A 56541-nucleotide genomic window follows, 5' to 3' on the forward strand; every position below is an offset into this window, starting at 1 on the left:
TGAACCCACGAGACGGTTCGACACCGCCTACACGATTTCCAATCGTGCTCCTTCGGCCGCTCGGACATCCATCCATAACGCCTGCAAGCGTTCGCTTCGGCAAGAATTAATCTATCATATTCACATCATGATTTCAAGTGATATTTTGAAAGTTTTCCCTTGCTGTAAAAACGGGAGATTGCCTAAAGCAACTTCTCCGAATGTTCAATATGATACTAGTAGTAATCATTTACGATACGGAGTGATGGCAGTTGTCTAAAAGAAATCGCCGATCAGGAGGCCTCCCCTGTTTGTATGGGAACTGGTGTGGACCTGGGTGCTCCGGTCCGGGTGCACCGATTGATGACGTCGACAGATGCTGCAAGAGGCATGATGACTGCTATCGAAAGCACGGCTATTTTTCTTGTAACTGCGATCAAGAGCTCGTGCGATGCCTTCGAAATAAAGTGAACAAGTCGACGGAAAAAGGAAGAATGGCGGGACTCATCTCGAATTTTTTCTCACGTACAGGGTGCTTTCCTGACAATCCGAGATAGTTTTTTCTGAATCATTCATCTTGTCAGTTTTCATACAAAATTTGGTAACAACTTGGACATGAATCAGACAAAATTTCCTTGTTTTTCCTTGTGTTTTTTTGGTACTCTATTGAATGTCCAAGGAGGGTACGCAGCGTGGAATTGCACATACGAACAGACGCCAGTGTAGCACTGACGTTAAAGAGAGAAATCATATGTCATGGTATTTCCCGTTTTTATGTCCGTCCATATGAAGATGATCAAGTAGAGTTTATATTCTTGGCACTATCCGAACACCAGAAGAAGCTGCTGTCTTATTCATTGCGAAATTACAGCTACTGCCTAACATATCTAGCCTAATCGTCCCACGGTCATTTTCTTCCCCTTTTTCAAGGGGATTTTTTATTGGCTTTTTTCGATCATACCAATACGTCGCACATCATCTGCAGTCAAGTTGTGCAGCGCATTCAAAAATTCGATCTGAAAGCTGCCTGGCCCCACGCCTGCTGCTTTCTCTGCAGCCTGCTGCGCAGCAACACCGTAGCATACCAATGCCGCTGCTCCCGCTATGAGCCTGTCTTTCTCAACCGCTGCAAACGCTCCCATGACCGAAGTTAACAAACAGCCTGTTCCGGTTACCTTCGTTAAAATCGGATGACCATTATGGATCGAGTAAGTCGTTTCTCCATCGGAAACCACATCGACTTTTCCTGTAATCGCTACGATCGTCCTTAACTTTTGCGCCGCTGCATGTGCCAAGTCCGCAACATTACCGCCTGTTTCCTTGGCATCCACACCTTTAATCTCCCAGCGTTCCCCGATGACATTGGCAATCTCGGCAGCATTTCCTCTGATAAGGGTAAGGTCGAGTTCCCGCGCGATATGTTGACTCGTCTCAGTGCGGTACGCTGTTGCTCCCGCTCCCACTGGATCAAATAGGACAGGCACCCCATGCTGATTAGCTGATTTACCTGCGATCACCATCGCTTCTACCTCTTGCTCATTCAATGTACCCATATTCAAGACGAGAGCACCTGCGATCTTTGCCATGTCCGCCACCTCTTGTTTGGCATATGCCATGACAGGTGACGCACCAAGAGCAAGCAAACCATTGGCTGTAAAGTTCGTAACGACTACATTCGTTATATTATGGACAAGTGGATTTTCTTCGCGCACTTTATTTAATAAATGTCCGATCGTCTCCAAAATCATGATCGTTGCCCCTTTCTTCTTGACCTACGATCCGCGGAATCATTTTGTACACTTCTATGACTTCACCTAGTATAGGATGCTCTTGCATGACTCCAATGATGATATACGAGTGATGGATGACAGGTACTTTGTGCATGTCGGCGATAATTTTCCACGTCTTACCGTTATCATCCGTCAAGCTACCACTGAAGGAGACTCTTCCCGCTCCTTCTTTCATAACATCCACGTTATCTAGAACTCCACTTATTTTCATCCGTTCATCTGGATGCAAGATGCGGTTTTCCTCGACCCATTTCAGCTTCATTTCTTCTACTTTTAGTGTTTTCCACCGATCAAGGAACTCCCAATCTTTTGAATGCGGAAATATATGCTTGGTCTGCTCCAGAAAAGTATTGTACTCTCCGTGAAGCTGATCCACATAATCATCCACATCCTCCGAAATCACGCGAATCGAATCTTCTCCGCACGTGCGAATATGGTGAGCCAGGTACTTGAAGGACTCGATCATGTCAAAGTTTCCCCAGCCCCAGGCCTGTTCGCCGAAAACTCCCCCCCGGGTCCGGCATTTTAGGCAGGTGAAGTAATAGTATGTAGGCATATCTGTTCCCCTATCTCCCCTATATTGTCTCTCTTTTGGTATCGGTTGAGGAAGCAAAGCAATTTATGTTACATTCGAACCTATTTTTTGAAACTTCTAACGGAATTTGTTCACAATTAAGTCTATGTATTTTAGTGTAAGTTAAATCACAAAAGGTGGCCCCCCTTATTTTTTCAGGAAGCCACTCTTCATTATACTCCTTTTATGGCAATAAGAGGGTTACATTTTGCTACAACAGATGCAAGATTTGCCCCTACTACTGAATCGATGATCTGATCTACATCCTTATAGGCTTGCGGACATTCATCGAGGATGGAAGCAAGCGAACGATGATTGACCATGATCTCATCCTCCTGTCCAACGCGCATCGCCTGTTCGAATTGATCGACTGTCACCAGCTCCTTGGTCGCTTTGCGCGAACGAACACGCCCTGCACCGTGACAAATGGAGTAGAAGTTTTTGGCTCCGGTGTCCGATCCGACCATAATATAGGACGATGTCCCCATAGATCCTGGGATCAGAGCTGGATGTCCCGTTTTTCGGTACGCCTTCGGATTTTGGAAATGACCTGCTGGCAACGCCTTCGTCGCTCCTTTACGGTGGACGAGCATCGGTGTATTTCGATGAAATTCCTTCAATGCGTAGTTATGCATAAGATCGTACAACACCGGCGTGCGCATTTCTCTCCCGAAGACATCCTGAAACGCCTGCTCCACGGAATATCCAATCATGTGTCGATTCGTTACCGCAAAGTTCAGAGCGGAGTACATCAAATTCAAGTATTGCTGTCCTTCCTCGCTTTGGATCGGGGCATATACCAGGCTGGGCTCGGGATTATGGATGCCCCATTTGTACATGGCCTCCTTGAAGCTTTTCGTGTAATCACGTCCTAGCATTGCTCCCCAGGCCCGAGAGCCGGAATGAATCATGATGACGACCTGACCATCGAACAGTCCCCACGCTTTGGCAATCTCCCGGTTCTCCTCCGCGATCTCGATATGCTGGATTTCAATAAAGTGGTTGCCGCCTCCCAATGTTCCCAGTTGCCCCCACGCACGACTCCAAGACTTTTGCGGTATATGCTCCAGGAAGGAATGATCGTACTCAAACGTGTACTTTTCCACATGGGAAAAGGAACGGCTTAGTGTACCTGCTTCCTCTTCTGCGTCTGGAATATACCGGTCAGGCAAGCCTTGCAAGCCATGCTTCACCACTTCTTCCAAGCGAATATCTGTAAAATGGGTATTTCCTCGTTCATTTGTCGGGACGTATGCTTCGATTGCTTCGATCAGCTTGCGCTTTAGGCTCTTGTCTTTCAGATCGTCTCGATGCAGGGGAGTCAGATGCACGCGCATTCCGCATCCAATGTCTGATCCGACGATGGAAGGTGATACAAAGCCGTCGGCGAGATTCCAAACCGCTGTCGTCCCGATGCAGGTCCCGACGCCCACATGCGCATCCGGTGTATACGAAAAATAAACATTACGCGGAATACGCAGATTATTGTCTGCCATTTGATAGACACGCTCACCGAAGCTGGCAAATACTTCGTCATTCGCAAAAACGTGCACATTTCCAAACTCAAGCTTCACTTCACGATGGTTGTTACCATGTACAATTGTTTTCATCATGGATGATCTCCTGTCTTTCACAGCATGTGCTGTTGTTCTTACCCTTATTTTCCATCGTCACCTGTTGTTTGAACATGGTAAAAGTATTACGAACCTCTATTTATCATTGACTTCTTTTCTGCCGCTTCGTAATATGAGGACTAATTTGGAAATAAATGACGAATCAATAAGGATGAATGGAATGGCACGCGAAAGCTTTGATAAAGAGCTGCAATTGCTCCGTTTGATGTTTTTGACCGCTGGCGCATACAATCGTCAGCAATTGGCCGAGCGACTCGGTATTTCTGTCCATACGCTAGATAAAACGATCAAAAAGCTGAAGGACATTCAATCGACCTTTTACCAGCATGTAGAGGATGAGGAGAAAAAAGAGTATTACACACAGCTGCGTTACAACTATTTAGAGGTAACAGACAATTTCTTGATGTTCTTGTACCACGCGAAATCATTGAAGGAATCAGAAGTAGAACGGCTGTCGCACATCTTGGCAAAGCTCAGACAAAAGCCCCTCTCCATAAAAGACTTGCTTGAAACTTTTGTGGATACGGAGCGTCTGGATTCTCCCGATGAAAAAACGATTCGCCAGGACGTGAAATACCTCGAAGAAATTGGCGTCATTAAAAATGTAAGCGAGGTTAGACCATATCTATATCAATTCGATGGTGAGCTGTTGGATGCTCTGACTGACGACGAGCTGCTGGATCTATATGATTTCATCGACTTTATGGCCAATACACAACTTCCGGCTGTCCCCGGCTACCTCCTGCTGGAAAAAGTGAAGCGTTATATCAAATGCCGCTTGAAGCGAAGCGATGCATCAGCGTTTTTATACAAGTACCATTTCGTCTCGCGTATTCTCGATGAGTATCAGGCCTTAATGCTCACGGATGCCATTCGTCAGCGCAAAATCGTCGAATTTCACTACTACACGCCCAAACGTCGAAAGTTTTACGATTCCCAAAATACGAATCCGACCTTCCAACGGGATACTTCCGGAAGACACCAGAAAGTGATTCCTTTACGAGTTATTTATGATCATCAATACGGCAGATGGTACTTGCTGGCGCAAGGGTGCGGCAACGGTCCATTACGCAAATACCGTGTGGAAGGAATGACCCAGCTTATAACAGGAATATCCGTTACGCCGGAAATCTTCTCTTCCATGCAAGCAAGTGCAGATGATCGAATTGCACACAGCTGGCTCATTGATACAGGGGAACTCGTGACTGTACGTCTTCGCTTTTTCCAGCCGCAAGACACGTCACATTCCTTTATCCAGGAACGTGTGGAAGCACAGGGGCAATGGGGAATTATAACAGAGGAATCACGGGAGAGCTTTCTGTATGAGATTAAGGTGAACAGTACAATGGAAATTACGCCGTGGATTCGCAGCTTCGGCTCCAGTGTCGAGGTACTCGAACCGCTGTCTCTTCGCAAGCAATTCCAAAAAGAATGGGAGGAGCTGCTCGCTTACTATGAATCTGTTTGATAAGATACATAATTACCAGCTAGTGACGCGACTGGATGAAGCGGGTGTATATCCAGTGACGTCGAGTGAAAAAGCATGGCTCGCCTTAATGCTGGCGAATCCGTCAGCGGCAGACATTTTCGAGCCAGCTACTCTTGAGAAGCTGCGCCGTTTCACACATCCACCTGAAAATGAAGCAACCGAGCAAGAACGATTCGTGGAAAAAGCGTCGACACATCCCAAACAGCTCTGGAACCCACTCGTGCGTACGTTGCGCCGCATCATTCTCGCCAAAAATCAAATCAAGATCACAGCAGCCACGAATAAAGGACGAGTCTTTCGCAATGAGCGAGGGGTTCCTTACAAGCTGGAGTACTCGCTCGCCAAGCAGGCTTGGTACCTTATTTGGCTGAGTATGTATACAAACCGGGTGATCACGACTCCCCTGCATCTCATTCGATCTATCGATGAGCTGTACATAGAAGATGTCTGGTACGACAGTTTTTTACCGACCATTGTGGAACAAATCCAGGCTCGCAAGCAGATGGCAAAAGTTGTGATCATCCGCCGATACAACGCAGAGCTGCAGCGTATATTGTACGCGTTCTCCTGCTTTGACAAAGAGGTCGCTTTTGATCCCGAAACACAGGTGTATACGATCACCCTTCATTTTCTATCTGACGAGCAGGAGTTTATTTTGTCTCGCCTCCGTTTTCTCGGCTTGCGGGTTAAAGTAGTGGAAAACGATCAACTCAAACAGCGAATGATAGAATCGGCAACCAAAGCCTTGGCTAGGTACACGGAACCTCTACTTTGATTGTCCTAAAAAATCAGGAAATCATGCCCTATTCGATTTCCTGCATTTCCCTTATCATAGTTCAGGTAAGATAGTTGCTAATCTAAGTCAGAGGTAGAATCGATGAAAACAACATGTAAAAAGGCGTCGCTCGTTTGTGGACTATGGCTCAGTCTGTCCTGGCCGTTCTTTGCAGAGCCGACGCAAGCAGCAAGTGTCATCCAGGCAAAAGTGGTCGCAACCTCTCTGAACGTCAGAAGTGAACCAGCCCCCAATGCTTCCGTGGTCGCTACCGTGCCTTATGGAGCCGTGGTGACGATAAACGATGAAGCATACGGATGGGCAAAAATTAGATACAATCAAAAGGTAGGCTGGGTCGCGGGCTATTACTTGCAAAAGGGCGCGGTAACCAAAACAGGTTCGACTCCTGCCCCTGCCACGACAGCCCCGATCAAAAGCAAACAAGGTACGGTTACGGCCGATTCTCTTCGAATGCGCAAGGGCCCGAGCACAAGCAATGAGATTGTCCTTTCGTTGCCCAGAGGAACCCGTGTAGACATTTTAAAAAGACAAGGCGACTGGCTTCAAGTGAGGACTTCCGTCGGAAAAACCGGCTGGGTGTCTGCCACGTATATCGGAGATGCCAAGATCAGTACTCCGGTGTCAAAAAGCTCCAAAAAGCCGGGCTTAAAAGGAAAAGTCATCGTCATCGACCCGGGGCATGGTGGGTCAGATGTCGGGACACAAGGGACAAAGTGGAATAGTATGGAAAAAACGTTGAATTACAAAACGTCCATGCTGCTCGCCAGCAAACTGCGACAACGGGGTGCCCAAGTCTTCATGACAAGGACCAGTGACACACAAAAGCCCTCGCTATCGCAGCGTGTCGCTTTTAGCGAATCCAAGGCGGCAGATGCCTTCATCAGCATCCATTACAATTCTTCTCCGAAGCCAAATAGCGGTACCCTGACGTTTTATTATTCGCAAGACAAAGATGAGCCGTTAGCTCGAGCGATTGAGTCTCGCTTGGCAGGTGGCATCGGACTCGGAAGCAACGGCATTTCATTCGGCAATTATCATGTCCTGCGAGAAAACGACGATCCTTCCGTATTAATTGAACTGGGCTTCCTATCGAATCCAAAAGATGAAGGCATCGTCCGAACAACGTCTTATCAGGACAAAGCTGCCCAGGCAATTACGGAAGCGCTAGCGGACTACTTCGGACGATAATCGTACGGCTGGATACTATAGGAGAATAGCTTTCGCTCGAATTTTCCTTTGGCACCAATGATCTGGTACCATGTCTCGCCGATCAACAAATCGGTCGCGAAATCTTTCTCCAGCAGATTCGTGATCGTCTCCATGACCGCTTTCTCATTTTCTTTTAAGGTTTTCAACGACAAGGCCAGGACGAAATAAGCCTGGTCTTCTTCCATTTCCAGCAAATGCAGACGGGCTGTACCACGGCGTTTGGCGTTGAAACCATCTATCACATTTGCCAAGCTCTTTTTTGCCTGTACTTTATACTTTCCCGCTTCCCTCCAGCAGGAAATAACAGCATCGTACAAGGAAAACGTCAAAATGAAATGGCTGGCGTAATCCTTCGGCTCAAAAGGCTCCGGTCCCATTTCCTTCTCATCCGCCGGTATGACGACGAACGCTTTGTAGTTGCTAAAAAACGGATCGCTCATGGCAGGTCCTTTCCTTCAATAAGTATCTGTGTTGGTTAGTATCCACTAGTAAAGCCGTATATTATGTACGAAAACGGTCATCCACGTTCAAAAGGCCAAGTCGACATGAAAACCGACTTGGCCTTTTGCTTGCTTTTGTATAGGCATGTTTTTCAACTGAATATCTACTTATTACCGGTGGGTCATCGAGACGTTTCCATGCCCGTGCTCCTCTTCCACTGCCACCATTCCTTCACCGCGATGTACGGTCCAGGTAATGACTTGGCTGGAAATGACAACGGCCATAATCGTGTAAATCATCTCTTTCATTGGTACGAACCAGAACGACATGCAAAGCACAATGACGTCCAGTAAAAGGAAAACTGTACCAATGGATAATCCCGTGTACTTACTGATCAACAGGGAGAAAATGTCATCCCCACCTGTCGCAGCTCCATAGCGCAGAACCAATCCTGTGCCTAGCCCGGTCAAAACACCGGACAAGACGGACGCCAGCGGCATCATTCTGCTCATATCCATAACAATTGGTGAAAAACGTTCAAACAAATCGTAAAATCCGGTAAAAGCAAGTGATGCAAAGATGGTGTCCCAAATGAATTGGCGACCTCTTACTAACCAGGCAACCAAGAACAGTGGAATATCCAGCAAAAGCATCACCATCGCTGGTGACAAGTCAAAGGCGTATTTCGCCAATAACCCCAATCCAACGAAGCCACCTTCAGACAAATGGTTCTGAAAGTTAATGTGATAATACGCAAAAGCAAGTAAACAAGCTCCAAACAAAATCATACTGTAACGCTTAGATAACTGCAGCGCTCTCCTCATCATGGGTTCCTCGCATCTTTGTCGGTTTAGGCACAGACGACCAACCGACTACCGAGGAACATCGAAAGTATAAGTCGCTACTCATACAAACTGCCTCGCTTTCGTAGTAGGTAGGTCGTCCAAGTGACGATCGACTACTACGAAGCTAAGTGTAGGAGAGGTCAAAACGTTTCCAGATCGTCCTATGGGGACGCATGGTATCCTGATCCCTTCCATGGCTTTTCTTGTATTATATCACAAAAAAGGTGAAAAGACGACTCGAAACCGTCTCTTCACCAAGTTAAAATCGGAAGGCTTGTCCTTTTTGCTCCACCGGAATCCCTGCTGTAAGGAGAAAAACTTGATCAGCAACAACTGCTACACGCTGATTCATCAAGCCCGCCAAGTCACGGAACATGCGGCCTAGCGGGTTTTGCGGGACGAGTCCGTAGCCTACTTCGTTCGTCACCAGCAAAACCGTCCCTGGGTAACATGCGAGCTTGTTTACCAGCTCATCAACCTGCCGAAGCACTTTCTCAAACGGCTGGTCCCCTCCATAATGCAAGAGCCAATTAGACAGCCACAGGATTAAGCAATCAACCAAAATCAATGTCTGTTCTCCTTGTATTTCCTCTTGGGTTCCCAGTTCAGTGAGCAATTCTGTCAATGCGTACGGCTCCTCAATCGTCTGCCAAGAAAAGCTGGATTGCATGCGACGATCTCTGTGATGGAAAATCCGCTCTTCCATCTCTTCATCGGTGATTTGTGCAGTCGCAATGTAAACACCCGAGGAGCCCAAATGAGCCGCGTATTTTTCCGCAAATGTGCTTTTTCCACTGCGGGCTCCTCCTGTAATCAGTACGATCATGCTCCGCCCTCCTAATCGTGCTCTTATACCTGCGATTGCAAAATAATTTGCGGCAAATGATGAACAGGATGCTCCATGACGATTGGTCTCGTTCCGTATACAGCCTCGATCCTGTCACTTTGCAAAATGTCTTTTGGTGCGCCGACACTCATCTGCTTTCCTTTGTGCAGCATCAAAATGCGATCGCAATAAATGGAGGCCAGGTTCAGATCATGCAGCACTGCAACGACCGTTACCTGTGTTGACTTTTGCCATTTTCGTACGATGTCCATGAGTTGAATCTGGTAACCGATATCAAGGTAAGTCGTGGGCTCATCGAGCAGCAGCACCTGAGGTCTTTGAACCAATGCCTTTCCCAATGCGACGCGCTGCTTTTCCCCACCACTCAGCTGATCCAGTGTACGATCTTCCAAATGCTCGAGACCGAGCATTGAAACAATCTCGTCGATGAGCGGTGTGACATCCTGCTTCTCTTCCCCCAACCAGTTTTGGTGTGGAAACCGCCCCATCTCCAATACCTCTCGAACGCAAAATCCGACAGGCGGCAATCCTTCCTGCTCAAGTACAGCCAAAATTTTGGCGAGCTCCTTGCGTGAATACGAATGCAGCTTTTTTTCCTGAAGCGAGAGATCTCCTGCATCCGGCTTGATGACACCGGAAATGATTTTTAATAAGGTTGATTTCCCGCTTCCGTTGGGCCCGATTATGCCGAAAAATTCTCCCTTGCTCACGCAAAAATCGATGTCGTGCAAGACAGGTTCATCCTGGTACGATTTTTGCAAGCTGCGCACGTTGATCATAGACTCACTCACCTCTTTCCCAACCGTTTATTTTTCTTCAATAAATAGGCGAAAAAAGGTGCTCCCAGAAATGCTGTCACGACACCGAGCGGGATTTCCGTCGGGCTAAGTAGCATTCTTGCAAGAGTATCGGCCCACAGCACATAAATTCCACCGCAGATCGCAGCCAATGGCAATAAGATGCGGTAATCCGGGCCTACTAGCAAACGAACGAGATGCGGTACGACTAGGCCAACGAAACCGATAATTCCCGCGATAGACACCGCCGCTGCTGTCAGGAGAGTCGAGACAATCAGAACAACCAGCTTTGTCCGATCCACATGTACGCCTAAGTGTGCGGCCTGCCGCTCTCCCAACGCAAACAAGTTCAGGGAACGCGAATAGCTGATGAGCACCATTCCTCCTATAACCAAGTACGGAACCAAGACGTACGTGAAGTCCCAGCCTCGAAACGACAGGCTGCCCATGAGCCAAAACACAATCTCATTCACCGTCTGATCGGATAACGACACCATGAAGGATACAAGCGAGCCGAGAAAAGCCTGCACGACTACCCCAGACAAAATGAGCGTCTCCGTTTGCAGCTTTCCTTGCGTGCTCGCGAGCCCGAGAACAATCCACAAGCTGATCAGCCCTGTAAGAAACGCGACGACTGGCGTGCTCCATGCTCCCAAAAAGGTTATTTGCAAGCCGAAAAGGATCAGAAAGGCCGCTCCGACTGCCGAACCCGATGCCACTCCCATCGTAAACGGATCAGCGAGGGGATTGCGCAATACTCCCTGAAAGCCCGCTCCGGCAAGAGACAAGCAGGCGCCGATCAAGACAGCTAATACGACGCGCGGAAAACGAACCTTCATGACGATCTGCTCAGAAGACTCTGGCCACGTTACTGTTACCCACTCAGACAGGCCCGGGATTTGATGAAGCAGGATGAGCCATACTTGCGAAATGGGGAGGTGTGCCGCTCCCATTGAGATGCTAATGACTACAGATGCCAGCAGGACGAGACTGCTTACTCCTCCCCATACGATCAATCGTTTCTTCATTTTATTTCACCAAGTCTGGGTAAATCGCCTTGGCTACTTCGATCAAGCCTTGCGTAATACGCGGACCAGGACGGGAAAGAATATTTTGGTCCATGCCAAAGATTTGCTTCTCTCGGATGGCCTTCATTTTATCCCAGCCACTGCGTTTTGCGATCATATCCTCTAGCTTGACGCCAGTCTTTTCATCGGTAATTCCATTCGCGTACAAAATGACGTCTGGATCACTTTGCAAAATCTTTTCCTCACTGATCGGATTCCAGCCCTCGGTATCTGCAGCGATGTTCGTGGCTCCTGCCAGCGTGATGAGCTCGTCCATGAATTCACCTTTTCCGACTGTCCAGCCTGGGGAGAATTCCAAGTACACCTTTTTCTTCTCTTCCGGTTTTACATTTTTGACAGCAGCTTGAACGTACGCGATGTCTTTCTTCATTTGCTCAACGACTTTTTCTGCTTGTTCCTGCGTATTCGTGATAACGCCCATCGCCAAAATGTTGTTCAGGATGTCGTCCATCTTGGTCGGATGGGTAATATAGACCGGCATGCCGAGTGATTTGAGCTTGTCAGCCACTGGCTTTTCCATCGAAATGCCACCGATGACCATATCCGGTGTCTGAGCGAGAATGGCTTCCTCATTCGGTTTAACGACTCCGCCAATTTTTGGCTTTGCCTTCGCCGCTTCTGGATAATCATCATAGTCTGAGACAGCTACGATCCGATCCTCCAAGCCTAATGCGAACAAAATCTCCGTCTCAGCAGGTGACGTCGAGACGATTCGTTCAGGAGCTTTTGCGAAGGTTACTTCTTTTCCTGTCGCATCCGTGACTGTCAATGGATACGTTGTTTGTTTTGCTGGCTGCGCTGTATTCTCTTGCGGTGCTGGCTGTGGTGCGCTCGTTTGTCCACCTGGTGCCGGTTGACTGTTTTCGTTGCCGGCACAACCTACGAGACTCGCTGCAACGAGTAAGGGGATCATGAATCGCAATGAACGTTTCATATGGTAAACTTCCTTTCTGCATGTCTGATTGACTGTCATTTCCAATAAAAAACAAAAAAATCGACCCTTGCTTCCAATTCGGAAATCAAAGGGTCGGCACTTCAGGACAAAACAAACCTCTTGCATTGCTCCCTGAAATAGGCCGATCCTTTCCGCGAAGGCGCAGGCACTAAAACAAACAGGCAGGTCTCCTGGCTTACGGCTTTTGATCATGCCGTTTTACAGTGGCGGGACCGCGTCGGGTTTGCACCGACTTCCCTTTTCACCCGGTCTTTTGATAATAAGACGAGGCACCTGTTTGCTGATACGTTTTGAAATTGTCGCAGTCCATGACTCATCCTACATCATAGCATTCCTTGGGAGAAAAAAGAATGAAAAACGCCTGAACAAAAACGATCAGGCGTTTGTAAAACTTTCTATTTTTGTCCGCGTTTATGCAAATAATCAAGGATTCCCATGGCGCATACTTGTAAATCGAGCTTGAGCACTTCATAAACCTCATGCTCACGGCCGATTCCCTGTGACTGCAAGTGATCGGTGACGCGACTGAAAAGATTGCTGGCCAATTCATCGTATGTTTGTTCAGCAGCAAGAGCAGACTCTCCTTCCGCCACAAACACTGGGAGCCACTCCCTTATTTGGCGGTATGCATCCTCTACCTGCTCCGTCATACCATAATGCCCAAAGTAAATTCGGCGCAAATGCCGGTCTTCAAAACGACAAATGGATTGTTGCATCGCGTCCGGATCAAACTGATTCGGAGAGGTAGAAGGCAGTACGAGGTGGATACCCTCCTTTTTAAGCTGTGGATAGAGTACACCTGCTGTATCACCCGTGAACATACCTTGGCTTACTGGGTCGTAAATACTGAAATGATGATTGGCATGACCAGGGGAATCCAAAAACTCCAGCACACAGTTCTCTCCAATTTTCAGCGTATCCCCGTCCCCTCGAATCAATATCCGTTCCTCGGGAACAGCCTCAATCGGCTCAAACAAACGGTCAAAATCGTCATGATAAACAGCTCTCGCCCCTGCGATCAGTCGGCTAGGGTCTATGAGATGGCGTGCACCTTTTGGATGGACGACGACCTTTGCATTCGGACAATCCTTCAGAAAAAGTCCGGCTCCTCCTGCATGATCCAAGTGAATGTGTGTGACGATGATGTATTTCACTTGTTCGGTCGTATAACCCAGCTGGGCGAGACCTGCCTTGATATAAGGTACAGAGGGGCTTGGCCCAGTTTCTACCAAAGTCAGTTCTTCTTCAGCGATGACATACGTCCCCGTCCGTTCCGCCCAGCCCATATCGAAACCGTCTATTAAATGAATACGTTCCCCTAAGTAGATTGGCTGTGTTGATTGCATGTAAATGCTCCTCCTTTTCAAAAGCCATTCTGTTTTGTTGATCGAATATTTACACTTTACCATCTATTTCGAACGCCTTGGGGATAAACAACACAAATTCTTCATAATTTTATCGTAATATAAGGGCAGCAAAAACAATTCCATTATCTGGAGGGGTGCAAAAATGGGTCAGCTTTTTTCTGAATTACGACCTGAGCATGAAGCGTTTATCAAAAAGCAACGGATGTTCTTTGTTGCCTCAGCTCCTATGAACGCAGATGGTCACGTGAATCTTTCACCGAAAGGTTACGATTCTTTTCGCATCATATCGCCTACGGAGGTCGCTTACTTGGACCTGACTGGAAGTGGAAATGAAACCAGTGCACACCTGCAGGAAAATGGCAGGATTACGATCATGTTCTGTGCATTTGAAGGCCCCCCTCTCATCATGCGCCTATTCGGCAAAGGAACGGTTATTCTCCCAGATACGCCTCGGTGGGATGAGCTCGCAAGCGACTTTCCACTTCTGCCCGGTGCTCGTCAAATCATTACCGTAAACATACAGGAAGTAAAGACTTCTTGCGGCTGGGCTATCCCCTTCTATTCCTATACAAAAGAACGCGACACCCTTCAAAAATGGACCTTGGCTAAAGGCGACGAGGGAATCCTTTCTTATCAACAAGAACACAACGTCGTAAGCATGGATGGATTGCCAACACCATTGGGACAAAAGCTTTTTCCTGTAGCAGATGGAGATCATTAATGGTAAAACGCAAAGAAGCTGCCTTGCTCGCAGCTTCTTTGTTTGAATCCTCTTTACTTGCTCGTATAAATGACCACTGCATCTCGGAGAAACTCGGCAACACCAGGCTGCTCCTTATCGTAGTAAGCCGTGAAGCGCGGGTCATCGACATACATCTGGGCAACACCTGCGTGAGCTTCCTTACTGTAGCTGTCCCAATAAAAACTGAGCCATTGGCGGTGAAGATCAGCCGCTTTTTGTGCAAGCTCATGAGCAGGATCTCCTGTCGCAAAAGCCTGCGCCAGCGTCTCATGCAGCTCTGCATTCAGCTTCTCAAGAGTGGCATACTCCTGCTCGGTCATCCCTTTTAGCTTTTGATTGGACTTTTCGATCTGGTCATTTCCATATTTTGCGCGAATTTCTTCTCCGTACTGTGCCTCGTTGTCGTCAATCAACTTTTGTTTGAAGCCTTCGAATTTCTGTTTGTCACTCATGGTAATGGTCCCCTCTCTTTGTGCTAACGTCATGTCGACATTGGCAATTAACGCGTCCAATTGCGCTCGTCTTTCCAGGAGCTTCTCGCGGTGCTCCCGCAGTGCCCGTTTGGCATCAAAGGTTGGTGAATCCAGGATCTCCTTGATTTCCTCCAAGCTCACACCCAGCTCTCGGTAAAAAAGGATTTGCTGCAATCGATCAACCTCTGGCTGTCTGTAAATGCGATACCCTGATGAATTGATTCTCGCCGGCTTGAGAAGGTCAATTTCATCGTAGTATCGGAGCGTCCGGGTGCTGACACCCGCCAGGAGTCCTAGCTTTTGCACCGTATATTCCATGTTCATTCCTCCTGACAAATTGATCGTACACATTTACGGACCGTCAATGTCAAACACATTTTAATAAAAAATTGGCGTTACTCTATTTTCATTATTTGCTAAAATATAGGTAAATCAATGCGAGGGGAGGATTTCTGATGCTCTCTATCCTTTATATCGTCGGCTTTATTGGGGTCGTACTTGGAGCCGGATGGGGATTGACAGGTCTGATCAGTCTCAAAGCACGAGACAAACATGCCATCAACCATTACAGTGACGATGTTTATGCACAACAAACCTTGTACCAATTGCACAACAACAATTCTAACCAAGGAATTTAAATAGAAAATGGCTGCCCGCATCTTGTGCATAGGCAGCCATCCTTATTTCTTACAGTGCTTGGAATGTATCGGTCAATACCGGTACGATTTGTTTTTTACGGGAGACAACGCCCTTCAGAACCGCTTTGTTGTCCACCAATGTTACTTGGTACGCTTTTTCTACTGCTTGTGTTGCGCTGCCGAGTGCGATCGCAACAGAGTCATTGTTCAAGATATCCGTTACCACGAACACGAACAGGTCCAGACCTTTTTCAGCGATGTTCGCGTTCATAGCCGCTTCCAGTTCGCCTTGGCGTGCGAGGACATCATTTACGTCAACCGCATTAACTTGCGCGATTTCTACTTTCGCATTGCCCATTTGGAATTCTTTTGCATCCAGTGTGAGCAGTTGTGCGATTGTTTTGTCGCTTAAGTCTGCCCCTGCTTTTAGCATCTCCAGACCGTACGCTTCCAGATTGACACCCGCGATTTCAGCCAGCTCGTGAGCTGCCGCTACATCTTGCTCCGTGCATGTTGGAGATTTCAACAGCAATGTATCAGAAATGATCGCAGAAAGCATCAAGCCAGCCATCTCTTTTGGAATATCTACGCCGTTTTCTTTGTACATCTTTTTCAAAATGGTTGTGGTGCAGCCAACTGGCTCAGCACGGAAGTAGAGAGGATTGCTCGTTTCAAAATTCGCGATACGGTGATGATCGATCACTTCAACCACTTGCACCTGCTCAATATCATTTGCGCTTTGTTGACGCTCATTATGGTCTACGAGGATGACTTCATTCACTTCATTCGCAACTGTTTCTACTTGGCGAGGTTCTTTTACTTGGAAGTAATTCAACACAAATGCTGTTTCGCTGCTGATTACACCCAGGCGTACAGGCTCTACATTCGCGCCCAGTTTTGTTTTCAAGTCAGCGTACACCAGTGCTGAACAAATAGAATCCGTGTCTGGATTTTTATGACCGAAGATTAGTTTTTTTTCCATCATCCATACTCCTTAGTCGTGTTTTGGCGTCAAAATTATACCATAGGATAGAGGATATTCCCAAGTTACATTATAGGTTCAAAATAGGTTCAAAGTCGATCATTGAAAATAATGTTTTGAATATCGATTGGATTGAAAAAGGAGGCGATGTGAGATGAAGGTGGCAGCGTTGTATGACATACACGGGAATGTGCCTGCCCTACATGCTACATTGACGGAGCTCGAAGCGGTGAAGCCAGATCTTATTGTCATCGGGGGTGATATCATCTCGGGGCCGATGCCCGTCCAGACACTTGAATTGCTCTTCCAAGTGGAGACTCCCGTGCAATTCATCCGTGGAAATGGGGATCGTGAAGTCGTCCTTGCTTTTGACAGTGAGGATCAGCATCTGGAAATGTCTGATTCTGTGCGAAAAATTACATCATGGGTGGCGGAGCAATTGAGCGACTCTCATCGTGACTTCATTGCCCGGCTTCCGCTTACATACACGTTAAAACGAGATGATTGCGAAGACGTGTTATTTTGCCACGCCATTCCTTATAATGACGAGGACATTTTCACCCCTCTTACTCCAGATGAAGTTGTTCACTCTTACTTTCACGGGGTTCAACAACCGACTGTTATTTGTGGACATACGCATATTCAATTCGAACGTCGCCTTGGCGATCTGCGTATTCTCAATGCTGGAAGTGTAGGCATGCCGTATGCCGACAAACCTGGTGCATACTGGTTACTGCTTGATGGTGACAGCTATGAGCATCGCTTTACACCTTATGACATAGAGACTGCGGCAAAACAGATAGATTCTGCACACTATCCGCAAGCCCAGCAATTTACGGATGAGAATGTACGAAAGATCCCTACGGCTCAAGAAGCTATGGAATTTTTAGAGACAATGGCACAGAAAAACCGACCCTCTACATCGTAAAGGGTCGGCTGACACACATAGCTAATTCAATTAATCGTCCCAGTCTACGTCCAGTACAGCACCTGTCGCAGCAGAAATCTCCAGATCTACTTCCTGTCCTTTGGCCGTTTTCACTTCCACTTCATATACATATTGATTATCGTCTTCATCCAGCTTAATGGACTTGATGCTGCCATTCACTTTAGCCAAGGCGATTTTTTTCGCTTGCTCTACACTAATTTTCACTTGTTGATTTTTCCACTGATCGTCGTTGTCGTCGTCATTGTCATCGTCGTCATCATGATCAAGGTCCTGCCACACCTCGCCAGTCATGGCATCTACGTATACGTCAATCTCTTGATGCTTGTTTCTGATCTCTGCTTTGTAGTAGAGGAAACCATCTTCTTCATCCAGCTTCCACTCGGTAATCGTGCCAGACTGGACATCCCGAACTTTTTTCAGTGCTTTTTCAGGCGTGATACGCACTACCTTCGCCCAGTTGTATGGAACATCATCGTCGACCTGAAGATAAACGGTAGAAGTGCTCTTTTGCTGTACGCTGTTATATTGATTGCTATGTGCGAAGGCTGTTACGCTGAGGCTCCCTACGATAAGTGCTCCTACCATGGTCATGACTACTTTTTTCATATGATCTCGCTCCTTTTTTCGACCGGTTTTGTTTGATCTCCTTTATCATAAAAAGGTCAGATGAAGGAAAAAAAAGAGAGAGATTAGAAATTGATGAGAAAATAGAGGAGCCCTCTCACAGAATTCATGATTGCCTACAAGCAACAGCGATTAACAAAAAGAGCGCATGTTTTCTACTGGCAAAAATGATCGATTCCGGCTGTAAATCGACTCAGATGAAGCATCCGCGCTTTTGCGTGCTTCTGGTGTCATTTCGTATAATGAAAGCAGTCGAGAGGACAACAGCCGACTCGATGACATACGAAAGAGAGCGTGAAAAGCAGTGTAATACATATCGTTTCTAACTACTTTCTACTTTTACTTATGAGAAGGAGAAACGATTTTCGGTGGAATCACCACTCACGAAAAACATCTTTTTTTGAATCTATTTTCTCGTTACCGTACAAACGGTTGTGATGTCCGTCATGACCTTGGAAGTGAAAAATCCCGCACGTATCCAGTTGACGGCACAAGCAACGCAAGCGATATCGTATGCCTATACAGAATCAGACAACCGAAAATAAATAAAGGCACTCTACTAATCTTGTAGAGTGCTTATTAATGTCTTTACAAGAAACCATTCATGTGAAGAAGGAGTGACAGCAGGATGCGGAAAATGGAAGTACGTCCTTATGAAGCGCGATGGGCGTCAGTGTTTAGAGATGAGGTGCTGTTGTTGCAAAGGATTTTCGGTGACGAGCTAGTTGAGATTCATCACATTGGCAGCACTGCCGTACCTGGACTCTCGGCAAAACCCATCATCGATATCTTGCCAGTGGTCCGCGACATCTCGCGAGTGGATGATTACAACAGCGAGATGCGGGCACATGGTTACGAACCTCGGGGAGAGCTCGGCCTTGCAGGCAGGCGGTATTTTCCAAAGGGCGGTGACAAACGCACCCATCATGTCCACGTGTATCAGGTAGGTCATTGTGCTATTCATCGCCATCTGGCTTTTCGCGACTACCTGCGTGCTCATCCTGATGAGGCCAAGCAGTACGGTGATGTGAAGCAAGAGATGGCCAAACGATTTCCCTGCGATTCTGGCGGTTATGTAAAAGGGAAAGAGGCATTTGCAAAAGCACTGGAGGAAAAGGCGCTTATTTGGAAAGCCTTAGGGCAAATTGAATAAATACAATCTCAGAGGTTGTATTCAAAACCATGTGCTGGAAGTATTTCTCGATAATAGCAAAGGGGCGTTTATTCAGACTGGTATAGACTGAATGTAAACGCCCCTTTGATAAACCCACTTAGTGCCCCACCATCCAAGGTCGCTTGCCACTACGGCTGTGGGTATGGCCACCATGTGAGTGACTACTGTGGCTGCACCCTGCTCCCTCGTGTGAATGCGATTGCTTCCTGACGATTTTCGGTTCTACCCCGCGCTCGATACGTTGTCGCAGCGCTTGCGGTGTCATGATCAGTCCGGGTGCAGCGTACAACCGCTTTGACTGTGTCTGGCACTCAGGGCAGGCCACGCTATCCGTGAGCTCGCTCATCTTCAGCCACTGTACAAATGGACCACATTCCTCGCACAAATAATCGTATCTCGGCATCGTATTAGCTCCTTCTTTTACGCTCTTCTTTCGCGGACTACTTAGGCAAAATATCTCGATCAAAAATGCTCGTCGGTATGGACAAGGTGCAGCAGGCGTTTGGAATATCGACGATCCCCGCGATTCTCCCCTCCACCGGTGCCGTTCCCAGCAGCATGTATGCCTGCTCTCCGGTGAAGCCCATCGCTGTTTTCAAATACTCGATGGCATTCAGGCATGCATTGCGGTACGCGACATGCGCATCCATGTACAGCTGCTGCCCTGTCGTCTCATGTACGGAAATACCCTCGAACACGAGATATTCCGTATAGCGAGGCTCAACAGGACCCGGCTTGAATACAGGGTTGTTCACGATGTTATACTTCGCCATCCCGCCCTTGATGACATCGACATGAAGATCCAGCCATCCTGCCATTTCAATCCCGCCGCAGAAGGTCACTTCACCGTCTCCTTGAGAAAAATGCAAATCGCCCATGGACAGCTTCGCTCCGTTCACATATACCGGGAAGTAGATGCGCGTGCCTTTGGACAAGTTTTTGATGTCGCAATTACCGCCATGCTCACGAGGTGGAACGGTTCGAGCCGCTTCTCTCGCAATCCGCTCAAACTCGGCTCCTTTTAAACTGCCTAACACCGCACTGTGCGCGGTCGGCAAATTCGCCAGTGGCGGCACTCGTTCAGGGTCTGTCGCTACCAAATCCCGCTCTCTACGGTTCCAACGATCGAGTAACTGGTGGGACGGTGCCGTACCGATTAAGCCCGGATGAAGAATGCCGGCAAATTTAACTCCTGGCAAATGACGAGAGGTCGTATAAATACCGTGGAAGTCCCAGATCGATTTCGCCGCTTGCGAATAATGATCGACGAGGAAGCTCCCACCGTTTTCTTTGGCAAAAATACCGTTAAAGCCCCATTCCGAATTGGGGAGTGCACCGATGTCGAGGATATCGACAACCAAGAGGTCTCCTGGCTCCGCGCCATTCACCCAGACAGGTCCACTCAGTACATGGACGCGATTGAGATTCACATCGCGAATGTCGGAAGGGTCGTCGTTGTTGGCGATCTGCCCGTCTGTCCAGTCCTTACATTCCATGCGGAAAACAGCTCCTGGATTCACCGAGACAGTAGCCGGAATGTCTGGATGCCATCTGTTGTGACCGGGTGTATCCTGTTCCTCCATCGGCTTGTTCAAGTCAACTCGAAATAATACTTCTGGCATGCTGCTTCCCCCTCACTTGTTCAAAAATGTAGCGAGTGCCGTACGTGAATAGAGAAGAAGCAATTGATGTGCCAAGTTTGTTTGTACCGATAAAAATTTGATGATACCGATTCTTTTGGCTATTTTCTCCTGTATACTTAATACAAAGAGCTTGTCGCAAAACAGGTCATGCACTAGTTCTGCCCTCGACCGGAAATGTTCCCTCATCTCTTGTATCGCTTTCGTAATTGTGAGTCGTTTGTTTCGCTGCTTCCCTGTCGGACACCTGTCCCATGATCGGACAAACAAACTATTACCAAGAAAGGGTGCGAGAACTATTTTTGAAGCCGGCATGCTGCTCTCGTCTTTCAAGTCTTCCTCCATTATCGAGCGTTCCCATCATCGCGCGATCTCTGATGCTGTCTTTCATTCTCTCTATCAGCAATTACAAGCCTCCGCGAATCTTACACCCTACGAATTTTCCCTGATAAGGGACGCCCTTATCCATATTCTACAGAATGGCTCCTTGCCGCTTTTTCCACAATCACTTTCTACCACGAGACGTCCTCCTGCATTCAAGCATGATCATGAGTTTCCAGCCCTCAGCCGAGCCTCGCATTCTACTCCCAATTGGAAAGGGCTTTTTTTTGCATGGGCCGAAAATAGTCAGGAATACATGGTCGCCATAAGTGATGAGCGTGTCGTGCTCTTTGCCAACAGACAGGCACAGGAACGATTTTCTTTGTGTGAAGGCCTCGTGCTCGAGGTAGATTGGGAACAAACACGCCTAGCCAATTGGTTCGTAGAGGAGCTCGATTTGGGGGAAAAGACGTGGTATCGCCTCTTTCTCATTCGCCCAGGCACTTCTTCCGTGTCAAAGCCAGCTAGCAGCTATTCGTTTTCAGAGATTCATACGAACAGCCCCCTTTATCAAAACCAACTACAAACAGCGCGTATCGCTGCCCAATCTTTATCAAACACGTTATTGCTCGGTGAAACAGGGTGTGGAAAAGAAGTTCTCGCACGCGCTATTCACACCTCCAGTGCACGAAAAGACGGCCCATTTATCGCAGTCAATATTGCAGCACTTCCACGGGAGCTCATTGCCAGTGAGCTGTTTGGTTATACAGAAGGAGCCTTTACCGGAGCAAAAAAAGGGGGACAGCTTGGGAAATTCGAAGCGGCAAACGGAGGAACACTGTTTCTCGATGAAATCGGGGAAATGACCATAGAGCTTCAAGTACTTTTGCTTCGCGTACTGGAAGAACGCAAAGTCACGAGATTGGGCTCTCACGAAGAAAAGCCATTGGACATTCGGATTATCGCTGCCACCAATCGCTTCATTGAGGAAGATGTGCGGAATGGGCTGTTTCGTGCAGACCTCTACTACAGGCTAAACGTCCTGCAAATTCGCATCCCTCCTCTGCGCGAACGCAAGGAAGACATTGCCCCCTTGGCTGACGAGTTTCTCAGCCAGCTCCATACCCAATACGCTCGCGGGCCAACAGGTATTTGTGAATCTTCTTTGACGATTTTGCAACAGCACACATGGCCTGGAAATATTCGTGAGCTGCGCAATATTGTAGAACGGGCATTTTTACATGCCTTCGACGATCCGTGGATTACCCCTCACCATCTCCCTTGCGAATGGCAGCATGAATATGGACAACAGGAGGCATCGGGAGAACCTTTGCCATTATTACGCGAATTAGAGCGACAGACGATTCAGCAAGCGATTACTCAGGCTCCGTCAATCAGCGCAGCTGCCAAAAAGCTGGGAATTGCGCGAAGTACCTTGTATCGAAAAATGGAAGAGTTAGGGATCGGATAGCGCCCATAAAAAAATCGGGGGATGAGCTGGGCGGCTTGTCCCCCGACACGTTTTACAGATGCCCTATTCATCCGTGAGAGCTCGCCGAATTGTCATTCTCGCTTCCTCTGCCAGCTCTGCGTCTTTGTTGTCAATGGCTTGCAACCATAGCAGCATCGGAATATACACCGCCATCATCCTGGCCAGTAAATGAGTCTCTTCATCCACGTCTCCATACGCTTGGAAAAATGGTTGACGGGCTTGTGGTGGTAAAAAACTGTAGGCAACATTTAAATCCGACCCTGGGTGACCGATGTTGATATCTCCCCAGTCAATAATGCCCGATACCCTCCCCGTTTCATCTACGAGCATATTTTTAAAATGCAAGTCTCCATGCAGTAATACTTCTTTCGGCTTTACACAAGCTATGACGATTTGCTCCAAATATTTCTCAATCGCAATTCGGTCTTCCTCAGAAATATGTAGGGCTAATGTAGACAAAAACGTCTGCATCTTTTCTTTTCGCGCTGCAATGTCTATGAGGTTCCTGTGATCATATTCAATCCCATTCTCACGGGCAATGTGCAGCGGAAATGCATGCAACCTTTTTAAAAACGTCGCAAGTGCAGCTGCCGATAAAGCACGCTTCTCGGCGTGCAAGTCAATGGGGAACATTCCCGGAACATACGTATACCCCAAAAAGGGGAAAGGATAATCGCTGCTTGGTTCACCGTAAAATAATGGCTTCGGATACGGAAGCGTCATAAATTCCGCGAGCTGTGGCAGCAGCTTTCCTTCTTTTTTCATTAGTTCAACGGACACATGCCGCCTGGGAAAACGGAAAACGTATTCGTCCCCCACACGAAAAACGACGTTATCCCACCCAGTGCCAATTAACTCAATGGGCATGGTGGACAGCTGTGCGAACTGGCGGAAGATGAGTGTACGTGCCAATGGTTCGGATACTTCCCAGTCAGCATCCCAAGGATTTGAAATTTTCATCGTTTCCTTTCCCTCCAGCTTCAAATTGTCTACTCACTTCGGTAGCACGGATCGCATAAACACATTTCGTCCCACCAAGTGCCACGCATTCCGTACGTTCTACATTCGTCTGCAATAACTCTCGGTAAATACTTAGCTCTCTCTCACAGATCATCTGATACCGATTGGCTACTTTAAAATAAGGACAGTTGTGCTGCGTTATCACATATTCCTCATCGCCCTGCTGTTCCCAGCTCGCCATGAAGCCATTGCCGTCCTGAATCTGTGCCATCTCTGCCACCTTTTCAGGCAGCTCTTTCCCTTCCATCCGTCCAGCGTATTTCCGGATGATCTTCTCCTGCTGTCTCCCGAAGAAATCATCGACACGGTCTTCCCCGTCTTCCAGCACGATATGCTCAAGCAAATCCACCGCTAGTTGTCCATAATCATTCGGAAATTGCTCGCTACCCTGCTGCGTCAACGAATAGTAGTGCATCGGTCTGCCCGCTTTTTGACGCCCTAGTCTGCACACAACGAGACCGTCTTTTTCCAAGTGGACCATTTGCCGACTGACAGCAACCTTTGTTAGCTCCAGCTTGTTCTGTAAATCTTTTGTACTGAGCTCCCCTTCCCGCTTCAGCAACAAAAGAATGTATTCACGTGTAGATAGGTGTCTGTATCTCTCCATTGTCTATTCGCCCCTTTTATCGAAAAGAACGATACGCTCACAGTATATGCCCTTTGGCAAACTAATTCAATCAACATGTTTCTAAAGTGACACTCTTTGCGCATAGCGAAACCTTCACCTGCAATTTATTAAACATTTTAGTTGAATATATATAAAATAATGCATATACTGTAAGGGAAGTGCAAGGTGCTTTTTTCCAAAAAGGATAGGTGAAACGAATGAAACCTGTATTCTCTCTTCTCCGTGAACGACAGGTCGAGGTGACTTATCAGGAGCCTTTGGCGGCACATACTACCTGGAAAATAGGCGGTCCTGCGGATATGCTGATCACACCGAGCAGTAAATCCCAACTGATCATGGTTCTACAAATACTGAATGAACATCATGTCCCATGGATGGTGATGGGAAAGGGCTCCAACCTTTTAGTCACAGACAAGGGTTATCGTGGCGCGGTCATTAAATTAAACAAGGCTTTGGACTATGCCCGAATCGTGGGCAATCAGATTTACGCAGGGTCCGCCTACTCCTTGATTAAGCTCGCAGCGTTGGCAAACAAGCACAGGCTCAGTGGCTTGGAGTTCGCAGGCGGAATACCCGGGTCTGTCGGCGGCGCTGTGTATATGAATGCAGGCGCGAATGGATCAGATATATCGGACATTTTCCATTCAGCCGAAGTAATCACGCAAACTGGAGCCATACGCTCCCTGCGTGCCGTAGATTTGGATTTTTCTTATCGCCACTCATCCTTGCAAGATGCTGATGTCATTATCACGGAAGCTGTTTTTGAGCTGACTTTGCGCGACAGCGAAAGCATCAAGCTCCAGTGGAACCAATACAAAGAAAATCGGCTAAAGACACAGCCCTTGCCCTTTGATTGTGCAGGCAGTGTGTTCAGAAATCCCCCCGGCCATTTTGCTGCAAAGCTCATTGAAGAAGCAGGATTGAAGGGCATGCGGCACGGTGGTGCGGAGGTATCGAACAAGCACGCCAATTTTATTATGAACACCGGTAATGCCACAGCACTTGATGTATTGACCCTCATGAGGCATATCCAGGAACAAGTTCATAGCCGCTCAGGCAATTTCCTTGTCCCTGAGGTTGTCATCGTAGGTGAACAGTAAGCAAAAAAAGGGAGGTTTCACAATGATACGAATCAGCGAAGCTGCTGTAAGCCGCATTCAGAACATGCTCGAACAAGAAAGCTCTTCTACCTCTCCTCTCTTCATTCGTTTTGGCGTACAGGACGGGGGTTGCACCGGGATGACCTACGGACTCGGCTTTGATGATACACAGCAGGAAGGAGACACCACGATTACGATTGATGGAGTGAAGCTGGTCGTTAATCCAGAAAGCTATCCGTATGTCGATGGCGTCGAAATCGATTACAAAGACACAGGTATGATGGGTGGATTTACCATCCAAAATCCGAATGCGATCGCAACCTGCGGCTGCGGAAATAGCTTCCGAACAGCTTTGAGTCGAGGCAAAAGAGAAAAGTGTGAGTAAACAGCAAAGAGCCGATTTTCCGTTCAAGAAAATCGGCTCTTTGCCTGTAGCAATCATCCCTCCAGCTTCGTCTCGATCGATAATCCCTCGACATGCTTGCGACTCATCATTTTACGCTTCTTCCGGTTCTCTTTTGTCTCGAATACGATGTCCATATCGTAATCGCTCGGATACAGCTCTTTGCCTTCAATGTGCAAGACGAGCCGCTTTTTGTTAATTTTATACTTTTGATTTTGGATCAATACTCCAACGATGCCTTTGGAATCTTCCGCGGCAAACACAATGCCGGTCCTGCCTAAATAGGAGATGAATACACAATCACCGACAGCAAATGGCTTGCTACGTTCAGGCGTGGCTGTGGCTGTTTCTGGAAGCACCTGAGGCGTATCTTCACGCCTTTCCTCTTCTACTGCCACCACCGCTTTTTCCGTTTCTTCGATGACTCGTGTCTCCACGTAGCTTGGAGCCTCATATTCTTCCTGCTCATCGTCCCGAGATTGTTCCGGCCCGTCAGTAGTAGAAGTAGTGTAAGTTGTGGCCGTGAATCCATTACGTGAAATTTCACGAGATCGCTGAATCATTTCAGTCGGGATACCCAGCTTCAGTGCGATCAGGAAGGCGTAGCTCTGGCCAGCCTCTCCGATGCGCAAGCGATACAAGGGCTGCAAGGTCTCTTCATCAAATTCCATTCGTGCATTTTGGAATCCGGCTGTTGCGGAAGCAAAATTTTTGATCTCGTTAAAATGCGTATTCACAATCACTGTCGCGCCTCTTCTGTGCAGCTCCTCCAATATGGCAATTGACAAAGCTACTCCTTCTCCTGGGTCTGTTCCTGTAGCCATCTCATCGATCAAGACAAGGGTCGAGTCGTCCGTAATCTTTAAGATATCAAGGACATTATGAATATGCGAAGAAAACGTGCTTAGCGCGTGCTCGATGCTTTGCCCATCCCCGATATCTGCCGCGATGTTACGAAAAACAGAGAAGCGACTGCCTTCCTGCACAGGTACCAGCAATCCGGACTGCACCATCATGGTTAAGAGCCCGATGGTTTTTAGCGTCAATGTTTTCCCACCCGTATTGGGACCTGTAACAATGAGTGATTTGTATTCGCGCCCAATCTTAAAATGCAGCGGGACCATTTTCTCACCGAGTAGCGGATGCCGTGCTTCTTTCACATCGATAATCCCTTTTTCATTGAGATCTACATTCGCACCTCCTATTGCCAGTGCATACTTCGCTTTTGCAAAAAGGAAATCATACATGCCGACGGTCTCGACATTTACCGTGAGCTCATGCGTGTATTCTTCTGCGACGGCAGACAATTGCATCAGTACTTTTGTTACTTCGCGTTCTTCTTCTGACTTGAGTGCTGTCAGCTCGAACTGCACGGTACTGATTTCTGTCGGTTCCATATAGACGGTTTGACCGCTCGCCGATTCGTCTAATACACTTCCCGCTACTTGCCTGCGATGTTCTTTTTTGATGGGGATGACATAGCGTCCGTTGCGTGTACTAATGACATTTTCTTGCATGATCGAACCATATTTGTTCATGATGGAATCCAGCTGTCTCTTCAAACGTTCTTCAAAAACGACGATGCGTTTGCGGACCTTCAACAAGTCTTTGCTGGCCGAATCTACGACTTGCCCGTGGCGGATGCATTGTTCGATTTCATTCTTCAATTTATGGACTTCATACATCGTTGCCGTATAGGAGCTGACACGCGGCGCCAACTGTGCTTTTGTCGCCATGTATTTCGAGAGCTGGGAGCAGCTGGTCAGAAACACGTTCAGATTCGTAAAATCATTCACACTGAAAACGTAGCCCGTCCCCAGGAGGGAGAGGATTTTCTCCATCCCTTCCAGCGCGGGAATCGGTACACTTGCTCCATATTGCAGGATCTTCTTGGCTTCTGCGGTTTCGTCCAGCTTATTCCGCAATACTTTCATAGAGTCCAAGGGCATCATCTGCTCTACATGCTTTTTCCCTACGTACGATAAGGCATAGTCCATTACTTTTTCTTTGATTTTGCCGTATTCGAGACGCTGTAATGCTTTTTCATTCATGATTGATTTCTCCTTTTTCGATAAAAATACAAAAAGGGCGAAGAATGAACAAATGTCATTCTCCGCCCTTTTTTTGGGATACCTAAACAAAGCGCAACCAAATAAAAAACCGCGCTGAACACAGCACGGATTTTGGGCGCAATGATAGGTATTTAACCTAAGGCATTGTATGATATCCGTTGTTCTTAACTAATTCCAAGGTCGAAAATCATCCAGCACAAAGAAACTTTGCTATATGGCAAAATTTCGGATGATGAATCAAGACCTTCTTTATGGAATTGCTTTAGTTAAGAACGACCGCCGACATCAACATCTCTCCCCAGTTATGGTAATTCCTAATATAGCGTATACGATCTGCAAACGTCAAGCCACTTCAAATTTATACACCTTTACACCGTATCCAGCAAAAATATTGACAAGCTGTTCGTTTACCACGTCCCAGTCCCCACCTGCTAACCCACAACCGATCCCGTATGGAATAGCAATCGTATGATTTTCCTTTTTCGCGATGGCGAGAACCTCCTCTAATCCTTTTTGCAGCATGTCGTATTGGGTGTAGACGCCTTTTTTTCCATAACCGAGCTGTCCGAATATGTTGGCAATGTACTTCCCTTCCTCTACAGGACAAAGCAATACTTGTCCCAGCAGCTCTCCCCGAGCATTGTCATACTGGTCGCAAAGTCGTTTGTATACCGTATAAACGCTCGGATACTTGGCTCTTATTTGCTTGGCAAGCCCCGCTCCCATCACACCCATACAGTTGACCTGCTGCACGATCACATTTTCTGTGGCTTCCAAAATATTGCCTGAGACAACCTGGACCCATTCATTCATAACGCTCTCTCCTATCCCTTAAGCTACTGGCTGGGCTTTCTTCTTCCTCCTCAAAGCATACAGACAAACAAAGTAAAGCAAGGAAGCAGCCACGCCGAGGACGTAAAACTCAGGCAGAACCAAAGTAAAGGAACGCGTGACCATAAAGAAAAGCAGCATGGTCGCGATCACACCAGCGACGATGTACAGCAAAGCCTCCAGCAGAAAAAGGACGCTCCCCCTGCGTAAAGGCAATCGCTTCACGATCCAATCAATGACAAATGACTGCGGAATCCCCAAAAGAAACACCGTCGGAAAAATAAACATCGCACCGGGAATGACGAAGAAGCGATCCTGAAAATACAGAAACGCAGTCCCAAACGTAAACATAAAGCTGGTGAGTATCCCTGCGATAAACCGGTCAGCCATTGAACCTTCACTCCTTGTCTCGTTACACCTGCTCACGCATGAACAATTCGGGATAGATCAGCACAAGTCCGTTCGAATCTACTGTGATGTTCTCCACGAATGTTCCTGCCCGGTATTGATACACCGAAGTTTCCCCTCTATTTTCTAGCAACGTATACTGCTGCTGCACTTGTTTATACGTCAGCTCATAGGCAGAAAAATAGGCTACTTGAATGGACTGTGGTTCCAACGGAGTAAACGACAAGCGCCGGATTGGCAGTGTATTCGTGAAGGGTGTACAAGAAATATCAATATCGATGCAGCCAAATAGTTCGGGAACGGATTCGCCCGCTGCGTTTGTCCACTTCCCCCTGCCATCTGATACGAGATGCAACGCTCGTTCTTCCCCCATCATTCCCAAGGAAACCTCTCTCGTGACCCAATTGGAATCAAGGACAATGTCATAGTGGATTCTCGTTATGGTTGCGTCATCCCGCTTCCCGATTACCATGCTGTTGACAAGAATTCGGTTCGCTCCCTCATGAATTCTCACATGCTCATAACCTGCACCTGTACTCGGCTTCCAGATCACATCTGTTGGTAACATGCTAGTCCCCCCGATCATTTGTTCCCCTCTTATTCTATCATTGATTGGATGAAAATGGTAGAGTTCCGTTTCTTCGCCTTTCCTAACGCATACCTATGTGAAAGATTGAATAGGATAATTTTACCAGAATCAAATGGAAAGGAGACTATCCATGCAAAATGCCTCCTCCCCCTCACAATCGGAAATGCTGTCCATCATTCGCCATGGTCTACCACGTACCCACTCACCCAAAAACATCATCATCGTTGGCGCAGGAATGGCTGGGCTCGTTGCAGCCTCGTTGCTAAAAGCTGCGGGACATAACGTGACCATTTTGGAAGCGTCCGATCGTATCGGCGGCAGAGTTTTCACATTGCGCTCTCCTTTTTCTCACGGTCACTATTTAGAAGCTGGCGCCATGCGCATTCCTCATACGCATGAACTTACTATGGCTTACGTCACCAAATTCGGTCTTTCCCTCAATCCGTTCATCGCAAGCTCACCTAACGACATCCTCTCCGTGAATGGCATCAAAACCCGCCGTTGGATCTATCAACGTGATCCAGACATCCTCCGCTTCCCCGTAGCCCCACATGAAAAAGGGAAAACCTTTTCGGAGTTGGCTCAACAAGCAATCAAGCCTGTCATCGATTTCATCCAGCTGAATCCAGCGACAAACTGGCCAATCATCGTTAAGCAATACGATCGTTTTTCCATGGATCAATTTATGCGCTTCAATCCCGTTGGCCCTTCCTTATCTGCTCCCGCTGTCGATATGATAAAGGTCATGACTGGCTTCGAAGGCTTCCCCGAGCTTGCCTTTTCCGAGATTTTAAGAGACTTTATCCTGTTCGACCCCTCTACTCGCTTCTACGAAATAACAGGGGGATTTGACCAGCTGCCACAAGCATTTCTTCCTTCCTTGCATGAAAATATGTACTTCCAGCACAAAATGACGAGAATCGCTCATACCAGAAACCATGTAACCATATCCGGCATGCAGACCAAAACAAACGAACCGTTTCAAATTACCGGTGACATTGCGATTATTACCATCCCTTTTACCGTTTTGCAATTTGTTGAAGTTGAGCCATACGACACGTTTTCTTATCAAAAATGGAAAGCCATTCGTCAGCTTCACTATGTTTCCTCAACCAAAATAGGCGTCCAGTTTTCTCAACGCTTCTGGGAAACGCAAGGAATAACGAGTGGACAGACGCTGACTGATGCTCCTATTCGCTTTGCGTACTTTCCCAGCCATGGCTTTAATCAGCCTGGTGGTGTCGTATTGGTTAGTTATACTTGGGAGGATGATGCCCTACCCTGGCTCAGCATGACAAAAGAAGAACAGATCATGCAAGCAGTCAAGCAACTGGCTGCTATTCATGGAGATCAGGTGTACAACACCTTTGTCACAGGGGTCACACATAATTGGTCATTACAGTCTTATAGTGCTGGAGCTTTTGCCTTTTTCAAACCGTTGCAGGAGACGGAAATGACCCCATACATTGGCACGCCTGAAGGAAGAATTTATTTTGCTGGGGAGCACACCTCTAATGAGTATCACGGGTGGATTCAGGGGGCGATTGAGTCTGCTGTGAGGGTAGCTCTAGAGGTCGAGAGAAGGTAAATACGCTACGAAATGAAAAAAGCGGAAGTAAGTACGGATAAAATCCCATACCTTCCTCCGCCGGTTGTCCATTTCTTTGATTATCATAGATTACGAATTCTTCTCATATTCTCTTCGCAACAGAGACAGCTTCACGAGATCAATGTACATCCCGTTTTCATATTCCGTTTCTCGATGGATTCCTTCTATTTGAAAGCCAAATTTTTGGAGCAAATGAATGGATGCTGTATTTCTTGTATCTGCGTCCGCTTCCATTCTATTCAGGTTCATTTGCGAAAATCCGTACGCGATGATTGGCGCCAGTGCTTCCGACATGATCCCCTTATTCCACCACGCAAAATTCAGATCATACCCAACCTCGGCTTTGTTATGAACGGCATGATAATTTTTGTAGCCGCAGCTGCCTAGAAATTTTCCAGTGGAACGATCAGAGACCGCCCACCTGAGTCCCTGTTTTTGTTCAAACAAGTCTTGATACCAACGAAGCTCCATTTCAGCCTCTGCCATCGATTGAAACCTTGCCACACCCACATATTTCGCGACTTCTTCATGAGAAAGCACTTCATAAATATCTTCCAAATCATTTCGATCAGGTTGTCGAAGGATTAATCTGTCTGTTTCTATGATAGGAAATTGATCAAATGCAGTCTGGTTACTCACGATAGAACCTCCTAGTAGACATGGTCGGAAGTAGCTTCGTCCCATTCTCACCTTCCATAATCTAGTAATGATATGGTTATTATAGGTGAGTGAAAGTCGTGTAGGCAATTCCTACATATATTCCTTTGTTAATTTTTGTAACCTTCCCATCTCATCAACGTTTCTACCTTTTGATAAGAAACTCGAGAAAAAGGTGATTGGATGGACACGTCAAACAGGTGGAAACGGATTTTCTCAAAAAGTATTCCAGCAACGATGCGGCTATATTTAGCTTTTTCCTTCTTCCTTTATGGGATGGTGAAGATTCCTGGTCAATTCAGCCCTCCCCAAAGGTTTACGTTTGATCCCAGTCAAGATGAACCGCTTACTTTGGCTTGGCACTTTTTTGGATACTCACGCTTTTATGAAATATTCATTGGAATCGCTGAGCTCTTATGTGCCTTACTCATCCTTTTTCCAAGAACCAGAACTGTCGCAGCCGTATGTCTTTTTCCCATTACATTAAATATTACCATTGTTGATTTTGCTTTTGATATTTCTGCTAAGAATTACAGTCTACTCCTCACTGTGATGTGCGGTTTATTGCTGTGGGTAGATCGAAAGAAATTGTATGGGCTGCTTGGGAAATAAAGAATTGGGAGGCTAATGACGATGACCCCTTTTTTATCTATGGTTTTGATCGGCCTTTTTGTCGTGACAACTTTATACTACTGGTGGAAGGAAAGTAAAGTGAAAGGCACGGATCGCTAATATCGTAAAGCCTCATTCCCTCCTTCTGCCTGAGGAAATGAGGCAAACTGTTGTTGCCCTATTTTTCTATCTGAATAGGAACTTCCCACTTTTGATCACTGTTCTCGATCACCTTCAAGGTATAGCCCAGTGTAAGCTCCTTTGGTGGGTTGCTTGTATAAATTTGCACCTTACCTTTCAGCTCTACATTCCCTTGATCATCTTTCGTCTGTTTTCCATCGAAAAACGCAAAGTATTTTTCTCCTGTTTCATCTACAGCACTCCATTTTTGTACGGAAGCGATATTTTGGGCAAGTGTTCCTTCCACATCAATCTGGATCGTACTGTCAGAAAACTGATAGTTTGTAAAAGTAAATACGTTCCCAGCTTCTTCTGCTTTAACTGGCTCTTTGCTCATCTTTTCTGGAATCAGCTTTGCTTTCAAGTCGGCTGATGTGTAATCATAAAGCTCTTGTAGCTTGAGCGTCATTTTCTTTTGTTCTGTGATTGGTGCTACAAGATGAATTTGCGTTGGCTTTTGACCAGCTTCTTCAGAGTAAAGGTCATATCTGGTAATCATGTTTTTACTGATACTCGTACTGCTCATATCTACCTTATCCCAAGAATTCAGGCTGATATCATCCCAAGCTGCAATTATTTCTCCTTTGTCGTCAACAAGTTCGTAACCCAGTCCCATTGATTGAGGAGCCTCCAAGACCAGTTCGGTTCCGCTAGGGGCGAAGTTAACCTTGCGAAGCAAAATCTCCTCGCCCTCGGATGTGGTATGACGCTGATTGACTTCCACCGTTTTCGTCGCAGCTTTGGCCTTGGTCAAATCTACTGGAATCGATAGCTGCCATTTCCCCTTGGTCTCACCGATTTGGGAGAGCGACACCTCAACGATCACTTTATCGGGCAGCTGATTCCCTCGGTTTACGTATGTGCTCAGCTCTCGATGCCACATAACATAGTCAGTACCTGTCGGATAAAACTGCCAGTAATCCTCATCCTTTGGAAGCAGATTCTTGCCATTTGTATCTTTTAGGACAAGGGAGTAGTTCGTATTCATATCATTTGCATCCAAGACTACCTTCCCATTCTTATCCTTTGCGGTTCCAACCACCAAGAATCGCACGGGATCAGCAAGAACTTCTTTCACCTCTAGCGTAATTCCTTGATCAGTTACAGACAGGTTAGGCGTTTGAACGAATCCGTTTTTGACCGCGTGTAACATTCCTGCATCTGCGTTTTCAAAGGTAGCAAACAAACTGTTCGATACAGGAACTGCTGCTTTGGGAGCATTGGCCACATACAAACCATTTACGTAGTTTGCAAAAGAGGGTGATACCATTGTTCCAAGCGAGACCACCAGTGCTAATCCAGCTACGGCTACTGTCGTTTTCTTCATAATATCCAGACTCCTTTTTTTCCACTTGGCTTGTTTGAGCTTCGTTCGATCCACACCTTGATGGAGGACACTCAGCGGATAAGGGGGCAGCTTTTCTATGATCTTCCCGGCAACCCGATCTGTTTCTGACTCTTCCATCACGAAATCTCCTGCTTGATCTTGCCCTTCAACATACTGGCTCAAGCGCTGTGTGCACTTTGGACATGCTGTTACATGGTCATCTATTTTCTTGTGCTCTGACATTGAAAGATTGTGAAAGAGATAGGCATCAAGCTGTTCATTACTCAAACATCTCATCAGTGAAAGTCCCCCCTTTTCCTGATTTTTACGATCGCCGCTAACAGCTTGCTTTTTCCACGGGACAGACGCGCGCGAACGGTGGTAACCGGGACAGATAATCTTTGGCTGATTTCCTCATAGCTTAAAAATCGGAGGTAGCGCAGTTCCAAGACGATACGGTACTTTTCCTCGATGGTCATCAATTGCTGTCGTATGAATGATTGCTGTTCTTTTTCCAGATAAACCATCTCCGGGGTACGCGTATCGGCCAGTTCATAATCCTCGCCAGTTATCGTCGGTGTTCGCTTCCATTTGCGAAGCACATCTAAGCAATGATTGGCAGCAATTCTGTATAACCATCCGCCAAATTCAAAATGGGCTTTATATTCCGGTAGGTGATAATAGGCTTTGATAAAAATCTCTTGGACGATATCTTGAACGTTTTGCGGATTCCCCAGTCTTTTGTGGATGATAAAAACGATCTTTTCATGGTATTTGTCGATGATATGAGCATAGGCCTCTTTATTTCCTTGCAGGACCTCCTCGATGATTGCCTTATCATCCTGCATCTATTCCCCTCCTCTCTCTGGATCGCTACTGCAGCTTTTTTGGTCTTTCACATACTAACTACGTCTGGAAGAAAAAACATCCCGCCATTTGCGAATTTTTTTATAAATGCACGCATGAAAAAGAAAAAACCTTGAATGATCAAGGTTTCCAACTTGCCCGATCGGCCCCGGCCTACAGAATCTTCCTGAATGTATACTCCATCTCTCCAGCTAACGCCGCCGGGGTATCACCTGTTTCACGGAAATCATGTGTATAAATCTTTTCATACGGCCCAAAATCCACTTGCTTATAAAATTCAAAGCAAGGGAAGCCGTCATGCGCCCCGTCGATCTGTAATAGACCGTCTCTTTTCGCTGTTACCGATAATAAATAATCAACGGGAGGGGCATATTCATTCAGCGGATTGCTCGCACTTGCACTCATTTCAAAGCTTACTTCTTCATCTGACCGCCATTCCATCTTCCTGCACAAAATGCCCTCTGTACTCGCTTTTCCTTGTCTTACATGAATCGAGCCATCTGGATCGGTAACCTTTTCGGTTGTGATACCCGTGTTTTGATAGGTGAATATCGCCTTTTTCACAAAATCTACGACGACCTCTTGCTCCACTCTGGAACGCATCGCGTTAACGGCATGAGGGGTAAATTCACGTGAATCGCCTTCAAATTGAATGACTTTTCCTGTTTGCGGATCCGTTCTAGGTTCAGTCCACGATGTGGGAATAAATACACTTGCTCTAATTTTGATCAAATTTATCATACGTTAGTACCTCCATGGACAAATACGTGATGTTTTTATGAGGAACGAACTCAACCAAAATGTCTTCAAAGTCTTTGTTGTCACCCATACTATTCACATTCATGGGGACTCGTATCCTTTCCACTCCTACTCTCGGATTCACAAGGAAATCATACGCCATGAGTATCCCTTTCCGAGAATTTTCAAGTATTGGGTCGCGCACCAGTAGTTCAGTAATGCTGGCCTCTTTCTTGTCGTGGTCGTAATCTAAGGCAACATGGTAATCCCAAAATGGGATGGTGCTTTTACTCCCGGCAAAACAAAAAATCGGGAAACGAGCATTTACAAAATGATCAATGACTTTATTGACTTTGTCTGTGGGTAAGTTCTTCGTTGTGTCGTCTAAACAGCTTATGCCTTCATGGATCACGTGATTATAAGGAAAGATCAACAGATGCTCCCTAAATTTCTCTATGTATTTTCCTCGCAGAAAAATAGGACCTATCATCATGTCCTCCTTTATTGGGACGGTTGCGCTATCGCGTATGATTGACCGTCATGTTATGATGCAAAAAGATCGGAATTATCTTGGATTTTATTACATGAATATTATAACAACTCATGATCATTAAGGTGGGATTATCATGTTGCACGAGAATGTTAATGATCTTTATCAAAACCGGTGTATTTTTCTCGTTACGGGGATTATGGCTTCTGGAAAATCAACGGTAGCGCAGTTACTTGCTGAAAAACTGGATCGAAGCGTTCATGTACGAGGCGATTCTTTCCGACGGATGATTGTGAATGGAAGAGAAGAATATATGCCTGAACCTTCTGAAGAAGCAATTCGTCAGTTGCAGCTGCGCTACAAAATAACAGCCTCAACCGCAGACACATTTTTCGAGGAAGGATTCAATGTCGTAGTCCAGGATGTTATCGTTGGCCCCTTATTGGGTGAATTTGTTGAAATGATTCGAAACCGTCCCCTGTATATTGTGGTACTCACTCCCAACGAGAAAGCAGTTGAAAAGAGAGAAGCCACCCGTCCCAAAACAGGATATGGTGCCTGGACGATTTCCCACCTCAATAAAATCTTGCAAACCGAAACACCTAAGCTTGGCATCTGGATCGACTCTTCAGAGCAGACACCTCAAGAAACTGTAGAGGAAATCTTGCGGCGGGTCTTTTTTGAACCCACCAAGTAACTCCATGAAAAAACCTGAGCCCGGTGAAATCCCGAACTCAGGAAACCAAATAGTCTTACCGCTTACACTGCGTACATCGTTGGCCAGAAGTACTCTACGCCTTCTGCGTACAAGAAAGCTTGGAACTTCTTCAACTCATCAGGTGTATTGCGAACCGCCCGAGGAGTCAGACCGTGTTGCAAGCAATATGCTGTCAAATAACCAGCTACTTCACCGACGTTCCACTCTACTGGATGGAGTCGGAAGCAACCATTCGTAATATGCGTAACCCCAAGGTTTTTACCCGCTGGCAGCAGGTTATTTACGCGAACAGGGATTAAGCTTCCCAGCGGAATCTGGAATGGATAGGTAGACACATCAACGTAATTGCGGTTCGCAGTACTCGGGTGCAGATCGATTCGGTAGCTGCCCACCCCAACGGAATCATGGAAGTCTTCTGCTTTGCCTGTTTTGCGGACAAATGCACTCACATGCTGCTCCAATACGGTGAATTCAGCCTTAATCCGACGAGATTCACGAATGTACGGATACATCGCCAGACCATCCTCTGTTCCTACTACATCCTTGCGCAGTCTCAAACCCGGATACCCTTGTCCGCCATCTGGGCGAGGAGCTTCAGTCTGCATCCAATACAGCAGAGAGAGGCTCAGCTGTTTACCTCCATAAAGATGACGCTGACGCTCTTCCTCTGGCACATCAATGATCGAGCCTAGCCAGTAGTCATTTTGTGGCCAGTTAACGGTCGATACGCCACTCTTGTACAGACCGGTTTGGAAGTTTTTCGGATCAGCAATCTGGCGATACGTGAAGAGCGGGAAATATTTGGTACCCGGGAACAGCTCATAGCGGACAGATTCAGCAGTGTTCCGCGGATTAGAACCTGTCCAGCTAAGTAGCTTGTCCGGCCAGAAATCCGCTTTGTAGTTACGCCAGAAGTCATACGTTTCCGGCTTGGCAATTGTATGATTCTCCCCCTCCAAATAATCCATGGCAAAGCAATACGTAAACGCCTGAATATCATTTGGCTGCGGCGGTCCTACAACAGCATTCGGCTCTCCTGTTTGATCGACTGATTCAGCGCCAAGCACATATTCTACGCCGGCTTGCGGGAGCACATCCCCACATTCTGTCGCGTCTAGGAAATACGGAGCTACCAATTCGTGAAAATCATGATGCTTCCGATCTTCTACGGTGATAGATAACACGTTATCGCCAGCCATGCGAACGGCATGCAGCTTGTGATTGGTCAGAATAGTAAGTCTACCACTGTTAATATAGGGAGCAAGCATCTGATAAAAAACAGCAAGCGCTACTTTTGGTTCGTGGCAAAGGCGACTGACTGAGCCATTACCAGGGTCAAGATTCGGTATGACGCGTGCTTCTGCTGTCATTGGGTAATAGTTACGGTAATAGTCTCGCACGCTGTTACGGAACGTGCGGTAGCTTCGCGTGCAACCAAACTGCTCAATCCACGGATGCTCATCTGGCGGTACCGCTTGACTCGTAAATTGACCGCCAATCCACTCGGTTTCTTCCGTCATAATGACTGATTTTCCTGATTTCGCTGCAGCTAGTGCTGCTGCGCATCCACCGGTGCCTCCCCCAATAATCACAACATCAGCATGAAGTTCTCTCATTTTCTCTACCTCCATATTTTTCTTATTATTTGGGTGTTTCTTCCAATAAATACGTCAAAAATGACAATAAGTTACAAATTTCGTAATAAAAACTAATTATTTTTCCATTACTCCTCAACTAACCACTTACATTTTCAGACGCACCTCGGAGCATCATGTACGTATGCAAAAAAATCCCTCCAGCCAGAAATTTTCCAGCTTGAAGGGATTTTGCTACCCAATTATTTAAACAAATTAATCGTGGTAATAATGATCGGCATCGCGAACACATCAATTAGGAATGCACCTACGATTGGAACGACCAGATATGCTTTTCGCGAAGGACCAAATCGCCCAGTCACTGCAGCCATATTCGCCATTGCGTTCGGTGTAGCGCCGAGACCATGTCCTGTAAAGCCTGCGACCATTACGGCTGCATCGTAGTTTTTGCCAAGCAAACGGAACAGGACGAAAATGCCAAACAAAACGATGAAGACTACTTGGACGAACACAATCACGAGCATTGGAAGCGCAAGATCCGCAACTTCCCACAGCTTGATGCTCATCAGTGCCATGGACAGGAAGATTCCCAGTGTAACGTCACTAATCAGGTTGATGCTCTTCATGTCGATTGCTTTCGGATTAAGCTTGTCTACGATGTTACGAACGATAACCGCCACAAACATCGCTCCTACATAACCAGGCAGAACAAATCCGGTTGCAGTTGAGAACAGCTCTCCCAAATACGTTCCCAAGGCCATACAGAAAGTAATGAGCAGTACTTGAATGAAGAAGGTATTCGACGTAATCGGCTGTACTTTTTCTTCTACTGTCTCTACTACTTCTTCTGTTTCAGTCGGCTTGAGATCGTATTTCGTTATCAAATATTTTACAGTCGGTCCGCCAACCAAGCCACCCGCTACGAGACCAAAGGTAGCTGCCGCGATCCCAATCGCCAGCGCAGATTGAATGCCCATATCCTCGAGGGTCTGTCCAAATGCGCCTGCCGCTCCATGCCCACCTTCCATGGAAACCGCGCCCGCCATCATCCCGATCAGTGGATGAATACCGAACACCGAAGCCAGAGAGACACCAATCGCGTTTTGTGCCAAAGCCAAGAATCCACATGCAAGCCAGTAAATAACGAGCAGCTTACCGCCTAGCTTGATCAGCTTAAAGCTGGCTCCCAATCCAACCGTCGTGAAGAATGTAAGCATGAACAAGCTTTGCAAGGAAGTATCCAACTTAATCTCTAATATTCCGGTTGCTTTCAGAGTCGTTGCAATGACAGCGAACAACAAGCCCCCAACAACCGGCGCCGGGATACAAAACTTTTGCAAGAAACTAGCCTTTTTTACGAGGAATGTACCTAATACGAGAAGTGCTACTGCGAGAAAAATCGTCGTTACTTGATTAAGTGCTAACGTCATAGTTGTCTCCCCTTAGTTCTCTAGTAATCCCATGATGGCTTCATTCGTCAAGTAAGCACCTAACTTTACTGTTCTTCCGTTTTCATCTAGTACCGGATTCACTTCACAAATATCAAAAGAAAGCGTTTTCTTATGAGCGGCAACAGTACGAATCAAAGTTCGGACAACCATTGGTGTCAAGCCAAACGGAGATGGAGCACTTACTCCCGGTGCAAAAGCTGCATTTAAAACATCTGTGCACAGTGTCAGCATGACATGATCGTGTTTTTCGATGAATTCATTTACTTGTAAAATAATTACATCCATCCGTGCGTCATCGATATCTTCTTCCAAAATAAAACGGGCACCGAGCTCATCTGCTTTATCAAATAGCTCCTGCGTATTTCCGAAACGTTGAATCCCCAGCACAAAATAGCTGCTGTTTTTGTCGTGTTCTAGTATTTGCCGAAACATCGTCCCGGATGAAGGCTGTATTTCATAAGAGCGTAAATCGAAATGAGCGTCAATGTTGATGATTCCAAGAGATGCATCTTTTCCGATATGCTTGCGGACCCCTGCATAATGTCCGTACAGTGTCTCATGACCTCCGCCTAAAATAATTGGCGTCATGGATTTGGAAAAGATAGCAGCGACGGCTTGACCCAGTTCTTCTTGGGCTGCTTCCAGCTCATCGTTTTGACAAGCAATATTGCCTACATCGATCATACGTTTTCCTTCGTCTACCTTCCAAGGAAGGCTTGCAAGCGCTTGCCGAATTGCGTTTGGAGCTTGTGCTGCACCTAATCGTCCTTGATTGCGTCTGACTCCCTCTTCACATTCAAACCCAATGATAGCGACTGTGCGATCCTTGGCAGCTTGCAATGTATCCAAGTCCGTTATTTCTACAATCTGATGGTAGCGAAAACTACTTCTTCTCTCCGTATGGTCAGTCCGGCCGGTCCACAAATCTGCTGATACATTCTTTGGCAAGCTATTCATCCTTTCTGAACCTTTTGTTTATTGATTATATAATGACAAACTTATTATTTCTAATATATAATTTAAATAATTTGATAGCTTAAAGCTATAAATGGAGGTGAGAGATACTCTTGGACATCAAACATTTGCACTATTTTGTGACAGTTTCCGATCAGTTGAGCTACTCGAAAGCCGCACAAAAACTGCATATTTCACAGCCTTCATTAAGCAACGCGATTAAAAATCTGGAGCAAGAAGTCGGCTCTCCACTGCTCGAAAGAAATACGAGAAAAATGGAGTTGACGGATGCTGGTAAAATATTGTATCAGAAATCGGTGCTGCTTCTCTCCCAAATGAACATGCTGAAAAAAGAGATGGAAGAAGTAAAGCTCACCGGCAGCGGGGATCTCATTATTGGCATTATAGAGTCCGTGAAGCACTGGATTCCAAAAGTGATTCGGGAATATCAGAGGCGTTTTCCCTCGATAAACATCAAGCTGATCGAGGTGCTCAGTGGGAAAGCCGTGAAGGAATCACTGCGAAAATATCACACGCATTTGCTCATTACCAATCAGTCTATAGCTGAGGAAGATATTGAATCATTCCCTCTGTACCATGAGAGATTAATGCTGGTGCTGCACAAGGATCATCCTCTGGCCGAGAAGGCAACTGTTCGATTGGAAGACTTGGCGCGTGAGCCTTTCATCATTAGTACGGAAGGCTTTCAGACGAGGGAGGATATTTTAAAGGCCTTTTCACTGGAACACGTGTCACCGCTAATAAAGTTTGAGATTGAGCGATTTGAAACAGCTTTAACTTTAGTCAGGGAGAATCTGGGGGTTACCATTATTCCAGAGAATTATTTGTCTGGATCGACTGATGCGACGCTTGTTCGGAAAACGATTGAATCCCCTGCGCTGGAGAGAACTGTCTATTTGGCGTATATGAAAAATCGTTATTTGTCCCCGGCGGTGCAGGCTTTTTTAGAGGAAGTTCGAGGGAAGTTTACATCCAGAACATAGCAAGTACCCTCTCATTTACGTAGAGGGTATTTGACTATTACTCCTGAGGAATCGTCACGGTTAGCTCCTCTTCCGTATTCTTCTGATAATCTTTTTTCCAATAGCGGAGTTCTGTATCACTCTTCCATTCAAGCGGGAAGTAGTCGGTGTGATCATCTGCCTGAAACAGTTTTTTCTGCTCCATTGTAGACAAGTCAAACAACCACAAATCTTCGGTTTCCTCGTCTTCCATACCGTATTTTTCTTTCGAATTTATTCCGCTTAATTGAGAAAATGCAGCCCATTTCGCATGCGGTGAGAATTGGAATTGTGAAATATACGAAAATGGCTCACTCATTTTACCGGTTGCGACCTGATAGATTTGCCCGCCGCGATGCCTGCTCGTTCCTGTATCGAGTAAAAGATATTGGGAATCAGGCGACCATTCAAAGAAATATCGGTCTACGACCGCTTCTTTCAATGGAGTGGGCGAGTCGTTGCCAATCTTCCATATGTATGCCTGACCGTCCTCATCCGTTCCTTTATAAAAGGAGACATACTGAAAATTCGGGGACCATTGAGCATGAAATGCTTCCTTATTTGCATACAGTTTTTGTTCGATCCCGTCCATTTGCTGCAGTGTTTCCTGACCCACCTGTAAGTCCTCTAAATCTGATGTTGCTTGCGGGTAAGTAGAAGTATCTAAAAGATTGTAGTATATCTCTAATTCATTTTCTCCGAGTTTTTTAACATGGTGAGTCGCACGATCATAGTAGCGGCGGTAATCTCGATCATCGCTATTGTTAGTTAGTGCAAATGTGTATTCATTTTCTGCCCACTCCCCCTGGTAAGTTCCCCCTTTGAACTGCTCGATTTCCCGGATTTTTTGTAGCACTTGATAGGGGGATAGTTCTTCTTTTGGTTGTTCTGTGGCAGCTGAAGGATTAACTGGATTTTTCGTTGATGAAGGTTGGATTGAACTTGAAGTTGATGGAGTGGGGGGTTGCTTTTGCTATTTCCTGTGTTGAGTTTCCGGTATTTTCGATGGTTGTCGTTTGGCTCGATTCATTCTGACACCCAGTTACCCATGCAATTGAAAGGATGATCGAGAACCATGTTACTTTTAAAATTGCTTTTCTCAAATTTACGCGCCTCCGGATTGGTAAAAAGTAGCAAGATTACATTCCGATTATACCAATTTTTTCATCCTAGATCGATTTCACAATTCCCTATTCATTTTATATAATTGGGAAAGTCTTGAAATTCATGAAAAGTAGGTGATCCTTTGGTTAGTATAGGCGATGCGTCCCCTAGTTTTTTTATTATGATCCTCCCGTTACTTATTTTATTGTTTCTGAACATCATTAACATTGTCATCAGCATTTGGGCATACCGTGATGCAAGGAGACGCGAAAATAGCAAAGAATTCTCAGTCATTGTACTCGTTGCTTTATTGATTTTTCCTATTATTGGGCTCATTGTTTATTTGGTGATTCGAAAAGATAAGTTTTGAAAGTAAGTCCTACGCTCCTCCCCTTTTCTTGATCTTCCCCACAAAAAATCCCCTCAAAGCTATCAGTAAGTGAACGTACTTCTTACTGTCTGATTAGAGGGGGATTCTACCAGGATAACAGGCAAACCTGTGCACGTTACACTGATGTTTTTGTTGAATCAATCCATCCCGTACCATTCCACCACACGGGCAAATCCAGCCCCAATTGCGTATGGATGCTCCGTAGCCGTGATAGGCGAGTATCACCGATCCAATGTAGACGTTATTAAAATAATCCTGATTTCGTTCAGCCAGTCGGAAGGGCCTGCATTTTGAACAGCACCTATATCCAGCTAGATATGATCTCTTTTACCTTTTTCAAGTTATGCTCATTGAATGTACAAACGATCACCAACTCATTCTCGTTGCTATTACTCCAGTAAGAAAATACATCGCCGTTAACAGGGCTTTCTTGAACTACTTTTATTACTTTGTCTTTTTTTTCAGATCTTGCTGAAAATACAGGATTGCCATCCATCATTTTTTTCCCATTACGAAAGGTAGTCTTAAAATAAGGGCTTATCCAATCACCACGAGGAATATCCGCTTTATCTAACAACATAAAAAACATGTCCATCCAATAATTTTCTAAAGCTATATACACGTCCTCATCATCCAAGTAATTATCAAAAGAATGTAGTCCTTTTCTATTCTCCAAAACAGCTTCCCCCAGAGGCGTCATCCATTTTATCTGGCACAACTCATTCAAAGTTGCTCGTATATCTCTTTTTTGCGAAATTGGATTTCTCTCACTCAACCGTAGGTGTCTTAATGCTCCATCGAATTTATTCTACTTCTTCATTTCTTCAGTCTCTGTCTCTTTTGTTGCCTTTTCTACCTCAGACATTTCTGCCTCAATATCGATAATTTCCTTATTGTTTTCTGTTACGTTTCCAAACCAATCCTCCAACTTTTGGAGGGCATTATGCCTTACTGACTTGTCGATGTTTAAAGCGATTTGCCCAATGGCAAACATTAGCACAGCTAAATCATCCGTGTATCCAGCTGCAGGAATAATATCTGGCACTAGATCTACAGGAAAAACCAGATAGCCAAGCGCTCCGTATATTCGAGCTTTTGCCCACGGAGAAACTTTTGGGTTATCAAGAGCGTAGTAACCAAGAAGTGCAGTGTATACTACTTTTTTCCCTGCTTTGGCAGCATGCTTTGAAAGTTTCTCCCAAAATGATTGTTCTGAGTAATGCTTTTCATAGTCTTTCGGATCAAAGTTCACGCGAGTCCCTCCATGATTTACATGTTTATCATTACTAGAATATTTTTCCTGTTATCGAGCCCGTTAGGTTAATCACGCGTATAATCACTGCCTCGTTGTTTCTACTACTTCCGTTCATTATATATTGAAGTACGTAAAGGGGCACCCTGCAAAGGATGACCTTTTTTAAACACCTGTTGTTTTCTTTTCTATCAACTCACGAATCTTGGCGGATTTCTATGACCCGGCTATTTTTTCTCCCCTTGGTTGTCTACTGTTGGCGTCCGGTTCGACAGTGATGCCGATTTGATCAAAAGTCTGCCCTTCGGCGAGCTGGTAGGTCAGTATCCCGGATCCGTTTTCGTCCGGCTTGAATATGCCACCATTTTCCCTCGTGCTGTTTTTCAGCAGCCAAACCTGGTAAACCTGAGAACCTTTGACGCCGGGCAATTCGTGAACCTGCACCACCAAATTTTTCTCTGATCCCTGCTGGACAATATAGGCGATGCCGTTTGTTCCCGGGTGGCTTTGATTGGCTGCTTTTAAGGGAATCGCCGTTAAAATTTCAATGGGTATATTCTCGGCATGGCGATTTTTCACCTGTACATTCGCTATTCCAAGGCCAATAAACGCGAGCAACAAGACGGCCACGATACTGGTTGAAACTGGAGTGAACTGGCTTTTGAGCATCATGGCGAGCTTGCTCATCTTAGTCATAAATGTTTCCGTACCACTTTTCCTTTTGTGATCAAAAACAAACCCCAGCACCTCGCCTTTTAGCGATTCAGGCACCTCGATTTCAGTATAATCAAACGGCAGAGCATGCCAGGCCTGGGATAATTCCTGATATTCTTTCTTACACTCCGTACAATTCTTTAAATGTTCAGCAAAAGCCATGTGTTCGCTCTCCTTGAGCTCATTTGCTATATATGGAATTAGATGATCACAAACCCTTCTCATTTTATATCCTCCAGTTCCAGATGCTTCCTCAATCCTTTTAGAGCCTGGTGAAGCCTGCTTTTAATCGTGCCGAGCGGCTCTTGTTCCAGCTTGGCGATCTCTGAAAGAGAATACCCTTTCCAATAAAGCAAATCGATTAATTTTCTTTGCGCCGTCGGCAACTTGTTTTTCGCCATCGCAATATCATTCGTATTTACTCGTTGCTCGACTTCATTTGCAGGGTCGGCGATCTCTTCATGTTCGTCTTGCTGGTGTTGCGTATGCCTTTTCTCTTTGCGGAGGTAGTCAATGCATATATTGCGGGTAATCGTGAGGAGCCAATTTACAAAGCTGCCTTGGGCAGGATCGTAATGGCTGTTTGTTGTCCATAGCCTCAAAAAGACCAACTGAATAATCTCTTTCGTCTTATCCTCATTCCCATTGCAAAACTTCATAACGAAACCGTAAACAAGCTTAATATATCGATCATAGAGCTCTTCTAATGCGTGACCATTTTTTTCGTTTACCAATCGCATTAATTCCGCATCGTTATTTTCTTTCATGTGGCACTCCCTGCTTTTGGATAAAAATATATTGCCGTAACACTATTTTAAAAGTAAAGATGAGAACGACCGCGACTGATCGTTCCCTGGGCAGGCTTATTCAAATGCGGTTTCGCTGTTTACGACAAACCATACATCTTTTACTCCTTGTCCGTTTACATCCCCTTCTTGCTGGTCTTTCGCAAAATAATAGAGAGGAAAGCCTTTGTACGTAACCTGCTTCTTCCCGTTGTCTTCTCTTGTAATCGTATCGAAATCCTTTTTGTCAAAACCTTCCGGGACGGCGAAATCCTCTTGGGTAAATGCCGGCCAGTTTGCCAGACAGTCTCCGCTGCAATTGCTTTTTCCTGCTTCGTCCTTTTTAAAGTAATACAGGGCCCTTCCCTGTGGATCCGCCAGGTACTCTCCAGCTTTCTCATTCTCCAAAAGCTGGAGGCTGTCAGCCAGGGCTTGTTCCGATTTCGTTTGTTCTGTTTGGGCTTGATCGGGTTGAACCGTGTCTGTTTTTACTTCCGTGCTATTTCCACAGGCAGCCAAAGCAAAAATAATCGAAAGTATCGCAAGGGTAAAAACTGCTTTTTTCATGTATGTTCCTCCCGGTTTTTTAGATGTAAGACTCGTCCTTACTTCCAGCCCCATTTTTGAAAGATTTGGTGAGATTTTTCCGTTTTTAAATAGTCAATAAATTGCTGTGCCTCTTTTTTCTGATCAGTGATTTTCGTCAGGGCGATCGGCGTTCCACGATAGAGCTTTTCTTCTTCGGGCAGTTCGACCAGGTCAGTCACATCCTGGAGCCGGTAATGCCACGATTCATAGGTAATCCAGGCGTCCAGGCTGGAATTCGATTTCCATTGTTCAATGGCTTCGGCACTCGACCTTACAGAAAGGTTAATATTTTGGGAAATGCCTTCGATCAGCCCTTTTCTGCCTGCCAGGTCTTCCCACAGGCCAAGCTGGCCAGCCCCATTCACATCGATTATTTTTACTCCCTTTTTCGTTAAATCCTCCAGGCTTTCAATCTTCTTAGGATTTCCTTTCCTCACCAATATTCCTGCAGCACGCGGGTAAAGCTGTGTACGTGATTTCGTGTCGATCAGTTCGGGGTGGTTAAAGATGAAGTCCTGCAGCATATACTCGGAGCCACCGAAAATAATATCTGCATCTTGCTTTGCCTGGTCGATCCATTTGCCCTCTGGTCCGGCTGTTACTTCCACCTTCATGCCCGTTTCAGCTGAAAAATGTTCAGCAGCTTCCTTGATCGGTCCAAGTGGTCCACCGGGTCCGTACACCCGGATGACTTGATCACTTTGGCTGGAATTTGGTGTCGCCTGAGACGCTGGCTTACCGTCCATTTGTGCATAGGCTGACATTCCGGCAGCCGTAAAGACAGAGAGCAGTAGAGCTCCTAGGAACATGGTCTTCTTCATGAGTCTTCCTCCATTTCACACATGTTTTTTTACGGTACTATCAAAGGAAACGAAGGGAGGCTGTAAATGGTTTGATTGTAATCGCAAAATAGTTAGAAAGTTTCATACATCTATGGAAAACTCCGCACAACCTGCGCCAGCCTGGCTAGTTGTGTGGCGATCTTTTTCATGTTCTGACACGCAGCGGCTTCTTAGTCTCTCGCAGCAGTTTTATTTGAAATTGGGCTGATTTGAAAATTTGATCTCGGTATTATTAGCTCAAAGCACTGAATTTAGTTTTTTAACAAATACCTCTTCGATTTTCTTGATTTCTTTGTCAGATTCATTATCGTCGAGTTCTTTAATTTCTTTATAATTTGCGAAGTATTCATTTGGATCTTTCCTTTCTCGAATCGTTATATAACGGTAAATTAGCTCACGATGATCACCCACAAGATAAAGTCCAAGTAATTTTTCAAGAGTAAATCAAGGGCAACAAAGATCCTAGCAATCTCCGTCAAGGGCATACGCCTTATTTTAGATATATCTTTCGGACCATCGAAGTAGTAGTTATCGTTTATTAGATCTGTTTTTTCTTTTAAAGCCTCTTGAGATGTTACGTATGAAAAAGTTCGTTGCTGTTGTCTTTGCTGCTGTAATGGTTATGTCTGTGACTACTAGTGCTTTTGCTGTTGAACCTACCAGCGGTTGTATAACATGCTGGATTTTTACAGAATAAACACCTGTAATGTTTTAATAAATCGTCTGCTTTCCTCGCGCAGGAATTTCCAACTCCCTGTCCTATTTCATTAAGGAAAAGGAGATGATCTAATGATAGAAGTAAAGAAGATCGCTTATAAGAAATTAATTCATCAAGCATTCCTAGATCTAAAAAACAGTGGTGATTTTGACGAGGCCACCTTTTATAGAAATTTCCGTATAGCCCATGCATTCCATAATCTCGCAGAGTTTATCGTTGTAGATTTTGTTGGCTTCAATGAAGATGAATTTTGGGCTAGAGTCGACGCATTAGCCTCTCAATTTGATTTGCACCATTACAGAAAAATCTTCGATGAAGCCGTTACAGAAAGGTAAATTCCCAAGATTTCTGATGTCTTTTCATTGGAGAGATCGTCTTGTTTATCACATCGATTGTTGTGTTAATCTGTTGTCGCTTCGTCTTCTTTGAGACTCTATAGGTAGCAGTCTTCACATAGCCAGTTATCCTTGTGCTCTTTACTGTAGATAGATATCGTTTCTCATACCGCCAAGCAGATTGTTTTTTTTTCCCTTTGCTTTATGATGTTGATGAGAGGTGATAAATCATGAAAGTACACAATTGTCCTTCGTGTAATACCTACAGTAAAGAATGTATAATCGTCATCCAGAATGCACCGCATTTTTCGGAAGAGAGGCTGGTGCCAAACAATCTCAGTACTTGGAGCATCCTGCCCATTAGATTAGTGACGTATTGTCAGTCTATGACTGTATTCTCAGTGAACAATATTCCCTTATTGCTTTCTTCCTCAATGCTCATCTATTCCATGGAGGCATTAACATAAAGTATTAGACCGACACTCCTTATCTATCAAGGAATCCCGGTCATTTTAATCGCTAAATATATTAAAAAGGTATTAGAATCGATGTCGAATTGTATTCTTAAGGGACTCCTTAGCTCTTTATAGTCAAATCTTTTTCCAATGTTAATTCATGAAATGATTTCACACGTAGTTGTAAAAAAGGGGTGAACAATAATGTACAAGCCGAAGCTAACAATCCAATGCCACCCGCAAATAAAGCGAACCGTAAACCCATTGCCCCCCCTATCATCCCTCCAATTAACGAACCAAGCGGTAAAGAACCCCACGAGATAAATCGAATTATAGCATTCACGCGACCTTGCAGGGCATCGGGTACAATTACTTGACGTAAACTAACGGTACTAATGCTAAAAATTGAAACACCCATTCCGAAAAGAAGCTGTCCGATCATCATAATCAACGCAATACTTAATTCTGATCCTACTGCTATTGGAGCAAGCAAACCGCCACTTGCTGCGATCGTAGCGGAACCCACAATTGTTGGACCTACTCCAAAACGACGTACAGCCTTTTGGGCAAGCAGCGAGCCAAATAGGTACCCTACTCCTAGCGTTCCATAAATGATGCCAAGAATACTCGCACTGATTTTGAGTTCTTGCGATGCATATAGAACATAAACACTAAAAATAACATTCCAGGAAAGGTTAAAGACTGTTGAGCAGCGCACCACTCCCCACAGCAACGGTTTTGTGTAAACCGTATGCAGCCCTTCTTTCATTTCCAGCCACATGTTTTTTTGTTTTTTCGCATCTGTCGCGACTGTCTCCAACTTGCGAATCCGGGCTATGCACACAGCGGATACAAAAAAGGATACCGACGTGAACAATATTGCAAAAGGAGCGGTGATTAACTGTTCCAGTCCACCAGATAAACCCGGCCCAGCGATTTGTGCGGTAGATTTACTTGTCTCTAGTTTGCTATTCCCATCAACAAGCTGCTCCTTGCTCACAATCGAAGGCAAAAAGGATGTATAAGCAACATCAAAAAAGACAGTACAGATACCCACTATGAAGGCTACCACATATAAAACTGTCATATTCAGGAATCCAGTTAAAGCTGTCAGCGGCACAATGAGCAGTAATGCACCCCTGAAAAAGTTAGCGGCGACAAGAATTGGTCGCCGGGGAAATCTGTCTATCCATACACCAGCGAGCAAACCGAAAATGATAAATGGCGCATACTCGGCAAAACCAAGCAACCCCATTTGCATGGGACTGGCCCCTAAATAGAGAGCTGCGATTAATGGCATTCCTAATAGTGCAACCTGAGTCCCAAATTGTGATGCAGTTTGCCCAATCCAGAGCCTGCGAAAATCTGTGTTAGTTAACAATCCTTCCACCTTGTTACTCATGTTCGTTCCCCCATTTTTTGTCACAACTAATTGCCTTTTTTAGTATAGGGGAACTTACGTTTCAAGATCTTGCGTTTTCATTATCGCAAATGTTGAATGATTGATGATTCATTTTGTTATAAAGGCCTATGCCGGCTTTTTTCGCTTACCCTTTTTATTAAATAACCTATATCAATTACCCGAAAATTCTTCCATTATCCTACCGTTAGCGTAGAAAAAGTCAAAAGTAAATCAACAATATTTTGTGTTATCTCTGATAAATCTTCTCTGATTGTTACTTTGCTCCAATTTGTATTTGATCACTTAAATCCCCTCCCCTTTAACAAATCGTGTGTATTGTAAAATGCTACTTTGATGACGTTTAGCGCTCTAAAATATTTGAGAGATTTTTGTGAGAATTTTGTGAGACGCATTTGATAGGATGAATTTGCCCGTTGTAAATTTTCATTCTTATCCGTTGATGGAACGCCGTATGCGCTGAAAGGCGCCTGTACGGTGTAGGCTCGTTATAAACCAAGATAGAGAGAGGCATAAGACGAGAATAGCGTAATAGTCTCAGTACCTGAATGGGATGAAAACTTTATTGAATGGATACCAGTAGCTAACGCGAGTCATTATAGTGTAACGCTTTACAAGGATGGAAGCCCGGCTATAACGACAACTGCTTATCCAGGTGGAGAGAGGGTCGACTTTGACGTTTATATGCAGTCAACCGGTTCTTACACTGTTAAATATAAAGTTATCAGTTCGGACCCTACTCTTAATGGTAAAGAATCCTCTCCATCGGAACCAAGAGTAATTTAAGACTAGAGATTTTATTTCTACCCCTTAGGAAAAATCCAAGGGGGTATTTTCTTTCCAAAATAATTATCGTGTTAAATTAACTCGATCGTTTTTTACACATTTTGTAACTTCTTTTGATACCCCTCGTCTTATCACAGAGGGGTGTTTTTTGTGAAGAAGATAATGATTATCTTATCGATGATTTTTGGATTACTACTGCTTCTCGGGATAACGATTTTAACTGTACTATTTTTCAAAGTTGAGAGCGTGCTGATTATCGATAAGATTGGCTGATTTCATTCGCTACACAAATTGATAAACTGCTTCTCGAATGCCCCCTTAAACTATACAATTGGTAAAAATCAGGTTGTCAGGAGGGCTAAAAATCATGGAATTTTGGGCTCCATTCATATTCAAAATGCTGTTACTTATCGTCTTTTCTTTTGGAATATTGCTCATTGCAATTTTTCCATTGATTAGTAATGTGAGTAAGGTTTTTGCAACGATTAGTCTAGCTGGCGGATTGTTTGTAATCTTGCTCCTGCTATTCTTCATTTTCGAGAACCCCGCACTTAGATATCAGATCTTGACCTACGGTTTATCTCCCTGAGAATTGTGTATAGTCTCAGAAATAATTTATTGATTTCCACTTCAGTACTTAATACGATTTGCGAAAAAGGGTGTGAGCTTAAGTTATGGACCTAAACGAATATAAAGTTCGTTTTTCAAAACTAGTTTCACTAGAAGTTCTAGGTTTAAGTAATATCAAGGGGATTGAGCTTCTATATTATGGTGATCCGGACTGGGATCCTGAGCCACAATAAATCCAAACATGTTATTCAGAGCTTCCGTACCACCGACTTGCCTAGGCTTAACGAAAATGATCTCTTCGACGCGCGGATCGGTGAAGGCATCCAAGATTCCACGCAAATACGGCGTACGATCCGTGGACCACTGACCAGGTTCAGCTGATGTTTTGGTGTCCAGAATTCTGTACTTATCCGCCCATTCGGAAACAGTGAGCTTTTCATGTGGTTTCAGCACCTGCAGTGCGTCCATCAGCCACTCTGGCCAGTCAATTTTTCGCATCGTACACACCTCTTACGGACAACTGCAACAAAACCGCATTTGTCTGTCGTATCGGTGATATTTTGTTCGATGATGCACACCTGGTCAGGATCAACGTATGGTGCAATTTCCATCGCAACCTTTCTGCTATGCCCGGCCATTGACCTACGCAGGGTAACAAAAAAACGTTGGAGCTCGCTCACAACGTCATCCCGTTTAACATATTCACCGTTTGCTATGGCATTCTTCAAAGTGGCCGCTGCTGCCTGTTCCCTCTTCAACTCCGCTTCGTATCGAAGTTTCATTTGTGCGCGTGACTCATCTTCGCCGCTTGCTTTGGCACCTTCTCGTTCTACTCGCCAACGAATAACCTCACGTAAATCAAACCAGCCCGTTTTCACTTTCGGCAAACCTGATTTTGTGTAGTTCTGGAGGGTGTTTCGGTGGATGTCCAGCACCTCACATATTGCCGTGGAACTTAGGCACAGCCTGCCCTCAATCACTTTCACCGCTTTGCTGATATCCATTCCGAAATCACCTCCTCCATGCATAACATGCACAATGGTTTTTTTGACTTATACTCGGTTAGATTTCGGGGCTCGTTAGACCCGCATAGGGCCCACCCACTGGGAAGGACCCGCGGCCCTCAAATTCACAAGCGCTTGGGATTTTGACCGCATTACACAAAGCAAAAAAGCTGGACTCTTAACTCACCCGTTGCATCTGCACTTTTTGAAATCATCGACTTGTCGTTGCACCGAGCTTCCTGCTTTTGGGGGAATAGGAGGTATCGCTATTTTCATATGCGTACCTGGACTCCTTTTCAAAAATAAACCACAAGGCTGTAAATCAGTTAGTTCAAACCCACCTTTACTGCATTGCCTAACCTTGACTTTCCCTTCGATAACAGTCTTATCAGGCATGACCTTATCGGATGATCTTAGTTCTGCGTAGTGTTCACAGTGTCGGCAATTCAGGTTTTCCTCTTTTTTCGTAAATGGCCACAATATTAACACCCCCTAATAAAAATAGAAAAAGCACCACGATTGGGTGCTTTTTCTATTAATTAATTGTAAGTTTATACGGACTTGCTGTACCAAAATCAGATGGGCTATGTCCATAAACCTTGATATATACCTGATCACCAAGACCTAACTGGAGGCCAAGAACATCAGCACCACCTTGTCCAGAATCGGTTGGTGAATATGTATTTTTCACTCTTCCATTAGCCGAGATATAGATCACATCAAAATCATAGTTTTTATTCATTGGAGATTCTAATAGGATAGAGATACCCTCTCCAGTTCGATTATCATATTTGTACCAATCTACATCATTACTATCGGAAATTGTCTGGGAGGCGCTTCCGTATTTTTTGATAAGAACTGCCTCATTCTGGGTATCGCCATAACCATCACTAGCAAAGGCAGATTGAGCACTCATAGTCAACGCAACCAACACCATACTAGAAGACAATAGTTTTCTTAAAGTATTCTTCATTTTTTCCTCTCCTTTTTATCCAGTTCATTACAATTTTAGTATATTTTACTCCTTGTAAATTTTCAACATTATTACTCTTTTATTAATTGCATTGAAAGCAAAAACTTTATCATGCCTCGCTTACTAAGTTATGATCTTTCGGGAGCTTTTCTACAGAATGATTTTCAGCGAATGTAAAAGCCACCCGATAGACCGGATGGCTCCCATGTTTCGCTGTTCATAATTTATTTATGGTTAGGTATCTCGCGCTATTGCTTTACTTCATTTGCGTCATAGTCTCTCTGAGTTGCTGTACCTGGAGAAATCCATCATCTGTTTCCAAACAATTATATCTCCGTACTTATCATAAATAATAATGTCCTCAAAGAATGTTTTTTCATCCTTTTTAGTTTTGTCATCTTTATATATTGCAGTTAGTTTTCTTGTGTGTAAGGTTGCCCTACTTTTCCTTTAAAAAGCTCCTCTAACTTCTCGGCGGTATTATCATGATGTAGTAAATCAGGATGAGACTTTTCTTTTGCGTTCAGTTCAGAAATAATCTCTTCCACTGCAGCACTTAATTTACTGATGATATGTGAAGTTTCAATTGTAGGGTGTTTCTTTTGGTATTTTTTAAGCTTATCAATTAATTCAATATTTAATTTAGTTGAATAATCCAACAAATTATTTCTTATTGCACTATAGGCTTCTTTTTGTTCTATTATCACAGAAGTCTTATTCATATAATATTCAAGACCAACTTGATGAGGGATCCATATTCGGTCTCTAAATGCTTCAAATAATGAAATCAGTGCTTCCTGTGTAGACAATGAGTTATCTAAATAAATCCAATAAAACGTTCGTGTCAAAAACAAAGACACAATCTTCCCATACTTTTTTCAACTGATTTTCATTTGGTCTGATGAAGTAACTAAAACTCTCTCTCATTTATATCCTCCATCTTTTAAGTATTCCTTGTCAATTATACTAGGCTACTTTTGGAAAAGCATTCTCTGGAACATCACTAATAATTGAAAACCACTATACCTCATTAATGACATTGATTGAATATATATCGTATATGAAAATAAGCCGCCCGGTTCTTCACCCAAGCGGCTTATTCATTGCGTGTAGCCTTAGATTTGCTTTCAAAAACCGTCAAAAGCGTCAGATATGTCAACCTGTTAGGTAACCTCAACAAATTTACTAATTGTATGGGGATTGACTCCACACTGGGTATCCATCGGAAGAAAAAAGCCCCCTTATTAGTAAACGTGGCAATCAATTCTTAATCATAGCTTAGCAATCTTTTTCCTATTAAATCCTCTGCATTATAGTCTCCAGGCTCTAATTGAAGAGTTATGGATTCTATGGGACTAATGTATTCCCGTCCATTAACCAATGCAACTCCTTTTACATTATAATGCTTTGAATTATCGGATTCATCATGAAGAACTTTAGCCTTTAGATCGCCATTGGGCTTTCCTTCGATAGCAACTATATTCGCAACTTTGATAAAGAAAGCTGTTTTGACCTCAATTGAAAACATATTCACCCTCCTCAATTCCCTAATTCATCAAATTGTTGTCTCAAATCTCTCAATCTATTAATTGTATCTCTTGTTTCAATATTCGCAATGCCGTATGCTTTTCTGTATTTTATTAGTTTTTCTGCAGCTTCAATTTCCACGGTAAGTACTGTTCTTCGCGTTTGGTCGGGGATTTTCCCTGTTCTATATTGCGCAGTATGAATAAACTCTTCGAATACAGCAGAAGTCGTTGGATTCTGCCTTAATTGTATTGTTTTCTCATTCCAAGTGACAGCCTCTGCCCCACGGTAATTTAAATATCTTATTGCTTCTTCTGACTGGTCAATTATTCCCCCCTGTTTTTCAAAAGCCTTTTTCATCCTATCAAATTTAGCTGGATCCATAGAACTAGTGGAATCCCCGGCGCTTCTTGTAAGACCTACACCTGTCCTCTTCTTTCCTTTTCTTGCAGCATTCACTAAGTCCTTAATGTTTTTACTTCTCCCCAGCGTAAGTGCCCTCAAGGCAAGTCCACCAATTGCAATTCCATCCGCAAGATCAACTTTATCATCCCGCAATGTATATAAATCTTCTTGCATTGGCTCGCTATAGCCTTCCCTAGCAAACACTTCAATCCCCTTTGGTAAATCCTCTGCTGCCTTCTTCAAACCTTTTGGCAAATCATTTGCGGCTTTCTCCAAAGCGCTTGGCAACTCACTTGCTGCTTTTTGCATCGCAGCAGGAACGTCTCCCAGCATCGAGATTCCTTTGACGAAATTATCCCACATGCTTGGCTTTTCCTGTGGCTTCTCACAAGCTGGTCCTTGTCCAAAACCAGAAGCCGACGCCCCGCTATTTGCTGGTGACTGATTTCCGATCGTCACACCACCCAAATCCTGCCCGTCATCTTCAATCTTGATCTGCCCACAATAGAAACACATATTTGTTGATTTATTTAGCAATGCCGGATGGCCAACCAT

The 56541-nt window shown here is 45.2% G+C and carries 61 protein-coding genes and 1 riboswitch; of the genes, 17 read left to right on the forward strand and 44 right to left on the reverse strand.

Going from position 1 to position 56541, the window contains the following annotated elements; all coding sequences use genetic code 11:
* The first annotated feature begins 294 nt into the window (after positions 1-294).
* Both AB1L17_RS26075 and AB1L17_RS26080 read left to right on the forward strand, forming a co-directional pair.
* Positions 295-450: a hypothetical protein gene (locus tag AB1L17_RS26075; RefSeq protein WP_412847933.1), complete on the forward strand. Its 156-nt coding sequence runs from the start codon at positions 295-297 to the stop codon at positions 448-450.
* A 221-nt stretch (positions 451-671) separates the two neighbouring features.
* Positions 672-875: a hypothetical protein gene (locus AB1L17_RS26080; RefSeq protein ID WP_412847932.1), complete on the forward strand. Its 204-nt coding sequence runs from the start codon at positions 672-674 to the stop codon at positions 873-875.
* Positions 876-917: 42 nt separating this feature from the next.
* Here AB1L17_RS26080 and thiM read toward each other — a convergent pair whose 3' ends face one another.
* The 3 genes from thiM to AB1L17_RS26095 all read right to left on the reverse strand — a co-directional run bounded on the left by thiM (position 918) and on the right by AB1L17_RS26095 (position 3953).
* Complete coding sequence (gene thiM, locus AB1L17_RS26085; RefSeq protein ID WP_412847931.1) at positions 918-1727, reverse strand: hydroxyethylthiazole kinase; 810 nt, start codon at positions 1725-1727, stop codon at positions 918-920.
* Complete coding sequence (locus AB1L17_RS26090; protein ID WP_412847930.1) at positions 1693-2235, reverse strand: hypothetical protein; 543 nt, start codon at positions 2233-2235, stop codon at positions 1693-1695. Before AB1L17_RS26090 ends, thiM begins: the two co-directional genes overlap by 35 nt.
* A 281-nt stretch (positions 2236-2516) precedes the next feature.
* Positions 2517-3953 carry an RtcB family protein gene (locus AB1L17_RS26095; protein ID WP_412847936.1) on the reverse strand — a complete coding sequence of 479 codons (1437 nt, stop codon included), beginning with the start codon at positions 3951-3953 and terminating at the stop codon, positions 2517-2519.
* Positions 3954-4137: 184 nt separating this feature from the next.
* Between AB1L17_RS26095 and AB1L17_RS26100 the strand changes: the two genes are divergently transcribed.
* The 3 genes from AB1L17_RS26100 (at position 4138) to AB1L17_RS26110 (ending at position 7450) form a co-directional block, all read left to right on the forward strand.
* Complete coding sequence (locus AB1L17_RS26100; RefSeq protein ID WP_412847929.1) at positions 4138-5445, forward strand: helix-turn-helix transcriptional regulator; 1308 nt, start codon at positions 4138-4140, stop codon at positions 5443-5445.
* Positions 5432-6241: a WYL domain-containing protein gene (locus AB1L17_RS26105; RefSeq protein WP_412847928.1), complete on the forward strand. Its 810-nt coding sequence runs from the start codon at positions 5432-5434 to the stop codon at positions 6239-6241. Before AB1L17_RS26100 ends, AB1L17_RS26105 begins: the two co-directional genes overlap by 14 nt.
* A 102-nt stretch (positions 6242-6343) precedes the next feature.
* Complete coding sequence (locus AB1L17_RS26110) at positions 6344-7450, forward strand: N-acetylmuramoyl-L-alanine amidase family protein (protein WP_412847927.1); 1107 nt, start codon at positions 6344-6346, stop codon at positions 7448-7450.
* On the opposite strand, the gene AB1L17_RS26115 is transcribed toward AB1L17_RS26110, so the two are convergent.
* The 7 genes from AB1L17_RS26115 to AB1L17_RS26145 all read right to left on the reverse strand — a co-directional run bounded on the left by AB1L17_RS26115 (position 7435) and on the right by AB1L17_RS26145 (position 13790).
* Complete coding sequence (locus AB1L17_RS26115; protein ID WP_412847926.1) at positions 7435-7911, reverse strand: hypothetical protein; 477 nt, start codon at positions 7909-7911, stop codon at positions 7435-7437. The two genes, AB1L17_RS26110 and AB1L17_RS26115, sit on opposite strands and share 16 nt — an antisense overlap.
* A 171-nt stretch (positions 7912-8082) precedes the next feature.
* On the reverse strand, positions 8083-8739 hold the full coding sequence (locus AB1L17_RS26120; RefSeq protein WP_412847925.1) for a YitT family protein: 657 nt from the start codon (positions 8737-8739) through the stop codon (positions 8083-8085).
* Between the two features lie 277 nt (positions 8740-9016).
* Entirely contained in the window at positions 9017-9583 is a 567-nt protein-coding gene (cobU, locus tag AB1L17_RS26125) for a bifunctional adenosylcobinamide kinase/adenosylcobinamide-phosphate guanylyltransferase (protein ID WP_412847924.1), read from the reverse strand.
* Positions 9584-9606: 23 nt separating this feature from the next.
* A complete protein-coding gene (locus tag AB1L17_RS26130) occupies positions 9607-10383 on the reverse strand; it encodes an ABC transporter ATP-binding protein (protein ID WP_412847923.1) in 777 nt (258 codons plus the stop codon).
* Positions 10384-10391: 8 nt separating this feature from the next.
* Entirely contained in the window at positions 10392-11429 is a 1038-nt protein-coding gene (locus tag AB1L17_RS26135; RefSeq protein WP_412847922.1) for a FecCD family ABC transporter permease, read from the reverse strand.
* A gap of 1 nt (position 11430) precedes the next feature.
* A complete protein-coding gene (locus AB1L17_RS26140; RefSeq protein WP_412847921.1) occupies positions 11431-12423 on the reverse strand; it encodes an ABC transporter substrate-binding protein in 993 nt (330 codons plus the stop codon).
* 164 nt (positions 12424-12587) lie between these two features.
* Positions 12588-12736, reverse strand: a riboswitch (cobalamin riboswitch).
* Positions 12737-12839: 103 nt separating this feature from the next.
* On the reverse strand, positions 12840-13790 hold the full coding sequence (locus AB1L17_RS26145; RefSeq protein ID WP_412847920.1) for an MBL fold metallo-hydrolase: 951 nt from the start codon (positions 13788-13790) through the stop codon (positions 12840-12842).
* 163 nt (positions 13791-13953) lie between these two features.
* Between AB1L17_RS26145 and AB1L17_RS26150 the strand changes: the two genes are divergently transcribed.
* On the forward strand, positions 13954-14532 hold the full coding sequence (locus AB1L17_RS26150) for a pyridoxamine 5'-phosphate oxidase family protein (protein ID WP_412847919.1): 579 nt from the start codon (positions 13954-13956) through the stop codon (positions 14530-14532).
* A 53-nt stretch (positions 14533-14585) separates the two neighbouring features.
* Here AB1L17_RS26150 and AB1L17_RS26155 read toward each other — a convergent pair whose 3' ends face one another.
* A complete protein-coding gene (locus AB1L17_RS26155; RefSeq protein ID WP_412847918.1) occupies positions 14586-15344 on the reverse strand; it encodes a MerR family transcriptional regulator in 759 nt (252 codons plus the stop codon).
* A gap of 137 nt (positions 15345-15481) precedes the next feature.
* On the opposite strand from AB1L17_RS26155, the gene AB1L17_RS26160 reads away from it, so the two are divergent.
* A complete protein-coding gene (locus AB1L17_RS26160) occupies positions 15482-15664 on the forward strand; it encodes a hypothetical protein (RefSeq protein WP_412847917.1) in 183 nt (60 codons plus the stop codon).
* A gap of 49 nt (positions 15665-15713) precedes the next feature.
* Here the strand turns inward: AB1L17_RS26160 and AB1L17_RS26165 are convergent, their stop codons facing one another.
* A complete protein-coding gene (locus AB1L17_RS26165) occupies positions 15714-16646 on the reverse strand; it encodes a manganese-dependent inorganic pyrophosphatase (protein WP_412847916.1) in 933 nt (310 codons plus the stop codon).
* Between the two features lie 154 nt (positions 16647-16800).
* Between AB1L17_RS26165 and AB1L17_RS26170 the strand changes: the two genes are divergently transcribed.
* On the forward strand, positions 16801-17574 hold the full coding sequence (locus AB1L17_RS26170) for a metallophosphoesterase family protein (RefSeq protein ID WP_412847915.1): 774 nt from the start codon (positions 16801-16803) through the stop codon (positions 17572-17574).
* A 30-nt stretch (positions 17575-17604) separates the two neighbouring features.
* On the opposite strand, the gene AB1L17_RS26175 is transcribed toward AB1L17_RS26170, so the two are convergent.
* Positions 17605-18201, reverse strand: a complete 597-nt coding sequence (locus tag AB1L17_RS26175; RefSeq protein WP_412847914.1) for a PepSY domain-containing protein — start codon at positions 18199-18201, stop codon at positions 17605-17607.
* Between the two features lie 646 nt (positions 18202-18847).
* Between AB1L17_RS26175 and AB1L17_RS26180 the strand changes: the two genes are divergently transcribed.
* Positions 18848-19372 carry a GrpB family protein gene (locus AB1L17_RS26180; RefSeq protein WP_412847913.1) on the forward strand — a complete coding sequence of 175 codons (525 nt, stop codon included), beginning with the start codon at positions 18848-18850 and terminating at the stop codon, positions 19370-19372.
* Between the two features lie 118 nt (positions 19373-19490).
* Here AB1L17_RS26180 and AB1L17_RS26185 read toward each other — a convergent pair whose 3' ends face one another.
* Together AB1L17_RS26185 and fmdA are read right to left on the reverse strand one after the other, a co-directional pair.
* Positions 19491-19796: an FmdB family zinc ribbon protein gene (locus AB1L17_RS26185; RefSeq protein ID WP_412847912.1), complete on the reverse strand. Its 306-nt coding sequence runs from the start codon at positions 19794-19796 to the stop codon at positions 19491-19493.
* Positions 19797-19833: 37 nt separating this feature from the next.
* Positions 19834-21015: a formamidase gene (gene fmdA, locus AB1L17_RS26190; protein ID WP_412847911.1), complete on the reverse strand. Its 1182-nt coding sequence runs from the start codon at positions 21013-21015 to the stop codon at positions 19834-19836.
* Between the two features lie 655 nt (positions 21016-21670).
* On the opposite strand from fmdA, the gene AB1L17_RS26195 reads away from it, so the two are divergent.
* Positions 21671-22825, forward strand: coding sequence for a sigma-54 interaction domain-containing protein (locus AB1L17_RS26195; RefSeq protein WP_412847910.1), 1155 nt, complete (start codon positions 21671-21673; stop codon positions 22823-22825).
* 63 nt (positions 22826-22888) lie between these two features.
* Here the strand turns inward: AB1L17_RS26195 and AB1L17_RS26200 are convergent, their stop codons facing one another.
* Both AB1L17_RS26200 and AB1L17_RS26205 read right to left on the reverse strand, forming a co-directional pair.
* Positions 22889-23806, reverse strand: a complete 918-nt coding sequence (locus tag AB1L17_RS26200; protein ID WP_412847909.1) for a phosphotransferase — start codon at positions 23804-23806, stop codon at positions 22889-22891.
* Positions 23778-24473, reverse strand: coding sequence for a helix-turn-helix transcriptional regulator (locus AB1L17_RS26205; protein ID WP_412847908.1), 696 nt, complete (start codon positions 24471-24473; stop codon positions 23778-23780). Before AB1L17_RS26205 ends, AB1L17_RS26200 begins: the two co-directional genes overlap by 29 nt.
* 218 nt (positions 24474-24691) lie before the next feature.
* On the opposite strand from AB1L17_RS26205, the gene murB reads away from it, so the two are divergent.
* Both murB and AB1L17_RS26215 read left to right on the forward strand, forming a co-directional pair.
* Positions 24692-25594, forward strand: a complete 903-nt coding sequence (murB, locus tag AB1L17_RS26210; RefSeq protein WP_412847907.1) for a UDP-N-acetylmuramate dehydrogenase — start codon at positions 24692-24694, stop codon at positions 25592-25594.
* 22 nt (positions 25595-25616) lie between these two features.
* Positions 25617-25979, forward strand: a complete 363-nt coding sequence (locus tag AB1L17_RS26215) for a HesB/IscA family protein (RefSeq protein ID WP_412847906.1) — start codon at positions 25617-25619, stop codon at positions 25977-25979.
* Positions 25980-26032: 53 nt separating this feature from the next.
* On the opposite strand, the gene AB1L17_RS26220 is transcribed toward AB1L17_RS26215, so the two are convergent.
* From AB1L17_RS26220 to AB1L17_RS26235, 4 genes are all read right to left on the reverse strand, one after another.
* Complete coding sequence (locus tag AB1L17_RS26220) at positions 26033-28048, reverse strand: endonuclease MutS2 (RefSeq protein WP_412847905.1); 2016 nt, start codon at positions 28046-28048, stop codon at positions 26033-26035.
* Positions 28049-28411: 363 nt separating this feature from the next.
* A complete protein-coding gene (locus tag AB1L17_RS26225; RefSeq protein WP_412847904.1) occupies positions 28412-28882 on the reverse strand; it encodes a macro domain-containing protein in 471 nt (156 codons plus the stop codon).
* A gap of 18 nt (positions 28883-28900) precedes the next feature.
* Positions 28901-29290 (reverse strand): hypothetical protein, encoded by a 390-nt coding sequence (locus AB1L17_RS26230; protein WP_412847903.1) that lies wholly within the window; start codon positions 29288-29290, stop codon positions 28901-28903.
* Positions 29291-29312: 22 nt separating this feature from the next.
* Positions 29313-29876: a putative glycolipid-binding domain-containing protein gene (locus AB1L17_RS26235; protein ID WP_412847902.1), complete on the reverse strand. Its 564-nt coding sequence runs from the start codon at positions 29874-29876 to the stop codon at positions 29313-29315.
* 151 nt (positions 29877-30027) lie between these two features.
* Between AB1L17_RS26235 and AB1L17_RS26240 the strand changes: the two genes are divergently transcribed.
* Positions 30028-31485, forward strand: coding sequence for a flavin monoamine oxidase family protein (locus tag AB1L17_RS26240; RefSeq protein ID WP_412847901.1), 1458 nt, complete (start codon positions 30028-30030; stop codon positions 31483-31485).
* 90 nt (positions 31486-31575) lie between these two features.
* Here AB1L17_RS26240 and AB1L17_RS26245 read toward each other — a convergent pair whose 3' ends face one another.
* A complete protein-coding gene (locus AB1L17_RS26245) occupies positions 31576-32145 on the reverse strand; it encodes a GNAT family N-acetyltransferase (protein WP_412847900.1) in 570 nt (189 codons plus the stop codon).
* Between the two features lie 201 nt (positions 32146-32346).
* Between AB1L17_RS26245 and AB1L17_RS26250 the strand changes: the two genes are divergently transcribed.
* Positions 32347-32775: a DoxX family protein gene (locus AB1L17_RS26250; RefSeq protein WP_412847899.1), complete on the forward strand. Its 429-nt coding sequence runs from the start codon at positions 32347-32349 to the stop codon at positions 32773-32775.
* 178 nt (positions 32776-32953) lie between these two features.
* Here the strand turns inward: AB1L17_RS26250 and AB1L17_RS26255 are convergent, their stop codons facing one another.
* The 4 genes from AB1L17_RS26255 to AB1L17_RS26270 form a co-directional block, all read right to left on the reverse strand.
* Entirely contained in the window at positions 32954-34579 is a 1626-nt protein-coding gene (locus AB1L17_RS26255) for a DUF4179 domain-containing protein (RefSeq protein WP_412847898.1), read from the reverse strand.
* Positions 34579-35130: an RNA polymerase sigma factor gene (locus AB1L17_RS26260; protein ID WP_412847897.1), complete on the reverse strand. Its 552-nt coding sequence runs from the start codon at positions 35128-35130 to the stop codon at positions 34579-34581. The genes AB1L17_RS26255 and AB1L17_RS26260 overlap by 1 nt, the downstream gene beginning before the upstream one ends.
* Before the next feature lie 172 nt (positions 35131-35302).
* The gene (locus AB1L17_RS26265; RefSeq protein WP_412847896.1) at positions 35303-35890 is read right to left on the reverse strand and encodes a DUF3238 domain-containing protein; all 588 of its coding nucleotides are present in this window, start codon (positions 35888-35890) and stop codon (positions 35303-35305) included.
* Positions 35868-36380 (reverse strand): hypothetical protein, encoded by a 513-nt coding sequence (locus tag AB1L17_RS26270; RefSeq protein WP_412847895.1) that lies wholly within the window; start codon positions 36378-36380, stop codon positions 35868-35870. Before AB1L17_RS26270 ends, AB1L17_RS26265 begins: the two co-directional genes overlap by 23 nt.
* Before the next feature lie 133 nt (positions 36381-36513).
* On the opposite strand from AB1L17_RS26270, the gene AB1L17_RS26275 reads away from it, so the two are divergent.
* Positions 36514-37074, forward strand: a complete 561-nt coding sequence (locus AB1L17_RS26275; protein ID WP_412847894.1) for an AAA family ATPase — start codon at positions 36514-36516, stop codon at positions 37072-37074.
* A 62-nt stretch (positions 37075-37136) separates the two neighbouring features.
* Here AB1L17_RS26275 and AB1L17_RS26280 read toward each other — a convergent pair whose 3' ends face one another.
* The 3 genes from AB1L17_RS26280 to hutG form a co-directional block, all read right to left on the reverse strand.
* On the reverse strand, positions 37137-38711 hold the full coding sequence (locus AB1L17_RS26280; RefSeq protein WP_412847893.1) for an FAD-dependent oxidoreductase: 1575 nt from the start codon (positions 38709-38711) through the stop codon (positions 37137-37139).
* Between the two features lie 221 nt (positions 38712-38932).
* A complete protein-coding gene (gene gltS / locus AB1L17_RS26285; RefSeq protein WP_412847892.1) occupies positions 38933-40120 on the reverse strand; it encodes a sodium/glutamate symporter in 1188 nt (395 codons plus the stop codon).
* A 12-nt stretch (positions 40121-40132) separates the two neighbouring features.
* Entirely contained in the window at positions 40133-41098 is a 966-nt protein-coding gene (hutG, locus tag AB1L17_RS26290) for a formimidoylglutamase (protein ID WP_412847891.1), read from the reverse strand.
* Positions 41099-41208: 110 nt separating this feature from the next.
* Here hutG and AB1L17_RS26295 point away from each other — a divergent pair, with 110 nt between their 5' ends.
* Positions 41209-42099, forward strand: coding sequence for a LysR family transcriptional regulator (locus AB1L17_RS26295; protein ID WP_412847890.1), 891 nt, complete (start codon positions 41209-41211; stop codon positions 42097-42099).
* Positions 42100-42136: 37 nt separating this feature from the next.
* Here AB1L17_RS26295 and AB1L17_RS26300 read toward each other — a convergent pair whose 3' ends face one another.
* The 8 genes from AB1L17_RS26300 to AB1L17_RS26340 form a co-directional block, all read right to left on the reverse strand.
* A complete protein-coding gene (locus AB1L17_RS26300; protein WP_412847889.1) occupies positions 42137-42973 on the reverse strand; it encodes a hypothetical protein in 837 nt (278 codons plus the stop codon).
* 49 nt (positions 42974-43022) lie between these two features.
* Entirely contained in the window at positions 43023-43220 is a 198-nt protein-coding gene (locus AB1L17_RS26305; protein ID WP_412847888.1) for a hypothetical protein, read from the reverse strand.
* 693 nt (positions 43221-43913) lie between these two features.
* The gene (locus tag AB1L17_RS26315) at positions 43914-44288 is read right to left on the reverse strand and encodes a hypothetical protein (RefSeq protein ID WP_412847887.1); all 375 of its coding nucleotides are present in this window, start codon (positions 44286-44288) and stop codon (positions 43914-43916) included.
* A gap of 132 nt (positions 44289-44420) precedes the next feature.
* On the reverse strand, positions 44421-44864 hold the full coding sequence (locus AB1L17_RS26320) for a YkvA family protein (RefSeq protein WP_412847886.1): 444 nt from the start codon (positions 44862-44864) through the stop codon (positions 44421-44423).
* Positions 44865-45080: 216 nt separating this feature from the next.
* A complete protein-coding gene (locus AB1L17_RS26325) occupies positions 45081-45740 on the reverse strand; it encodes an anti-sigma factor (protein WP_486599053.1) in 660 nt (219 codons plus the stop codon).
* Between the two features lie 59 nt (positions 45741-45799).
* Positions 45800-46345, reverse strand: a complete 546-nt coding sequence (locus tag AB1L17_RS26330) for an RNA polymerase sigma factor (protein WP_412847884.1) — start codon at positions 46343-46345, stop codon at positions 45800-45802.
* A 96-nt stretch (positions 46346-46441) separates the two neighbouring features.
* Positions 46442-46930 carry a hypothetical protein gene (locus tag AB1L17_RS26335; protein WP_412847883.1) on the reverse strand — a complete coding sequence of 163 codons (489 nt, stop codon included), beginning with the start codon at positions 46928-46930 and terminating at the stop codon, positions 46442-46444.
* Positions 46931-46968: 38 nt separating this feature from the next.
* A complete protein-coding gene (locus tag AB1L17_RS26340; RefSeq protein ID WP_412847882.1) occupies positions 46969-47772 on the reverse strand; it encodes an extracellular solute-binding protein in 804 nt (267 codons plus the stop codon).
* Positions 47773-48582: 810 nt separating this feature from the next.
* On the opposite strand from AB1L17_RS26340, the gene AB1L17_RS26345 reads away from it, so the two are divergent.
* A complete protein-coding gene (locus AB1L17_RS26345) occupies positions 48583-48846 on the forward strand; it encodes a hypothetical protein (protein WP_412847881.1) in 264 nt (87 codons plus the stop codon).
* 576 nt (positions 48847-49422) lie between these two features.
* Here the strand turns inward: AB1L17_RS26345 and AB1L17_RS26350 are convergent.
* From AB1L17_RS26350 to AB1L17_RS26380, 7 genes are all read right to left on the reverse strand, one after another.
* Positions 49423-50703: an MFS transporter gene (locus AB1L17_RS26350; protein ID WP_412847880.1), complete on the reverse strand. Its 1281-nt coding sequence runs from the start codon at positions 50701-50703 to the stop codon at positions 49423-49425.
* Positions 50704-52251: 1548 nt separating this feature from the next.
* Positions 52252-52575 (reverse strand): phage terminase large subunit family protein, encoded by a 324-nt coding sequence (locus tag AB1L17_RS26355; RefSeq protein ID WP_412847879.1) that lies wholly within the window; start codon positions 52573-52575, stop codon positions 52252-52254.
* Complete coding sequence (locus tag AB1L17_RS26360; protein ID WP_412847878.1) at positions 52545-53081, reverse strand: hypothetical protein; 537 nt, start codon at positions 53079-53081, stop codon at positions 52545-52547. The genes AB1L17_RS26355 and AB1L17_RS26360 overlap by 31 nt, the downstream gene beginning before the upstream one ends.
* Positions 53082-53616: 535 nt before the next feature.
* Positions 53617-54054, reverse strand: a complete 438-nt coding sequence (locus AB1L17_RS26365; RefSeq protein ID WP_412847877.1) for a hypothetical protein — start codon at positions 54052-54054, stop codon at positions 53617-53619.
* 413 nt (positions 54055-54467) lie between these two features.
* Complete coding sequence (locus AB1L17_RS26370; protein ID WP_412847876.1) at positions 54468-54908, reverse strand: PIN-like domain-containing protein; 441 nt, start codon at positions 54906-54908, stop codon at positions 54468-54470.
* A 413-nt stretch (positions 54909-55321) separates the two neighbouring features.
* Positions 55322-55582 carry a hypothetical protein gene (locus AB1L17_RS26375; protein WP_412847875.1) on the reverse strand — a complete coding sequence of 87 codons (261 nt, stop codon included), beginning with the start codon at positions 55580-55582 and terminating at the stop codon, positions 55322-55324.
* Between the two features lie 11 nt (positions 55583-55593).
* Positions 55594-56541, reverse strand: a complete 948-nt coding sequence (locus AB1L17_RS26380; protein ID WP_412847874.1) for a hypothetical protein — start codon at positions 56539-56541, stop codon at positions 55594-55596.

Origin of the sequence: Brevibacillus jepli, from assembly GCF_047229145.1 — a bacterium.
In the GTDB taxonomy this organism is placed as follows: Bacteria; Bacillota; Bacilli; order Brevibacillales; family Brevibacillaceae; genus Brevibacillus.

Coding starts and splice junctions, on each gene's coding strand:
- AB1L17_RS26075 (WP_412847933.1), top strand. CDS start 295: ATGGGAACTGGTGTGGACCTGGGTGCTCCGGTCCGGGTGCACCGATTG.
- thiM (WP_412847931.1), bottom strand. CDS start 1,727: ATGATTTTGGAGACGATCGGACATTTATTAAATAAAGTGCGCGAAGAA.
- AB1L17_RS26090 (WP_412847930.1), bottom strand. CDS start 2,235: ATGATCGAGTCCTTCAAGTACCTGGCTCACCATATTCGCACGTGCGGA.
- AB1L17_RS26095 (WP_412847936.1), bottom strand. CDS start 3,953: ATGAAAACAATTGTACATGGTAACAACCATCGTGAAGTGAAGCTTGAG.
- AB1L17_RS26100 (WP_412847929.1), top strand. CDS start 4,138: ATGGCACGCGAAAGCTTTGATAAAGAGCTGCAATTGCTCCGTTTGATG.
- AB1L17_RS26105 (WP_412847928.1), top strand. CDS start 5,432: ATGAATCTGTTTGATAAGATACATAATTACCAGCTAGTGACGCGACTG.
- AB1L17_RS26110 (WP_412847927.1), top strand. CDS start 6,344: ATGAAAACAACATGTAAAAAGGCGTCGCTCGTTTGTGGACTATGGCTC.
- AB1L17_RS26115 (WP_412847926.1), bottom strand. CDS start 7,911: ATGAGCGATCCGTTTTTTAGCAACTACAAAGCGTTCGTCGTCATACCG.
- AB1L17_RS26120 (WP_412847925.1), bottom strand. CDS start 8,739: ATGATGAGGAGAGCGCTGCAGTTATCTAAGCGTTACAGTATGATTTTG.
- cobU (WP_412847924.1), bottom strand. CDS start 9,583: ATGATCGTACTGATTACAGGAGGAGCCCGCAGTGGAAAAAGCACATTT.
- AB1L17_RS26130 (WP_412847923.1), bottom strand. CDS start 10,383: ATGATCAACGTGCGCAGCTTGCAAAAATCGTACCAGGATGAACCTGTC.
- AB1L17_RS26135 (WP_412847922.1), bottom strand. CDS start 11,429: ATGAAGAAACGATTGATCGTATGGGGAGGAGTAAGCAGTCTCGTCCTG.
- AB1L17_RS26140 (WP_412847921.1), bottom strand. CDS start 12,423: ATGAAACGTTCATTGCGATTCATGATCCCCTTACTCGTTGCAGCGAGT.
- AB1L17_RS26145 (WP_412847920.1), bottom strand. CDS start 13,790: ATGCAATCAACACAGCCAATCTACTTAGGGGAACGTATTCATTTAATA.
- AB1L17_RS26150 (WP_412847919.1), top strand. CDS start 13,954: ATGGGTCAGCTTTTTTCTGAATTACGACCTGAGCATGAAGCGTTTATC.
- AB1L17_RS26155 (WP_412847918.1), bottom strand. CDS start 15,344: ATGGAATATACGGTGCAAAAGCTAGGACTCCTGGCGGGTGTCAGCACC.
- AB1L17_RS26160 (WP_412847917.1), top strand. CDS start 15,482: ATGCTCTCTATCCTTTATATCGTCGGCTTTATTGGGGTCGTACTTGGA.
- AB1L17_RS26165 (WP_412847916.1), bottom strand. CDS start 16,646: ATGGAAAAAAAACTAATCTTCGGTCATAAAAATCCAGACACGGATTCT.
- AB1L17_RS26170 (WP_412847915.1), top strand. CDS start 16,801: ATGAAGGTGGCAGCGTTGTATGACATACACGGGAATGTGCCTGCCCTA.
- AB1L17_RS26175 (WP_412847914.1), bottom strand. CDS start 18,201: ATGAAAAAAGTAGTCATGACCATGGTAGGAGCACTTATCGTAGGGAGC.
- AB1L17_RS26180 (WP_412847913.1), top strand. CDS start 18,848: ATGCGGAAAATGGAAGTACGTCCTTATGAAGCGCGATGGGCGTCAGTG.
- AB1L17_RS26185 (WP_412847912.1), bottom strand. CDS start 19,796: ATGCCGAGATACGATTATTTGTGCGAGGAATGTGGTCCATTTGTACAG.
- fmdA (WP_412847911.1), bottom strand. CDS start 21,015: ATGCCAGAAGTATTATTTCGAGTTGACTTGAACAAGCCGATGGAGGAA.
- AB1L17_RS26195 (WP_412847910.1), top strand. CDS start 21,671: ATGGTCGCCATAAGTGATGAGCGTGTCGTGCTCTTTGCCAACAGACAG.
- AB1L17_RS26200 (WP_412847909.1), bottom strand. CDS start 23,806: ATGAAAATTTCAAATCCTTGGGATGCTGACTGGGAAGTATCCGAACCA.
- AB1L17_RS26205 (WP_412847908.1), bottom strand. CDS start 24,473: ATGGAGAGATACAGACACCTATCTACACGTGAATACATTCTTTTGTTG.
- murB (WP_412847907.1), top strand. CDS start 24,692: ATGAAACCTGTATTCTCTCTTCTCCGTGAACGACAGGTCGAGGTGACT.
- AB1L17_RS26215 (WP_412847906.1), top strand. CDS start 25,617: ATGATACGAATCAGCGAAGCTGCTGTAAGCCGCATTCAGAACATGCTC.
- AB1L17_RS26220 (WP_412847905.1), bottom strand. CDS start 28,048: ATGAATGAAAAAGCATTACAGCGTCTCGAATACGGCAAAATCAAAGAA.
- AB1L17_RS26225 (WP_412847904.1), bottom strand. CDS start 28,882: ATGAATGAATGGGTCCAGGTTGTCTCAGGCAATATTTTGGAAGCCACA.
- AB1L17_RS26230 (WP_412847903.1), bottom strand. CDS start 29,290: ATGGCTGACCGGTTTATCGCAGGGATACTCACCAGCTTTATGTTTACG.
- AB1L17_RS26235 (WP_412847902.1), bottom strand. CDS start 29,876: ATGTTACCAACAGATGTGATCTGGAAGCCGAGTACAGGTGCAGGTTAT.
- AB1L17_RS26240 (WP_412847901.1), top strand. CDS start 30,028: ATGCAAAATGCCTCCTCCCCCTCACAATCGGAAATGCTGTCCATCATT.
- AB1L17_RS26250 (WP_412847899.1), top strand. CDS start 32,347: ATGGACACGTCAAACAGGTGGAAACGGATTTTCTCAAAAAGTATTCCA.
- AB1L17_RS26255 (WP_412847898.1), bottom strand. CDS start 34,579: ATGAGATGTTTGAGTAATGAACAGCTTGATGCCTATCTCTTTCACAAT.
- AB1L17_RS26260 (WP_412847897.1), bottom strand. CDS start 35,130: ATGCAGGATGATAAGGCAATCATCGAGGAGGTCCTGCAAGGAAATAAA.
- AB1L17_RS26265 (WP_412847896.1), bottom strand. CDS start 35,890: ATGATAAATTTGATCAAAATTAGAGCAAGTGTATTTATTCCCACATCG.
- AB1L17_RS26270 (WP_412847895.1), bottom strand. CDS start 36,380: ATGATGATAGGTCCTATTTTTCTGCGAGGAAAATACATAGAGAAATTT.
- AB1L17_RS26275 (WP_412847894.1), top strand. CDS start 36,514: ATGTTGCACGAGAATGTTAATGATCTTTATCAAAACCGGTGTATTTTT.
- AB1L17_RS26280 (WP_412847893.1), bottom strand. CDS start 38,711: ATGAGAGAACTTCATGCTGATGTTGTGATTATTGGGGGAGGCACCGGT.
- gltS (WP_412847892.1), bottom strand. CDS start 40,120: ATGACGTTAGCACTTAATCAAGTAACGACGATTTTTCTCGCAGTAGCA.
- hutG (WP_412847891.1), bottom strand. CDS start 41,098: ATGAATAGCTTGCCAAAGAATGTATCAGCAGATTTGTGGACCGGCCGG.
- AB1L17_RS26325 (WP_486599053.1), bottom strand. CDS start 45,740: ATGGCTTTTGCTGAACATTTAAAGAATTGTACGGAGTGTAAGAAAGAA.
- AB1L17_RS26330 (WP_412847884.1), bottom strand. CDS start 46,345: ATGAAAGAAAATAACGATGCGGAATTAATGCGATTGGTAAACGAAAAA.
- AB1L17_RS26335 (WP_412847883.1), bottom strand. CDS start 46,930: ATGAAAAAAGCAGTTTTTACCCTTGCGATACTTTCGATTATTTTTGCT.
- AB1L17_RS26340 (WP_412847882.1), bottom strand. CDS start 47,772: ATGAAGAAGACCATGTTCCTAGGAGCTCTACTGCTCTCTGTCTTTACG.
- AB1L17_RS26345 (WP_412847881.1), top strand. CDS start 48,583: ATGATAGAAGTAAAGAAGATCGCTTATAAGAAATTAATTCATCAAGCA.
- AB1L17_RS26350 (WP_412847880.1), bottom strand. CDS start 50,703: ATGAGTAACAAGGTGGAAGGATTGTTAACTAACACAGATTTTCGCAGG.
- AB1L17_RS26355 (WP_412847879.1), bottom strand. CDS start 52,575: ATGCGAAAAATTGACTGGCCAGAGTGGCTGATGGACGCACTGCAGGTG.
- AB1L17_RS26360 (WP_412847878.1), bottom strand. CDS start 53,081: ATGGATATCAGCAAAGCGGTGAAAGTGATTGAGGGCAGGCTGTGCCTA.
- AB1L17_RS26365 (WP_412847877.1), bottom strand. CDS start 54,054: ATGAAGAATACTTTAAGAAAACTATTGTCTTCTAGTATGGTGTTGGTT.
- AB1L17_RS26375 (WP_412847875.1), bottom strand. CDS start 55,582: ATGTTTTCAATTGAGGTCAAAACAGCTTTCTTTATCAAAGTTGCGAAT.
- AB1L17_RS26380 (WP_412847874.1), bottom strand. CDS start 56,541: ATGGTTGGCCATCCGGCATTGCTAAATAAATCAACAAATATGTGTTTC.